This window comes from Salipaludibacillus neizhouensis, from assembly GCF_002886185.1.
GTDB lineage: Bacteria > Bacillota > Bacilli > Bacillales > Salisediminibacteriaceae > Salipaludibacillus > Salipaludibacillus neizhouensis.
Window position 1 is genome coordinate 1,810,302 of sequence record NZ_KZ614146.1, and the last position, 57,671, is coordinate 1,867,972.

At 36.9% G+C, this 57,671-nt stretch carries 53 protein-coding genes (2 of these 53 cut by a window edge); 34 read left to right on the plus strand and 19 right to left on the minus strand.

Going from position 1 to position 57,671, the window contains the following annotated elements; all coding sequences use genetic code 11:
• From CEF18_RS08405 to typA, 5 genes are all read right to left on the minus strand, one after another.
• Positions 1–913: the 5' portion of an AbrB family transcriptional regulator gene (locus tag CEF18_RS08405; RefSeq protein ID WP_110936048.1), read on the minus strand. Its footprint begins 146 nt before the window's first position; only the first 913 of its 1,059 coding nucleotides appear in the window; it begins with the start codon at positions 911–913; its stop codon lies beyond the left edge, outside the window.
• 287 nt (positions 914–1,200) lie between these two features.
• The gene (locus CEF18_RS08410; protein ID WP_110936049.1) at positions 1,201–1,587 is read right to left on the minus strand and encodes an ectoine synthase; all 387 of its coding nucleotides are present in this window, start codon (positions 1,585–1,587) and stop codon (positions 1,201–1,203) included.
• Between the two features lie 42 nt (positions 1,588–1,629).
• Positions 1,630–2,925: a diaminobutyrate--2-oxoglutarate transaminase gene (ectB, locus tag CEF18_RS08415; protein ID WP_110936050.1), complete on the minus strand. Its 1,296-nt coding sequence runs from the start codon at positions 2,923–2,925 to the stop codon at positions 1,630–1,632.
• Positions 2,926–2,977: 52 nt separating this feature from the next.
• Positions 2,978–3,487: a diaminobutyrate acetyltransferase gene (ectA, locus tag CEF18_RS08420; RefSeq protein ID WP_110936051.1), complete on the minus strand. Its 510-nt coding sequence runs from the start codon at positions 3,485–3,487 to the stop codon at positions 2,978–2,980.
• A gap of 326 nt (positions 3,488–3,813) precedes the next feature.
• Positions 3,814–5,655, minus strand: a complete 1,842-nt coding sequence (typA, locus tag CEF18_RS08425; protein ID WP_110936052.1) for a translational GTPase TypA — start codon at positions 5,653–5,655, stop codon at positions 3,814–3,816.
• A 192-nt stretch (positions 5,656–5,847) separates the two neighbouring features.
• On the opposite strand from typA, the gene CEF18_RS08430 reads away from it, so the two are divergent.
• The gene (locus CEF18_RS08430; RefSeq protein ID WP_110936053.1) at positions 5,848–6,492 is read left to right on the plus strand and encodes a hypothetical protein; all 645 of its coding nucleotides are present in this window, start codon (positions 5,848–5,850) and stop codon (positions 6,490–6,492) included.
• 108 nt (positions 6,493–6,600) lie between these two features.
• Here the strand turns inward: CEF18_RS08430 and proB are convergent, their stop codons facing one another.
• Positions 6,601–7,692, minus strand: a complete 1,092-nt coding sequence (gene proB, locus CEF18_RS08435; protein ID WP_110936054.1) for a glutamate 5-kinase — start codon at positions 7,690–7,692, stop codon at positions 6,601–6,603.
• A gap of 524 nt (positions 7,693–8,216) precedes the next feature.
• Between proB and CEF18_RS08440 the strand changes: the two genes are divergently transcribed.
• Positions 8,217–9,284: a serine hydrolase domain-containing protein gene (locus CEF18_RS08440; RefSeq protein ID WP_110936055.1), complete on the plus strand. Its 1,068-nt coding sequence runs from the start codon at positions 8,217–8,219 to the stop codon at positions 9,282–9,284.
• 160 nt (positions 9,285–9,444) lie between these two features.
• On the opposite strand, the gene CEF18_RS08445 is transcribed toward CEF18_RS08440, so the two are convergent.
• Positions 9,445–10,518 carry an acyltransferase family protein gene (locus CEF18_RS08445; RefSeq protein ID WP_190238683.1) on the minus strand — a complete coding sequence of 358 codons (1,074 nt, stop codon included), beginning with the start codon at positions 10,516–10,518 and terminating at the stop codon, positions 9,445–9,447.
• Between the two features lie 188 nt (positions 10,519–10,706).
• On the opposite strand from CEF18_RS08445, the gene CEF18_RS08450 reads away from it, so the two are divergent.
• From CEF18_RS08450 to CEF18_RS08465, 4 genes are all read left to right on the plus strand, one after another.
• Positions 10,707–11,651 carry a DMT family transporter gene (locus CEF18_RS08450; RefSeq protein WP_223292271.1) on the plus strand — a complete coding sequence of 315 codons (945 nt, stop codon included), beginning with the start codon at positions 10,707–10,709 and terminating at the stop codon, positions 11,649–11,651.
• 206 nt (positions 11,652–11,857) lie between these two features.
• Positions 11,858–13,129 carry an ammonium transporter gene (locus CEF18_RS08455; RefSeq protein WP_110936057.1) on the plus strand — a complete coding sequence of 424 codons (1,272 nt, stop codon included), beginning with the start codon at positions 11,858–11,860 and terminating at the stop codon, positions 13,127–13,129.
• A 2-nt stretch (positions 13,130–13,131) separates the two neighbouring features.
• Positions 13,132–14,133, plus strand: a complete 1,002-nt coding sequence (locus CEF18_RS08460; protein WP_223292272.1) for a DUF294 nucleotidyltransferase-like domain-containing protein — start codon at positions 13,132–13,134, stop codon at positions 14,131–14,133.
• Positions 14,130–14,840 (plus strand): exonuclease domain-containing protein, encoded by a 711-nt coding sequence (locus CEF18_RS08465; RefSeq protein ID WP_110936058.1) that lies wholly within the window; start codon positions 14,130–14,132, stop codon positions 14,838–14,840. Before CEF18_RS08460 ends, CEF18_RS08465 begins: the two co-directional genes overlap by 4 nt.
• A 137-nt stretch (positions 14,841–14,977) precedes the next feature.
• On the opposite strand, the gene CEF18_RS08470 is transcribed toward CEF18_RS08465, so the two are convergent.
• Positions 14,978–15,634, minus strand: a complete 657-nt coding sequence (locus CEF18_RS08470; RefSeq protein WP_110936059.1) for an MtnX-like HAD-IB family phosphatase — start codon at positions 15,632–15,634, stop codon at positions 14,978–14,980.
• 220 nt (positions 15,635–15,854) lie between these two features.
• Between CEF18_RS08470 and ilvA the strand changes: the two genes are divergently transcribed.
• The 3 genes from ilvA to CEF18_RS08485 all read left to right on the plus strand — a co-directional run bounded on the left by ilvA (position 15,855) and on the right by CEF18_RS08485 (position 20,693).
• Positions 15,855–17,117, plus strand: a complete 1,263-nt coding sequence (ilvA, locus tag CEF18_RS08475; protein WP_110936060.1) for a threonine ammonia-lyase IlvA — start codon at positions 15,855–15,857, stop codon at positions 17,115–17,117.
• Positions 17,118–17,389: 272 nt separating this feature from the next.
• Positions 17,390–18,268: a CvfB family protein gene (locus CEF18_RS08480; protein WP_110936061.1), complete on the plus strand. Its 879-nt coding sequence runs from the start codon at positions 17,390–17,392 to the stop codon at positions 18,266–18,268.
• A gap of 214 nt (positions 18,269–18,482) precedes the next feature.
• Positions 18,483–20,693: a type IA DNA topoisomerase gene (locus CEF18_RS08485; protein ID WP_110936062.1), complete on the plus strand. Its 2,211-nt coding sequence runs from the start codon at positions 18,483–18,485 to the stop codon at positions 20,691–20,693.
• Here CEF18_RS08485 and CEF18_RS08490 read toward each other — a convergent pair.
• Entirely contained in the window at positions 20,683–21,795 is a 1,113-nt protein-coding gene (locus CEF18_RS08490) for a metallophosphoesterase (protein WP_110936063.1), read from the minus strand. The two genes, CEF18_RS08485 and CEF18_RS08490, sit on opposite strands and share 11 nt — an antisense overlap.
• A 242-nt stretch (positions 21,796–22,037) precedes the next feature.
• Here CEF18_RS08490 and CEF18_RS08495 point away from each other — a divergent pair, with 242 nt between their 5' ends.
• Complete coding sequence (locus CEF18_RS08495) at positions 22,038–22,373, plus strand: retropepsin-like aspartic protease (RefSeq protein ID WP_110936064.1); 336 nt, start codon at positions 22,038–22,040, stop codon at positions 22,371–22,373.
• A 282-nt stretch (positions 22,374–22,655) separates the two neighbouring features.
• Complete coding sequence (locus CEF18_RS08500) at positions 22,656–22,847, plus strand: KOW motif domain-containing protein (protein WP_110936065.1); 192 nt, start codon at positions 22,656–22,658, stop codon at positions 22,845–22,847.
• Positions 22,848–22,951: 104 nt separating this feature from the next.
• On the opposite strand, the gene CEF18_RS08505 is transcribed toward CEF18_RS08500, so the two are convergent.
• Positions 22,952–24,319: a hypothetical protein gene (locus CEF18_RS08505; protein WP_110936066.1), complete on the minus strand. Its 1,368-nt coding sequence runs from the start codon at positions 24,317–24,319 to the stop codon at positions 22,952–22,954.
• Positions 24,320–24,460: 141 nt separating this feature from the next.
• Here CEF18_RS08505 and CEF18_RS08510 point away from each other — a divergent pair, with 141 nt between their 5' ends.
• From CEF18_RS08510 to fabF, 4 genes are all read left to right on the plus strand, one after another.
• Complete coding sequence (locus tag CEF18_RS08510) at positions 24,461–25,300, plus strand: SDR family oxidoreductase (RefSeq protein ID WP_110936067.1); 840 nt, start codon at positions 24,461–24,463, stop codon at positions 25,298–25,300.
• 112 nt (positions 25,301–25,412) lie between these two features.
• A complete protein-coding gene (locus tag CEF18_RS08515) occupies positions 25,413–26,786 on the plus strand; it encodes a hypothetical protein (RefSeq protein ID WP_110936068.1) in 1,374 nt (457 codons plus the stop codon).
• 182 nt (positions 26,787–26,968) lie between these two features.
• Positions 26,969–27,904, plus strand: a complete 936-nt coding sequence (locus tag CEF18_RS08520) for an alpha/beta hydrolase (RefSeq protein ID WP_110936069.1) — start codon at positions 26,969–26,971, stop codon at positions 27,902–27,904.
• Positions 27,905–28,068: 164 nt separating this feature from the next.
• The gene (gene fabF / locus CEF18_RS08525; RefSeq protein WP_110936070.1) at positions 28,069–29,310 is read left to right on the plus strand and encodes a beta-ketoacyl-ACP synthase II; all 1,242 of its coding nucleotides are present in this window, start codon (positions 28,069–28,071) and stop codon (positions 29,308–29,310) included.
• A gap of 174 nt (positions 29,311–29,484) precedes the next feature.
• On the opposite strand, the gene CEF18_RS08530 is transcribed toward fabF, so the two are convergent.
• Complete coding sequence (locus CEF18_RS08530; protein WP_110936071.1) at positions 29,485–30,507, minus strand: LLM class flavin-dependent oxidoreductase; 1,023 nt, start codon at positions 30,505–30,507, stop codon at positions 29,485–29,487.
• A 278-nt stretch (positions 30,508–30,785) separates the two neighbouring features.
• Between CEF18_RS08530 and CEF18_RS08535 the strand changes: the two genes are divergently transcribed.
• The 14 genes from CEF18_RS08535 to CEF18_RS08600 all read left to right on the plus strand — a co-directional run bounded on the left by CEF18_RS08535 (position 30,786) and on the right by CEF18_RS08600 (position 50,787).
• The gene (locus CEF18_RS08535; protein WP_110936072.1) at positions 30,786–31,376 is read left to right on the plus strand and encodes a molybdopterin-dependent oxidoreductase; all 591 of its coding nucleotides are present in this window, start codon (positions 30,786–30,788) and stop codon (positions 31,374–31,376) included.
• A 93-nt stretch (positions 31,377–31,469) separates the two neighbouring features.
• Positions 31,470–35,066, plus strand: coding sequence for a dynamin family protein (locus CEF18_RS08540; RefSeq protein ID WP_110936073.1), 3,597 nt, complete (start codon positions 31,470–31,472; stop codon positions 35,064–35,066).
• A 30-nt stretch (positions 35,067–35,096) separates the two neighbouring features.
• A complete protein-coding gene (locus tag CEF18_RS25860; RefSeq protein ID WP_183040928.1) occupies positions 35,097–35,249 on the plus strand; it encodes a hypothetical protein in 153 nt (50 codons plus the stop codon).
• A 117-nt stretch (positions 35,250–35,366) separates the two neighbouring features.
• Entirely contained in the window at positions 35,367–36,065 is a 699-nt protein-coding gene (locus tag CEF18_RS08545; protein ID WP_110936074.1) for a class I SAM-dependent methyltransferase, read from the plus strand.
• Between the two features lie 181 nt (positions 36,066–36,246).
• Complete coding sequence (locus CEF18_RS08550; protein WP_110936075.1) at positions 36,247–37,245, plus strand: hypothetical protein; 999 nt, start codon at positions 36,247–36,249, stop codon at positions 37,243–37,245.
• Between the two features lie 410 nt (positions 37,246–37,655).
• Complete coding sequence (locus tag CEF18_RS08560) at positions 37,656–38,375, plus strand: SatD family protein (RefSeq protein ID WP_110936077.1); 720 nt, start codon at positions 37,656–37,658, stop codon at positions 38,373–38,375.
• Complete coding sequence (locus CEF18_RS08565) at positions 38,368–39,357, plus strand: DUF3307 domain-containing protein (protein ID WP_110936078.1); 990 nt, start codon at positions 38,368–38,370, stop codon at positions 39,355–39,357. Before CEF18_RS08560 ends, CEF18_RS08565 begins: the two co-directional genes overlap by 8 nt.
• A gap of 295 nt (positions 39,358–39,652) precedes the next feature.
• Positions 39,653–40,498 carry an ABC transporter ATP-binding protein gene (locus CEF18_RS08570; protein ID WP_110936079.1) on the plus strand — a complete coding sequence of 282 codons (846 nt, stop codon included), beginning with the start codon at positions 39,653–39,655 and terminating at the stop codon, positions 40,496–40,498.
• Complete coding sequence (locus tag CEF18_RS08575) at positions 40,431–41,192, plus strand: ABC transporter permease (RefSeq protein ID WP_110936080.1); 762 nt, start codon at positions 40,431–40,433, stop codon at positions 41,190–41,192. The genes CEF18_RS08570 and CEF18_RS08575 overlap by 68 nt, the downstream gene beginning before the upstream one ends.
• 22 nt (positions 41,193–41,214) lie before the next feature.
• Positions 41,215–42,243: an aliphatic sulfonate ABC transporter substrate-binding protein gene (locus CEF18_RS08580; protein WP_110937633.1), complete on the plus strand. Its 1,029-nt coding sequence runs from the start codon at positions 41,215–41,217 to the stop codon at positions 42,241–42,243.
• 362 nt (positions 42,244–42,605) lie between these two features.
• Entirely contained in the window at positions 42,606–43,562 is a 957-nt protein-coding gene (locus CEF18_RS08585; protein WP_110936081.1) for a ribose-phosphate diphosphokinase, read from the plus strand.
• Positions 43,563–43,841: 279 nt separating this feature from the next.
• Positions 43,842–48,431 carry a glutamate synthase large subunit gene (gene gltB / locus CEF18_RS08590; RefSeq protein ID WP_110936082.1) on the plus strand — a complete coding sequence of 1,530 codons (4,590 nt, stop codon included), beginning with the start codon at positions 43,842–43,844 and terminating at the stop codon, positions 48,429–48,431.
• 20 nt (positions 48,432–48,451) lie between these two features.
• Positions 48,452–49,939, plus strand: a complete 1,488-nt coding sequence (locus CEF18_RS08595; protein ID WP_110936083.1) for a glutamate synthase subunit beta — start codon at positions 48,452–48,454, stop codon at positions 49,937–49,939.
• 101 nt (positions 49,940–50,040) lie between these two features.
• The gene (locus CEF18_RS08600) at positions 50,041–50,787 is read left to right on the plus strand and encodes a Cof-type HAD-IIB family hydrolase (protein ID WP_110936084.1); all 747 of its coding nucleotides are present in this window, start codon (positions 50,041–50,043) and stop codon (positions 50,785–50,787) included.
• A gap of 152 nt (positions 50,788–50,939) precedes the next feature.
• On the opposite strand, the gene CEF18_RS08605 is transcribed toward CEF18_RS08600, so the two are convergent.
• Positions 50,940–51,623 carry a M50 family metallopeptidase gene (locus CEF18_RS08605; RefSeq protein WP_183040927.1) on the minus strand — a complete coding sequence of 228 codons (684 nt, stop codon included), beginning with the start codon at positions 51,621–51,623 and terminating at the stop codon, positions 50,940–50,942.
• 185 nt (positions 51,624–51,808) lie between these two features.
• Between CEF18_RS08605 and CEF18_RS08610 the strand changes: the two genes are divergently transcribed.
• Complete coding sequence (locus tag CEF18_RS08610; protein ID WP_110936086.1) at positions 51,809–52,261, plus strand: cupredoxin domain-containing protein; 453 nt, start codon at positions 51,809–51,811, stop codon at positions 52,259–52,261.
• A gap of 56 nt (positions 52,262–52,317) precedes the next feature.
• Here CEF18_RS08610 and CEF18_RS08615 read toward each other — a convergent pair whose 3' ends face one another.
• Positions 52,318–52,551, minus strand: a complete 234-nt coding sequence (locus CEF18_RS08615) for a group-specific protein (protein WP_110936087.1) — start codon at positions 52,549–52,551, stop codon at positions 52,318–52,320.
• Between the two features lie 133 nt (positions 52,552–52,684).
• Here CEF18_RS08615 and CEF18_RS08620 point away from each other — a divergent pair, with 133 nt between their 5' ends.
• From CEF18_RS08620 to CEF18_RS08635, 4 genes are all read left to right on the plus strand, one after another.
• Entirely contained in the window at positions 52,685–53,020 is a 336-nt protein-coding gene (locus tag CEF18_RS08620; RefSeq protein WP_110936088.1) for a hypothetical protein, read from the plus strand.
• A gap of 25 nt (positions 53,021–53,045) precedes the next feature.
• On the plus strand, positions 53,046–53,444 hold the full coding sequence (locus CEF18_RS08625; protein WP_183040926.1) for a DUF2203 domain-containing protein: 399 nt from the start codon (positions 53,046–53,048) through the stop codon (positions 53,442–53,444).
• A gap of 48 nt (positions 53,445–53,492) precedes the next feature.
• On the plus strand, positions 53,493–54,497 hold the full coding sequence (locus CEF18_RS08630) for an LLM class flavin-dependent oxidoreductase (protein ID WP_110936090.1): 1,005 nt from the start codon (positions 53,493–53,495) through the stop codon (positions 54,495–54,497).
• Between the two features lie 91 nt (positions 54,498–54,588).
• Positions 54,589–55,083: an MgtC/SapB family protein gene (locus CEF18_RS08635; RefSeq protein WP_183040925.1), complete on the plus strand. Its 495-nt coding sequence runs from the start codon at positions 54,589–54,591 to the stop codon at positions 55,081–55,083.
• 51 nt (positions 55,084–55,134) lie between these two features.
• Here CEF18_RS08635 and CEF18_RS08640 read toward each other — a convergent pair whose 3' ends face one another.
• The 6 genes from CEF18_RS08640 to gerPC all read right to left on the minus strand — a co-directional run.
• Entirely contained in the window at positions 55,135–55,326 is a 192-nt protein-coding gene (locus tag CEF18_RS08640; protein ID WP_110936091.1) for a hypothetical protein, read from the minus strand.
• Positions 55,327–55,429: 103 nt separating this feature from the next.
• Positions 55,430–55,948 carry a phosphatase PAP2 family protein gene (locus CEF18_RS08645; RefSeq protein ID WP_110936092.1) on the minus strand — a complete coding sequence of 173 codons (519 nt, stop codon included), beginning with the start codon at positions 55,946–55,948 and terminating at the stop codon, positions 55,430–55,432.
• 251 nt (positions 55,949–56,199) lie between these two features.
• Complete coding sequence (locus tag CEF18_RS08650) at positions 56,200–56,631, minus strand: Hsp20/alpha crystallin family protein (RefSeq protein ID WP_183040924.1); 432 nt, start codon at positions 56,629–56,631, stop codon at positions 56,200–56,202.
• 30 nt (positions 56,632–56,661) lie between these two features.
• Positions 56,662–57,075: a spore germination protein GerPE gene (locus CEF18_RS08655; protein WP_110936094.1), complete on the minus strand. Its 414-nt coding sequence runs from the start codon at positions 57,073–57,075 to the stop codon at positions 56,662–56,664.
• A 13-nt stretch (positions 57,076–57,088) separates the two neighbouring features.
• The gene (locus CEF18_RS08660; RefSeq protein ID WP_110936095.1) at positions 57,089–57,265 is read right to left on the minus strand and encodes a spore gernimation protein GerPD; all 177 of its coding nucleotides are present in this window, start codon (positions 57,263–57,265) and stop codon (positions 57,089–57,091) included.
• A 2-nt stretch (positions 57,266–57,267) separates the two neighbouring features.
• Positions 57,268–57,671, minus strand: partial view of a spore germination protein GerPC gene (gene gerPC / locus CEF18_RS08665; protein WP_110936096.1) — the 3' portion only. The gene runs 214 nt beyond the window's last position; only the last 404 of its 618 coding nucleotides appear in the window; the start codon falls outside the window, past its right edge — the gene reads right to left on this strand; the stop codon is at positions 57,268–57,270.

Below are 57,671 nucleotides of genomic sequence, written 5' to 3' on the forward strand. Positions count from 1 at the left end.
CAACTAGACCGCCTGGTGCCATACTCAGCATTGCAGTGGGTAAATCCATTGAAGTAATAAAAGCTAGTACAAAACCTAGACCAAGACCAATTAAAATTAACCAAACTGCTAATCCAGCAAATACAAACCCGTATTTTCCAGCAGCTCTCAAGTCGTTTAATGAAATATTCTTACCTAGTCCAATTCCTACACTGAGCTGCGCTGCGAGAAAGAGCCAGGCAGGCACTTGCGGGATTTCAAGTGGACTTATATTCAATAAACCTGTAGTTACAAGGGGAACGATCATGACGCCAGCAGGAATAAATTCCTTAAATCGAAAACCCAGGAGTACCGGTAATAACAATAGCAACGCAGTCCAGGAAAGAAAGGGTGTACTGGCTTGCTCTGATATTGCTACTGAGGTATTAGGTTCACCTGAAAAAGCATAAATAATTATAAAAGGAACCGTAAAGAGTACTACTAACAACCGTACGGTTTGAAATATCATCACAAATGAGGTCTTTGCATGAAGTGATTCACTTGCAATAACCATCTCCGTTAACCCACCTGGTATGGATCCGAAGACACTCGTTACTTGATCCACATTGATAAACTTTGAGATAAAAGAACTATTGATGATACTAATCAATATCATTAGGCTAGTTAATAATACATACGGCAGAAAATATGGACCTATAAGCAACATGGATTCAATCGAAAAATAAAGACCGAAAGTAATTCCTAATGTAATTAATCCTATGTTTTTATAGTGCGCCGGCCAGATCATTTTTCGACTTGTAGTGCTTTGCCAAACCATAACAGCTGTTAAAGGGCCTAACATCCAAGGAAGAGGTAGGCTTATTAAAAAAAAGATTAACCCGCCGATACAACCTACTAAAAGTGTTTCTAAAAATGATTTTAAATCTTTTTCCATGTGTTCCAACTCCAATATAATCCTTATGTACATTATAACATTTTTAGATATTATATTTTAAAAATTCTAAGAGTGGGGAGGAGGTGGAAGAAAATCAAGTAACGTCTTTTGTTAATTACATCGTTAACTTCCGCTACCATCAGTTATCATAAATAAAGGATGGGCTTCCCTTGATGCGCAGGATGTTAAGAGAGCTGTCAACTTATAGAATCTTATCTCTTAAATAGAAAAAAAGGATGACAATTAAGTCATCCTTTTTCTGAATGTTGTCTCGCAACACTTTTTGATTAATCTTCGACGATTTCGTACGCGCCTTCTTCATTATGAGTTTCTTTGCCAGTAATAGGTGGATTAAATACACAAACCATTCTCATATCGGTGTTCGCACGAAGCATATGCTCATCATTTTTGTCGAGAGCGTAAATACTATTTGTAGTAATAGGGTGAATTTTGTTATCCGACAATGTTTCAACTTCTCCGTCACCTTCGATACAATAAACTGCTTCCAGGTGGTTTTGATACCAAATGTGAGTTTCTGTACCTGCTTTAATTAGTGTATCGTGCACAGAATACCCCATGTTATCTTTTTTAAGAAGTAGTCTTCGACTCGTCCAGTTTTCACCTTTTACCTCTTGATCAGTTCCAATGATATCTTCTAATTTTACTACTTTCATGAATGACAGCCTCCTCAGTTGTAATGAATAAAATTTGTTAGTTTAGTTTGATACTGTTTCTTTTGTTGGAAACATTTCTTGCACAGTTGCTTTAATACTATCTTCAATTACCTTAAATCCTTGTTCCAATCCTTGCTCATCTATGTTAATAGGGGGGAACAGCTTAAATACTTCATCATGTCCGCCAGCAGTTTCCATAATAAGTGCGCGTTTGAAAGCATTTTTCGCAACTTTATCACTGAAACCATCCACATCAGAAGAAATACCTTGCATGAAACCACGGCCTTTTAAATGACCTTTCATTTCAGGATACTTCTCAATCATATTTTCTAAGAATTTTGTGATTGTAACTGATTTATCTTGCACACTTTTTTCAAATGCTGGATCTTCCCAATAGGTAAGAGCCTCTGTCGCAGTAATGAATGCATGGTTATTCCCACGGAACGTTCCATTATGCTCACCAGGCTTCCATTGGTCTAAATCAGGACGGATTAAAGTCAACGCTAGTGGAAGACCATAACCTCCAATTGATTTTGATAAACATACGATGTCCGGCTTAATTCCAGCAGGTTCAAACGAGAAGAATGTACCCGTACGTCCAACTCCTGCTTGAACATCGTCTATAATAAGAAGTATTCCCCAACGTTTGCAAATTTCATCAACTTTTTTGATCCATTCGAAACGAGCAGCATTAATACCGCCTTCACCTTGGACTGTCTCGAGAATAATTGCAGCCGGAATAGAAACACCACTACCATTATCTTCTAAAAATCTCTCGAGATACTCCAGAGTGTCGAGATCCTCACTAACAAAATTGTCATAAGGCATAGTCACAGTATGGCTTAAAGGAATTCCAGCACCTTTACGCTTCATAGAATTACCCGTAACGGATAAAGCTCCGATTGTCATACCATGGAATCCATTCGTAAAGCTGATGATATCCGTTCTTCCAGTTACTTTTCTGGCTAGTTTTAAAGCACTTTCTACAGTATTCGTTCCTGTTGGTCCTGGGAACATAATACGATACTCTAGATCACGCGGCTTTAAAATAACATTATTAAATTTATTTAGAAAATCTATTTTAGCTGTTGTAGCTTTATCAAGAGAGTGGGTGATCCCATCATCAAGAATATATTCTACAAGCTTTTTCTTCATATTTGGTTCATTGTGTCCGTAATTCAGTGAACCCGCTCCAGCGAAGAAATCAAGATATTCTTTCCCATTTTCGTCCCACATTTTATATCCTCTTGCTTTTGTGAAAACTGCTGGAAAACTTCTTACATAACTTCTTACACAAGATTCAAGTTCATTAATAGTACTAAGATCGTTAGCTGTCATAGGTTTAAAACCCCTCCGTATTTTTAATTATCTTTTTCAAATAAATATCGTTTTACTTGGAAAAAGGTCCAATTCGATACGTATATTCAGCTTTTTGTCCTTCTTCTGGAAAGACATCCTCAGGAAAACATTCACGTACTTCAAATGACGTATCATGTTCCTTAGCCATTCTCTTAAACAATGACTGAGAAGCCTTATTGTCATTCGTAATTGTTGCTTCCACGTAACGAACGTCCTTACAAGCATCTCTTGCAATGAGTTCGTTTAACATCTTGGAAGCTACCCCTTTACCACGTTGGGACGAATCCACGCCAACTTGCCACACAAATACAACTTCAGGATGGCTGGGTTGAACAAATCCTGTGATAAAACCAACTACTTTGTCTTCTTCGCGAGCAACAACACATGTTTCTGAGAAATACTCGGCAAACATAATGTACTTATATGCTGAGTTTAAATCAAGAGAAGTTTTCTTTGCTAATGCCCACATGTCTTGACCAACATCTTTCGTGGGTTCTTCTAGTGTAAGTGTTTCTAGAACTGCAGTCGCATTTTTACTCATTTCTGAATCCCACCTTTGTTAAGTATTTTCATAAAAGAAAGCATTTGTTCCTTTTATTAATCTCACGAATTTATTCAATCAACATTACTAATACTAGGAACTTTTCTCCAATTAATCAAATAGCTTTAAACAGCATGAGACCTTAAATATATGGACCTGTATACCTTAGTGCCGCTTAGACCGTTCTTCTTATTTATTTCTTCCATATCGTATCGATAGCACCAGTTTTGAAAAATAATCTTCCATAAACCTTGGCATAGTGGGGGAAAAGAAAAGGATCTCAACTATAGTAGTTGAGATCCTTGTTGCACCGGTGTTTTTGACCATTAATTAGTCTTAACAGTTAGTTTCTTACGTTTTTCATCTCGCTCACGACTACTTTTATCTAATACTTTTTTACGTAATCGGATCGATTCAGGAGTAACTTCACAATATTCATCGTCATTTAAGAACTCTAATGCTTCTTCAAGTGATAGTATTTTCGGCTTCTTCATTGTAACTGTAAAGTCTTTGTTCGCAGATCGAACATTCGTTTGTTGCTTCATTTTTGTAATATTAACAGTAAGATCGCTGTCACGATTGTGTTCTCCAACAATCATACCTTCATATATTTCTACACCAGGCTCTAAGAATAGCATCCCACGATCTTCCACACCCATCATTCCGTATGGAGTTGTTTTACCGTTTTCCATCGAAACTAGCGCGCCTTGACGACGTCCACCAACATAGCCTGTCGCAACAGGTTGGTAGCTGTCAAATGTATGATTTATGATACCATACCCTTTTGTTTGTGCCATGAATTCTGTAGTGTAACCAATTAGTCCTCGGGAAGGGATGAGAAAATCGAGTCGTACTTGGCCTTCACCTTTGTTTACCATATTTAGCATTTCACCTTTACGAGCACCTAATGATTCCATAACAGCACCAGTATATTCTTCTGGTACGTCGATTTGTGTGGCCTCATAAGGTTCACACGCCTTACCATCAACTTCGCGTATAATTACTTCCGGCTTGGATACTTGTAGTTCAAACCCTTCACGACGAAGGTTTTCAATTAAAATAGACAAATGTAATTCACCTCGTCCGGAAACTGTCCAAACATCAGGTGAACTAGTATTTTCTACTCGCAGACTAACATCACTTTCGACTTGTGTCATTAAGCGAGCTTCAATTTTACGACTTGTAACATATTGACCTTCACGACCTGCAAAGGGACTGTTGTTTACTAGGAAAGTCATTTGTAGTGTAGGTTCATCAATACGAACCAATTCCATCGGGTCTATGTTGTCGACCGGACAGATTGTTTCTCCAACGTTGATATCTTCAATCCCGGCAATGGCAATGAGATCCCCAGCTTTTGCTTCTTCAATCTCCAAGCGCTTAAGACCTAAATAACCAAATAGTTTAGATACACGGAATTTTTTCACAGAACCATCTCTATGGATAACTGCAGCCTGATCGCCTTTACGGATCGTTCCTCTAAACACACGTCCAATACCAATACGACCTAAATAGTCGTTATAATCCAACATGGTTACTTGAAACTGGAAAGGCTCCTCAGAATTGTCAATTGGAGCAGGAACAGACTCAATAATAGTGTCAAAAATTACTTTCATAGTACCATCAGTCTGATCTGGAGTTTCACTGGCAGTACCATTAATAGCTGATGCATAAACAACAGGGAAGTCCAGTTGCTGTTCATCTGCACCTAATTCAATAAATAGATCTAGTACCTCATCAACTACCTCTTCAGGACGAGCTGCAGGGCGGTCAATTTTATTTACAACAACTACCGGCGTTAATTTTTGCTCTAACGCCTTCTTTAATACAAATCGTGTTTGAGGCATACAACCTTCATATGCATCTACTACAAGTAGGACACCATCGACCATTTTAAGGATACGCTCTACTTCGCCTCCGAAGTCAGCATGACCTGGTGTGTCCATGATGTTAATTCTTTTATCTTCATAATTTACTGCTGTGTTCTTAGCGAGGATCGTAATACCGCGCTCTTTCTCAATGTCATTATTGTCCATCGCACGTTCATTTACCTGTTCATTTTCTCGAAATGTACCTGACTGCTTCAACAATTCATCTACCAACGTTGTCTTTCCGTGGTCAACGTGGGCGATAATTGCAATATTTCTTATGTCTAATCGTTTCTTCATAACTTAAAACGCTCCTGTCTTTTAATAAAAGTACTTCAACTATATAATCATAGCACAAATACTTCAATAAATCATTATTTTCTTTGAAATCCAAAATTGCCCACTACATATTAACTCATATCTATAGTTTCACTTAATCATATAGGGGTATTCTAAATAATATAATAATGCTAAAGAGGGGGGGAGTTTAAAATGAATAAATCATTAATATCTGTCCATGATTTGTCAATTGGGATGAAAACAGAACATGATATTAAAGATAACCTTTATCAACCCCTTTTAATAAAAGGAACCATCCTGAATCTACAAGATATAATCACGCTAACGAACTTGAAACAAACATACTTTATCTATGAAGATCAACTTCGGGAAACACCTAAAGAAATTAAAGATCTGATCAGCCAGATTAATGTTTTTTTAAGGACCAATACGAATATGGAACATTGGGGTGTTAACCTAGACACTGAATTAGACTGTTATACTCCTAGACAAAAGCAAATCAATAATCCTAATTGGGAACAAGTAATTAGTTATGATTATTTTAAACATCTTTTTTTTAAAACATACCAGAGAATTGTTCGATCAAATGGAAATAATGAACAATCCGTATCACTGACTCTTCTAAACAGGGCCTGTGAGTATGTCGTTTTCGAAATGAATAAGTCTTATTGGCAAGGTTCCTTCGATCGCTTATTTTATCATAAAACGTGTCAATCTTGGCTTAAAGTTCATACTAACGCGTTAACGGGTATTTTTGATAAAATGATGCTCCCAAAATCCGGTGCTTCCATTATTAACATCCATTCAAAAAGAGTAAAGGAGAGGAGATATCTATAACTAAAATACTAGCAATAAAGCAATCAAAAAATTTAACCGGGATTAAATGGACTTAATTAATCCATTGTAATTACCTTATTCAAGCTTAAGCTTAACCCTTTTACCAACCTATACTATTATCCATTGATCGCGGTGAATCGCTTCCTTTTTCCCATTTATAGACTGCTTATTTCCTATTGAAATAATTGACCGAAGTTGATCGGAGGAGTAAGTCACTTTCCCTTTACCTAACAATACCCCTGAAGACGCACAAACCTGGACCACATCACCTATATTAAATTCTCCTTGAATACTTGTAATTCCAACAGGTAATAAACTTTTACCTTCTTTTAAAATAGCCTGTGCTGCACCTTCATCAATGATGAGTTTCCCATTTGTTGAAGAGTGATAGGCAATCCACTGTTTTTTCGTCTTCATTATTTTTTTTGCAGTGGGGGTGAGATAGGTTCCATTTCCGTTTCCCGCGAGAATTTCTTCGATCGAATCAGTGGATGATCTTGTCCCTATAAATACATTTACTCCCATTGATAGAGCTGTACGCGCCGCTTGAAGTTTGGATTTCATTCCACCAGTTCCCACTTTAGAAGAAGTATCCTCCGCTTGAGCTAGAAGCTCTTCACTCACACCATTTAAATGATTGTACTTCATTGCACTAGGGTTCTTCAAAGGATTTTCCTGGTATATCCCGTCTATATCAGTAAGAATAATGAGTTGATCAGCATGTAGAAAACCACTTACCAAAGCTGACAGCATGTCATTATCACCAAACGTCAATTCCTCGATCGCAGTAGAATCATTTTCATTAATAATTGGTAAAACTCTTCGCTTCAATAGTTCATCCAGCGTGTTATAAGCATTTTGATATTGTTCCTCTTTGTAAAAATCATTTCTAGTCAGAAGAAGCTGAGCAGTATTGATTTGGTGTTTTTTAAATGACTCCCCGTATTTTTGCATTAATAAATGCTGCCCAACAGCGGCGGCTGCTTGTTTACCTGACGTAGTGACGGGGCGAGTAGAAAGCCCTAATTGTTTTACGCCTGTTGCTACTGCACCGGAAGATATCAATACTACTTCAAAACCTGCCAACATAATACTGGCGATAGCGTCTGCATGGTCGGACACTTTATCATTTGCTAACTGCCCGTCCTTTTCAGTAAGGGAGCTACTTCCAATTTTAATTACGATCCTTTTTATTGCCATTGAAAATAATCCACCTTCTCTTTAATATAGTGTACATTGAAATATTCTCACTAAAAAAACACCCCCGTCCTTAAACAAGGACGAAAGCATTCTGATTCCGCGGTACCACCTTTATTGACACTAATGTGTCCACTTGGATTACTCTTAACGAGAGTAAAACGTAGTTCGCTGAATATGAGCAGCTTCAATGTTAATTGCTAAAGGAATTTTTCAGCCAAAGAATTCCTATCTCTGCTAGTTTAAATTACAAAATAAAGTTTTTATAATTATCTGATAACCTATATAAGAAGTCAAGTCTTTCATTTTTATGTCACCGTGTGAAACGAACTCTCCAGAATTGGCTCAAGTAATTGTTTTGTCCATAACCATCATTGCTTATATATTTTTGAATAACGTGATATTATCATTTTAGAAAAACTGATCAACGATATCGATAAGGCTTAATTTTCATCAAAGTTAGCAACATGGAAGACAGGGGTATAAAATGATATATTAATGCTATTGATGTTTAAAGGATGATCTGTGTGTTTAATAAAATCATTGCAATATTAATTATAATAATCATCATACTGGTGGGATTATTCATGTATATCTATTATTCGATGGAATCGGCTCAAGAAACTACCTGGGAGAGTCACGACAGTGTCGATGAAGCTGGATTTAACCCAGATGCTCTTAACGAGGCAAGAAAGTACTATGAGTCTATTAATTCAACCGCTGCCATGGTGATATACAAAGGTAAAATATTGTTTTCGTGGGGGGATGTTGCTAAAAGTACAAATGCCCATTCTATTAGAAAAGGATTTCTTAGTGCTTTAATTGGCATAGAAGAAAATAAAGGAACTCTTATCTTAAATAACACTTTAGAGGATTATCAAATCGATGATAAACCACCATTGAGTTTTTTGGAGAAACAAGCAATGCTATCACACTTATTGACGTCTACTTCCGGGATTTATTTACCTGCAGGGGAAGAGTCTTGGGGCATGCGAATCGCCAGACCAAGCAGAGGAAGTCATTTGCCCGGCGATTTCTATTACTATAATAACTGGGATTTCAATGCTCTAGGCACCATATATAATGACCAAACGGGAAGAGATTTATTCGAAGATTTTGCTGAAAAGCTAGCCAAACCACTAGAAATGGAAGATTTTGAATTAAGTCATACAAATTATAAATATGAGAACACAAGATCACAACACCCATCCTATTTATTCCGTATGTCAGCTCGTGATATGGCCCGGTTTGGTCAGCTATATTTACAAGAAGGGGAATGGAACGGAGAACAAATTGTTCCGAAAGAATGGATAAAGAAAAGCACTACCGCACAGACAGATGTACCATCAAACACAATTTTTGATTACGGTTATTTATGGTGGGTAGCAACAGAAGCCCCCTTTAGTGATTTAAAGATGTATTCCGCTGTCGGTAGATATGGACAATCTATTGATATAATCCCTGAGCTAGATCTTGTTTTTGTCAATCGAGTTGATTCCAACCGAGTTTCATTTAAATTAACCAGAAGCAGTGTGAATGATCTTCAGAGACTTCAATTACTGCAGCTGATTTTAGATGCAAAAAGAGCTGAATAAGAGCGTGCCTATTAGGAAAACAGTTCTCCTGTTAGGCCAAAAAACTGTGGAAGTTTCGCTTATTGCATCAAAAGGTACTGAAAAAGTTATTAAAACACCAACCTTTTAGAAAGGTTGGTGTTTCTTTTTTGAACAATCATTTAAGTAACAAGGGAAAAAGTTATTTTGGCGGCACATAGCCAACTCCAATTTTCCCAATCACTAAATGTCCGTATTTCCATTTATTTAAGAAGTATATACTTGCGATTGAACACCCTATGCTGAATACAAATAGTACGAGTATATAACTAAATCCTATATCAATAGGGTACAATCGGAAAATAGCGTCTCCAAGAAATATAAAAAAATAATGCAATAAATATATACCAAAAGAATATTGACTTATAAAAACCAGAAATGGAGATGGTCTGGTGAATCTAGTTGTAATATAAAATAAGAACATACTTAACATTGTGGTATGAATTAGGATGTCAGTCCGTTTAGAGCTGTGAACGGACAGAAATCCAGAGTGATAAAAATAAAGTAACATAATACTGGAAAGAACGGGACCAATGATGATAATATAGCGCCACTTTTTTAGAGCTTCGATAAATAATTCATAATAAAGTCCTGCATAAAAACCTAACGCAAAATAAAATATCCAGCCGAATAAAGGAATCCAATAAAATCTTTCCCAAACGTAAGTCGAAAACGGAAGACTCTCTGGGGGAAGAGTGAAATTAAATATCATCAAATAAGTTGCATTGATAATAAGTGCAATTGGAAGTACTATTTTTGGAGACCACGCCTTTAAGTACCGGTAAAAATACAAGTGGAATAAGTAAAATTGAAAGATAATCAAAATAAAGTAACCGTGGTAATCTCCAATAAAAATGTTCCTTACTAATTTTAAACTCCAGGACTCCCAACCTTGCATAATAAACGGAAGGGAGTAAAAAACTGCCATAACAAAATATGGGATTAAAATAAAGCGCAATCTTTTTTTGAGAAAACCTGGAGGAACGTCTCTATTTCGATAAGAGTAGGAAATCAAAAATTCAGAAATGAATATAAACATCGGTGTACCATAATATAGAAGCATTTGAATGGAATCAAAAGTGATCGCCTCAAGTTCACCCATTTCTCTTATCGGAACAGTCATTAAAGCAGCATGTACACTATGAAGAAACACAATACTTAAACAACCAATACTTCTTAACACGAAAATCTCCTTAATCATCCCTTGACTTTTCATTTGATTCCCCACCAATACAGTCATATCATATTTACGAACATTACTTTTTTCCCTTTTGTTAACTTTTCAAACCAAGGCTAGATTCTACCATGATTGTCTCATATATTCGAGAGTTACTGAGAAACATATTCCCGTTATATTATATATGTTATGATTTTTTCATCATTCTAATGAGATAGGGTTAAAAATTGAAGCAAACGGGTACATATGGACTTTTAATTTTTGTAATGATGATTTGGGGACTAAATGTCGTCGCTGTAAAATACTTAGTTGAACACTTTCCACCTGTGATGATGCAATCACTTCGAATAGGGATTGCCGGGTTATGCGCGATCAGTATCCTATATTTTTTAAAAGATTTAAGAAAGCTTACAAAAAGAGAATGGGGACTTACCGCTTTAGCCGCTTTTTTTGGTCAAATTGGCCACCATTCCATGTTAGCCATTGGGTTAGTAGAAACTACTGCTTCAAAAGCGTCATTAATTTTAGGACTGATCCCTTTAACAACAGCTATTTTTGCTATGATTTTTCTCGGCGATCGACTTACAAAATTACGTTTTACCGGTATCTTATCAGGTTTTACAGGGGTAACCTTCGTCGTCTTAAATCCGGCAGAAGGAGTTGCTGGAATTTCTCAAGGTGACATGTATATATTTATTGCCATGGTTTCCCAAGTAATATCTTTTATCATTATTAAAGTGGCAACTAAAACGCTATCCTCCCGGCAATTGACTGGCATCATGCTTTTAATCGGGTCAGCGGGGTTATTTCTGCTTAGTTTCTTTTTTGAACCTGGAAGCCTTGGAAAGATGTCTAATACTAATCAAACCGTTTGGATTGTTTTTTTCTCATCTGCAGTTATTGCAACGGGACTTGGTCACATTATGTACAATGCCGCGATTCAAAAAATAGGAGCAGGTCAAACAGCTGTCTTTAATAACTTTATTCCTCTGTTTGCATTAATAGGTTCATTTTTTCTATTAGGAGAACCGATCTATTTATCTCAATTGATTGGATTCCTGTTTATTGTTTGTGGAGTTCTGTTAGGTACAGGTTATATTGAACAGATCTGGATTGACAGAAAGAGAAAAAAAACCCGAGCTAATCCGGTTGAAAATACCTATTATGACTAAGCATAGTCTTTGCTTAGTTTGTTTTTTTAGTTCTTTACTCACACTAAAACAATGAAAACGCTTCCTGTAATTATCGCGTTAGATAATCTAACATTTTTGTTGTTTGTAAATTTTCTGACGAATATACTGATAATTAACACCAGTTGGAACATTTGCTAACACATACTTTCAACTGAGATAAAATTATTCGAGGAGCGTGACGTAAGATGGACGAGATTTCTTTAATGAATAACGTATGGGTAATGCTTGGCTTTATTTTAGTTTTATTAATGCAAGGTGGTTTCATTCTCCTTGAAGCAGGTTCAACGAGAATGAAAAACGCAGGTCATATTGCCGGGAAAACAATATTCACTGTTGGTATTGCTTCCATCGTCTTTTGGGCTGTTGGGTACGGATTCATATATGGAGAAGGAAATGCATTTATCGGCTTATCTAACTTCTTTTTCGGAGATTACAGTGAAAGTGAAGGTCTTGTAGGATCTGTTGATTTCATTTTCCAACTTGCTTTCGCAGCAATCGCATTGACGATTGCATTTGGTGGATTTGCTGAAAGAGCAAAACTATCTGCTTACATTATTTTCGCAATTCTGTTTTCAGCATTTATTTATCCCGTTGTAGCACACTGGATTTGGGGTGGCGGTTGGTTATCCGAGCTAGGAAAACAAGATTTTGCCGGTTCAACGGTAGTTCACTTAACTGGTGCTGCAGCTGCACTTGCTGCCACAATTGTATTGGGACCTCGTATCGGTAAATTTAACAAAGACGGCACTTCTAATGATTTAGCAGGGCATAACCAAGTTTTTACTGCATTAGGTGTTTTACTTCTTTGGGTAGGTTGGTTTGGATTTAATGGTGGTAGTACATTTGGTGTTGAGGGTGCATTCTTCGGTTATGTATCATTAACTACACAACTTGCCGCTGCTGCCGGTGCTATATCTGCAATGTTTATTGTGACAGCGATGACTGGAAAAGCAGATGTACCTACTATGCTTAACGGTGCTTTAGCCGGACTTGTTGCAATCACAGCTTCAACAGCATTTGTATCTACTTGGGCTGCGGTTGTAATTGGTATTATCGCTGGTTTGATCGTTCACTTTAGTATGGTATTTTTCGATCGAGCGAAAATTGATGATCCAATCTTCGCATTATCTGTTCACGGTATTGCCGGTATTTGGGGCACGCTGTCCACAGGGTTCTTTGCAACTCCAGGACTAGCAGAGATGAACGGTGGACTTCCTGGATTATTCTACGGCGGTGGTCTTACTCAGTTAGGTGTTCAGTTAACTGGTGTCGTATCTTCAGGACTCTATGCTTTTGTGGTAGCTTTTGTTATCTTGAAAGTAATGGATAAAGTTATACCGGGTGGAATTCGAGTTACTGAAGAGGAAGAAATTATTGGTTTAGATATGAGTGAACACGGTAGTTACGGTTACCCGGAAAATATTACTCCAACTAATAGTAAAAAGACAGGTGCTTAATTGTGATAAATAAAAATCATCTTCCAACGGCTACTTATGAGGATTTAAGAGCTTGGAGAAATGAAATGATCCAGGAAAAAAAGTCTGATCACGCAAACTTGAATCAATTTCATGATGAACTTATGAAAGAAATTATTTCATTATCACAAAATATCGTAGAAAGTGAGTGGGGGAGTCCTCCCGCTCCTTTTACGTTTATTCTAATGGGAAGTGGCGGTAGGCAAGAACAAGCAATTTGGAGTGACCAGGATCATGGGATTATCTTTGATGGTAATAAAGAGCATGCCGACTACTTTTTAAAATTAGGCGAAGAGATTGTAAAAGGTATGGAAATTTGCGGTTACGAGCTATGTGAAGGTAAAGTGATGGCTAATAATCCGAGATGGTGCAAGTCTAGCGATGTTTGGGAGAGCCAACTACTTGGTTGGCTGGAAGACAGAGGCTGGGAATCATTACGAAATGTATCCATCTTTTATGATTCAAGAGCATTGGTTGGAGAAAGGTCTCTTTTAACAAAGACCAAGAATAAAGGCTTCGAAAAAATGAAGGAGAATCCGGATATATTAAGCAGACTAGCTGACAATGTTCAATATATAAAAAAAGGAATTGGCTTATTCGGCCAACTTTTACCGGAAACAAAAGGAGAAAACAAAGGAAAACTTGATGTAAAGGAAGTAGTTTTATTTCCATATATTAATGCGATTCGGTTATTATCTTTTCTAGAAAAGATCCAAGAGGCACCTACATTAGAGAGATTTGACCACCTTTCTGACAATTACACAGCAATTAAAACTTATAAAAGACCTTTTTCTGATGCCCTAGATTTAAGATTAAAGGTGAATCAGGATGTGAAAAATTACGAGAGTGTTCATTTCATTCCGTTGAATTCCTTATCAAAAAAAGAATATGAGGCTTTAAAATCATGGATAAAGGATGGATCTTCTTTGATGAGAGAAGCGACAAACATCATTAAGAGAAACAGCAAAGAGAGTGAAAAATCATGAATCCAATGTTGCAGTGGGTCCGTCAATTGTCAGGCAAGGGATCACCTTCTCACGAACGCGATCCAGCAAAAATTGCCTATATGAGAAGGTTACAAAAAGATTTAAAACAAAATGATTATTTGCGAACTCCTTTTGAAGATCTAACGATGGTTGTTTTTGATATTGAAACGACAGGTTTTAGTCCTAAAAAAGGGGATCGTATCTTGTCAATAGGTGCAATTAAGATCAAAGGCAGCACTGTTCTAGAAGAGGAAACCTTTTACTCTTTTATTAAACATGATCAAGCTCCTTCTGACACAATAACAGAACTGACTGGGATTACATTAGAAGACTTAATTGACGCACCTTCCCAAGAGAATGTGCTACATGATTTTTTAAAATACATCGGCAATGCACCACTTGTTGCCCATCACGCGAAACATGAAATTGATTTTATGCAAGATCTAGCCTGGCAGCTATATAAGACAAGTTTTGACCACAGAATATTGGATACATCATTTTTAACAGCATTGATCCCGGAACTTCGTCATATTAATGTATTAGAAGAATGCTGTTCATTTTTTGACATTGACACATCCAACAGACATCATGCATTACAAGATGCAAAAATGACTGCTGAACTTTGGTCCAACTGCATTCAAATAGTTAAAGAGCAGGGTTATACATGTTTACGCGACGTATACGCTTATATTGCCAGAACTAGATAGGATATAAGGGGAAGAAGTCCGCAAAGTGCTTATTAACAATAAGCACCCCGATTAAATTAATATTAAAAGAGGGATCAGCAGAATCTAATTAAATTCTGCTGATCCCTCTTACTTTACTATATTTAAATTTGATATACCTATCCTTTCATGATCCATCCTTCTTCTGTGAGGAACGTCTGTACGTCTTTGAAATCCCGAACAGGAATAAAAGGTTGTTTGTTGTCTATTAACGCATTAATTAATAAATTTTTCGCAAACGTTTGATCCGCATATTTGGCAGGTAGCGCATCGAGTTCGCTATCACCATAATAAAATACGTAATCATAAGGTTCTTTAAGTTTTTTAAATGTCACTTCCATATCAACACCGCAATGTTCCGAGTAGTTCCATGCGTTACGATCTATTTCTAAATGAATATTTTTATCTTTAAAAAATCCTTTGTTAGAAAAAACATCAATGTTAGAAAGGTTGTTCTTAGCTAGGATTTGTTGAATATAATAGTCTGTACCTGGACTAAGAATGTAAAAATCTCCGTCATTTTCTAATACTTTGTGAATAAAAGGAATAGCATGTTCATCTAGAGGCATCTCTTGAATTTGCTTCTTAATAATGTCTTCAGACTGATTAATAGAACCAAATACCTTTTTTATAAATTCGATATCTGTTAATTCACCGTTTTTCCAACGGTGATACAATTGTTTCCCTTCTGGAAAATATGTATCTATCAGTATCCAGTAGAATTCTTTTTTAGAAATTGTTCCGTCAAAATCCGAAATAAACGCCCATTTCACCATTCATACATACCTCCAATGATACAATGTATCTTCTTTTCCCTTATCATATCATTATCAAACTAATCTATATACCCTCAATTAAATAGTAAAAACCTTCAATAAAAAGGTTTTGTATAAATAATCTGATAATATTAATAATTATAAGTAGTTCAATGTTTTCACAAACTCAAGATTGTGTTAAGATAAGTCTTAATATTCTGTAGGAAGAAGGGTTCTGGTGATGGTAAAGACAATGACTAACTCCGTTCAAGTAAAAGACATCTTGATCGCGCACCAAATGTTAAAAGATATTGTGGTTAAAACACCACTACAGCTGGATCCTATTCTTTCTGAGCGATATCAAGCGAATGTATATTTAAAACGAGAAGACCTTCAAGTAGTCAGATCATTTAAACTTCGTGGCGCTTATAACTTGATGCAAAGTTTAAAAAAAGAAGAACTGGAAAATGGGGTAGTTTGCGCCAGTGCTGGTAATCATGCTCAAGGCGTAGCTTACTCTTGCAAAGCCCTTGGTGTGAAAGGGAAAATCTTTATGCCAAGTACAACTCCGCGACAAAAAGTTTCACGAGTAGAATTTTTCGGCGAACCTTTTGTTGATGTTGTTTTAACTGGTGACACATTTGATGATTCCTTCCTTGAAGCCAAGAAGTTTGGCGAGGATCATAAGATGACATTTATTCATCCATTTGATGACTACCGTACAATTGCTGGCCAGGGAACAGTCGGTATGGAAATACTGGAAGACCTTGAAGTTCCAGTTTCTCATGTTTTCATGAGTATTGGAGGTGGGGGACTCATATCTGGCGTTGGTTCTTATTTCAAGAACATCAGTCCATCAACACACGTTATTGGCGTGGAACCTGCGGGGGCTCCCGGCATGGAAGCTTCTCTTCAAAAAGGAGAAGTCGTTACGTTGGATAAGATCGATAAGTTTGTAGATGGAGCTGCCGTTAAAAAAGTCGGAAATCTTACTTTTGAAATTGCAAAGGAAGTCGTCGATAACGTTGTAGTTGTTCCAGAGGGGAAAGTTTGTTCTACCATGCTTGATTTGTATAATGAAAATGCTATTGTTGCCGAACCGGCAGGTGCATTATCTATTGCAGCATTAGATCAATATAAAGATGAAATCAAAGGAAAAAACATCGTTTGTATTGTAAGTGGCGGAAATAATGATATTGACCGCATGCAAGAAGTAAAAGAGCGTTCACTAATTTATAATGGAATAAAACATTATTTTATCGTGAATTTCCCTCAAAGAGCTGGAGCATTGCGAGAATTCTTAACCGAGGTACTAGGTGAAACAGATGATATCACTCGTTTCGAATATACAAAGAAAAATAATAGAGACAAAGGACCTGTCCTGGTTGGTATTGAATTGAAAGTAAAAGAAGATTATCATCCACTCATTGACCGCATGGATAAAAAAGGGTTCTCCTACGTTGAAATTAATAAGGATCAAGATTTATTTAATCTGCTCATTTAAAATCAATACTGGTGAAAGCTCAGCTTTTGCCAGTTTTTTTATACGAGATAAGAGAATTTATAAGCTAACAGCTATCTTTACGCCACACGCATCTAGGGCACCCCACCCATGATGCTTAAATGATGGTGGCGAAAGCTAACGCCGTATTTAATAAAATACGCTTTGCGTTTTTTTTATGTTCTAATTGAGATAATATGACTGAATATTTTCATCTCAAGCTTTAATTAGTTATAATAGAAATCAAAGTAATGAAATATGAAAGAGGCGTTTAAATGGATAAGTTAAAACCAGGTCTTATAGAGACCACGATAGTAGCACGGAAAATTGAAACTGGTTATGTCTTAAAATTAAATAATCAGGAAATTTTATTACATACTAACGAGACAAAAGAAGAATTATCGCAAGGCCAAGAAGTGGAAGTATTTCTCTATGAAGATAAAAAGGGTCAACTAGTGGCTTCTACGAACATTCCCGAGGTTTCATTGTACACGTATGATTGGGCAAAAGTAGTCGATGTCGTAGAAGAACTTGGTGTCTTTGTTCATATTGGTCTCCCAAAGGATGTCTTGGTTTCTAAAGATGACCTTCCTTTATTACGCGAGGTCTGGCCAAAAAGAGGCGATAACTTGTTTGTTCGTTTGGATCATGACCGGAGAGAAAAGTTAGTCGCAAAACCTGTGACAGAAGATATTATTGATCAGGAAAGAGATCAAGCACCTAAGGATTTATTAAACCATACAACGAGCGGTCATATTTATCGTGCCTCTAAAATCGGTTCCTTTCTCATTACAGAAGAAGGTTTCCGAGGATTTATTCATCAAGATGAAAGAAAGCAGGAGCCAAGGTTAGGGGAGTGGGTCAAGGGTAGAATTATTGCTGTAAAAGAAGATGGTACCCTTAATATTTCACTGCGTCCTCTTATTCTGGAAAGCCGCGATAAAGATGCTGAACAAATAGTAGAATATTTAAAAGCTAATGGTGGCGAAATGCCATTTACAGATCGGGCTAAACCGGACGACATTCGGGAAACATTCCAAATGAGTAAGGCAGGTTTCAAACGTGCAATGGGTAAATTGCTAAAAGAAAATTTAGTTCAGCAAAAAGAAGGTTCAACATTTCTTATCGAGAATGAAGAGACCGAAGAGTCTTAATTTCTCTTTTGGTTCCGTGGTGGTGGGCATTGCTTATCACCTTTTGTCTGTTCTTTTTTATTCAACACTAAAAAGTCCAGATTGGTCTAAATTTTATCCATAGATAAATTCTTATAGGCATTTAAATGAGGATATGATAAAATGAAACGCACGTTCCCCTTAAATAACCACTCTCTTTATTACTCCCTGAATACATAGAAAATGGTGATCCTTTATGAAATTAATCGTCGCTGAAAAACCAGATCAAGGTGCTAAACTTGCTGCGCCTTTTCCATTTGCAAAACAAAAAAATCATATCACCATTCGGCCTTGTGAAACGTTTCCGCAGGGGGCAGTTGTCACTTGGGCAGTAGGCCATCTATGCGAACTATTGTCCCCGGATGAATATGATGCTTCATGGAAAAAATGGCAGTTGGATATCTTACCAATGATCCCATCAGAATTTCAATACAAAGTTACGAAAACAAAGTGGAAGGCTTTTAAAGTAATCAAAGATTTTGTGCATGATCCTAAAATTAATGAAATCATCATAGCAGGTGATGCGGAACGAGAAGGGGAAGCAATCGTAAGACTTGTTTTACAACAAAGCAAGAATACCAAACCAATGAAAAGGTTATGGATTTCTTCCCTAACACCAAACGCCGTAATAACCGGTTTTCAAAATCTGAAAGATGAAATACATACAAGAGATTTATTCCATGAAGCCATAAGCAGGGCCTATGCAGATTGGCTAGTAGGTATGAATGCATCACGGGCATTTACACTATTGTTACAACACCAAGGAGCAGAGGATGTTTTTTCTACTGGACGGGTTCAAACCCCAACCCTCGCTCTTATCGTGAAGCGTGAAACTGAAATAGAAGCTTTTAGATCGGAAAACTTCTGGGAGGTCAAGGCTAACTTTCAAATAAATAATCATATGTATGAAGGCACCTGGCATAAAGACGGGGATACGAGACTTAAAGAGGAACAGATGGCTAAAAAAATTGCTCAATTTTCCGCCGGGAAACCAGCAAAAGTAACGAATATAGATAAAAACACAAAAAATATTCCACCGCCATATTTATTTAACCTTTCCGGATTGCAATCATTGGCCAACAAGCGCTTTAAGTATGCACCGAAGCAAACATTGGATATTGCACAAAAGCTCTATGTGAAGGGAATTATATCCTATCCTAGAACGGACTCTGCTTTTATAACGAAAGAAGAAGCGTCAACTCTACCGGATGTATTGGCGAAATTAAGGGAGTACAGTACGTTTAATGCTTATTTCCCCTTGCCTAATCCGTCAATACTTGTATCCAAACGCTACGTAAACCCTAGTAAAGTAAAGGATCACTATGCCATTATTCCAACAGATCAAACCATAGACCCTGCAAAATTATCACGAGAAGAACAAGTAATCTATGAAATGATCGTTGAACGTGTCATTGCCGCACATTATGATGATTGTAAAATGAGTTATTCGACCATTGATACGTTAGTTGACGAGAGAGCCACCTTTCGTTCGAAAGGAAAACAACTTCTAAATGAAGGTTGGCGAAAAGTTATCCCCTTCTCTCAAGATTCTCAAAAATCAGCAAAAGATAATGATACATCCTTACCTCCTGTCCAAAACGGAGATGAAGGGATTGTCTCGAAGGTAACCACTAAAAAAGGAGAAACAAAACCGCCAAAACGTTATACAGAAGGTGATTTAATTCTTGTCATGAAAACAGCCGGCAAACATATTGATGACGATAATCTTGTAAAAGTCATGCAGGATACGGAAGGACTTGGTACGGAAGCAACCCGGGCAGGAATTATTGGGATTTTAAAAGATCGCTCGTACATTACAGTCACAAAAAATCAGGTTTTCCCTACAGACAAGGGGCGAATCCTTATTCAAGCTGTTGGAGATTCCATTTTAGCTTCACCAGAAATGACCGCAAAGTGGGAACAAAGGCTAGCAGAAATTGGAGATGGCAAAACTCCCATGGAGCCATTCATTGAACAGGCTAAAAAACTTTCGGCATCAATTATTCAAGATGCACGAATGAACGCTAAATCTTGGCAATTGGACAAAGAAAAACTAGCTAACATACAATCTACGAGAAAAGGTTGGAAACAAAAAAAAGGGACTGGAAACTACCCGGCTAAAACTCTAGTTGGAGGTTGTCTAAAGTGTGATGGAAAGGTTATAGACAAAGGGAATTTTTATGGTTGTACCAACTATAATCAATCAAAATGTACGTTTACTATATCCAAACGCACGTTAGGAAAAGAAATAAGTATTACCCATGTAAAAGAACTGCTGTCAGGCGGTACGACGTCGATTGTCCAAGGTTTCGAACGAAATAATAACGTTTTCGACGCCGCATTGAAATGGGATAATAACAAGAAAAAAATAATCTTCATATACGATCAACAACCAATTAATCGGTAAAGGTAATGTCCAATTGTATAATTTCTGAACGACTGCCTATTCTGATTGGAGGACCCCAAAATCCAAATCCAGACGAAACGATAACATTCAGTTGCTCTTTCTTTTTAAAGCCCCAGTCTACTTCAAATATTTTTCGAGTAATGAGGTGATTAGGGGCTATTTGTCCCCGGTGAGTATGTCCTGATAGAACAATATCACTGCCGCTGTCCATGATTTCTTGGAGTTCAGATGGTTGGTGATCAAGAACCAATTTAGGCAACAAGCTATCCGCACCAATCAACAATTCCTCCATTGTTTTCCTATGCTTATCGGTTTTATCTTTTCTGCCGATAATTTGGATGGAACGATCTATTGTCACAATTTCATCTTGCAGAATATGTACATTGACTTTTTTCATTATTTTAGTCAACTCTTTTATTTTCCCCCCGTAATATTCATGATTTCCCAAAACTGCATAAACGCCTAACGGGGCTTGCAGATTCCGCAATATTTTATCCATTTTTTCTTTTTGAAAAATACCCGGGTCATCATCCACTAAATCTCCTGGAAATACAATTAGATCAGGATCTAACTTATTTATCATTGTAACTAACCGCTTAGCATGACTCTTCCCTGAGAGTCCCCCAAAGTGCATATCAGAAGCCATGGCAACCCTTAAAGTTTTCTTTTTAGCCTGTTTTCTCGGTACTTCAATGTGATACTTTCTTATGACTGGTTGATAAGCATTAAACAAGCCAAATAACATATACACTATAAATAGAATCAGCACTAGAAAACCGGCAGTTGTAATACTTGTATTTATAGAGATTGTTGTCAGGGAAATTAGCCAAACAAATAAATTTACAACAGGTAAAACGATAAGTGCAAATTGAAAAACTGCCAACCAAAAGGAACCGAGCATTTTAAGCCACATTAGTGATTTTACCATTTGTCCAATGATGTAGGAGTAAGCGAAAAACATCAGGAATACGGAAATTCCCCAACGAGCATCTACTTGGAAGGCAGTAAGTAACCAGACATGAATATTCCAGCCAATATAAAAGGAAAGCAGACTGTATATTAATAAAAATGTGCTCAAACTCAACAAAAACTTAACATTCATAAATTACCTCCTTATAAAGATATATCATGAGCATAACCTTGACTGATTAGTAAGTCTATTTTCTGAAATATCCTTGTATTTCCAGTTTTAATCATTCTGAGCTTGTAGATTATCCTATTTTTTATTATGATTTAAAACGTCTTCATTTACAAAAATTAAGGGGCAATAAATGAGAGAATTTTTCATTTCTTTATTTACTACATGGTACAATGAATACAAACAAGTAAAAAGGGTGAGAAAACTTGAAGAGCATTGAATTTCATGATGGAAAATTATACACGGAAGTACGTTTAAAAGTAAAAGGGAAGGCAGACGTCACTCATTCCATGGTTATTGATACAACATCACCACATACGATTATTTCAGAACGTCTGCAAAAAGAATTAAATTTAGATGTTTCCAAATCCGGTCAAGAAATCACATTAAGCTCCTTTAGTATCGGTCCTTTAAAAGTGAGCGATTTCAGTGTATTCAAAGAAGACATTGAAGTAGATGGAATTATCGGCTTAGATTTCCTAAAGTCAGTTGGCGCTAAAATAAATCTTGATTCGATGACAATTTCCAGCTCACGGACGTAAAACTATTTGCTTGACCGCCCTATGGGAAAAGGGTATCATCATATGCGATTAATCATCTTTATTTCATGAGGCTGTGTATAAGAATATTGTTGAATTTATAACCTGTTAAATATTTCTTGACTCTAAACAGAGTAATTCGTCATTGTAAGCGGAACGATACAATGGGCAGAGATAAATTAAGGCTGGCTTAGCAATTTTTTATCGTATTTCGTATGCAACATAATTCTTAACAACGCTTTTAAATATTGCATGATAAAATAGATTTACTTAGGAGGTATATTTATGCCAGAGGAAGAAGAAGTTCCGGTAATAAATCCAGGAGATCTAGTCAATGTGACCTCGGGTGACTACAAAGGAAAGAGCGGAAAAGTAATTGCTGCTTATAATAATTCTATTGCAGTGGAAGTCGAAACCACTCTCGAAGATGGCACAAAACCTAGAACTGTTTTAAAACATAGTGAGTATGAACTTTAGAAAAAGAAAATAAATACAAAAAAGCTCATCTTAGCATTTTGCGAGAATGAGCTTTTTTGTATGGAGATTTTGACAATTGATTATAGAAAGTTTAGTTAACATTTCTACACCCATCCGAAGGCATGAAAACTGTATAACAAACATGATAACACAACAAAAATAATGAGCACAAAAGGGGCATTAGCTTTGGCAATCTTTGGAGTAGACGTGTTCATCAACTTAGAAGCCATTAATACTTGCCCCGAGAAAGGAGAAAGCTGCGTTGCAGTCGTCCATGCTAATAACAACGTTAAAGCAAGGTATTCTGACGTAATACCAAATGTTTCAGGAGACAGAGAACCACCAATACCAATGACGATGATGATTGGATGAATGCCTATCTGAGCTAATAATACCGCTATCATGATAATAAATATTGTAAATAAATACACAAACCCAAATGAAATATTTAAGAGAAAAGTGGAGATAATTTCACCCATATTTGTATATGATACAGCCACTCCAAAATAACCGGCACTTATAAAAATCGCTATTTCATTTTTCAACTTAAAAAACGAAGCTTGAACCTGAACAGACACATCATTAAGATACGTCCGCAAAACCTTTGATCCAATAGCCCAAATTACCGGTAAAATCAGAGCTAAAATTGATACCACTGTGAGCATATTTATTTCTACAAAGTATTCCAATAAAAACAATAAAGCTAACAATACACCTGAAAATGATAAAACAGGCAGTAGGGAAGGGTTGTTATCAGAATCTGGTGATCTCTTGTTCTCATCTTCTACTAAAATAGGATCGTCAGCAAACTTAATAGCAGGAAGCATGATTATGCTGATTACCGTATAAACTATCGCTAAAACGAAGCCATACCCGCCAATACTAAACCACGACACATCAAAAAGTACAAGGACAAGCCCAACGTTCACAAAATAAGGCGACCACAACATACAAAAAGCGAACCCTCTCATAATATGTAAGGTTAATTTTTTTTCTTGGAATGAAGAAAAGCTTTCGTCTGCAATTTTTTTTACGATAGCCATTGCGCCAAAGTTTAATAAAGTGCCCGTTGAAGTCACAAGAAGGTAACTTAATCTGTAAGGATGTTTTCCACCTTGTTTTTCTTTTAATTGAACTTTTTCTTTTAAAGCAGATAAGTAACCTACCGTTGACATAAATGTTCCAATAAGTGGGATAAGTATAAATAAAGAAAGTAGATTAATATTTTCACCAAATCCATGCAGCACTGTGATAAAATGAACGTTTTCAAGATAAAAAATAATCGAACCAACTATGATTAAGATCGAGACTACGAAACGGTTTATTGGCGATATAAGAAAGATCGCATTCGCTAATAAGACAGCACCTAGTAAACTAAATAGATTTTCTATCCAAAGTGCATGAAAAAAGTGATTCGTTAAATATAAAATAGCAGTTACATAACAAATAACTCCTAGTATGCGTATATTCATGTTATATTGCGATGTTGACACCACCTTTTTCTAACTATTGCTTAACATTAGTATGGATGAATAGGGAGAATATTACGGTCACACCAAGTGGTATTTCAATAAAACATTTCTAGTATAACAGATCTCAATCGGAGGAGAACCATGAAAGAATCAATCGTATTAGTTACTGGAGCAAATAGTGGATTTGGAATGGGCATAACGTTAGAACTTGCAAATAAAGGATACAAAGTAATTGCAACAATGAGAAGTACTGAAAAGCAAGAACAGCTAAGAATTGAGGCCAATGATCGACTTATTCCAAAGGGAAGAATAGATGTCCAACGGTTAGATGTAACAAACCAAGATGAGATTGATACTATTTACAATTATATACTAAACACTTATGGAACACTTGATATCTTAATTAATAATGCAGGTTATACCCAAGGCGGAGTCATCGAAGAAATTGATGGACTGCAGTGGGAAGAACAATTTAAAACGAATGTATTTGGAGTCGTTTCTCTAACTAAGTCATTTATTCCAGTAATGAGAAAAAACCGCTCCGGGAAAATTATTAATTTAGGAAGTATCAGTGGTCGAATAGGTCTGCCTGGTTTGGGACCATATGCAGCGTCTAAGTTTGCATTAGAAGGGTTTAGCGAATCGTTGCGATTAGAATTGCAACCTTTCAATGTGTATACATCACTCATAGAAGCAGGCTCTTTTAAAACAGGTATTTGGAAAAAAGGATTAGAAAAAGCACCATTATCAAGGGTACCAGATTATAAAGACCTCATGAATTCCTTAAATAATCATGTGAAGAAAATGGATAAACAAGCACAAAATCCTCAAATCGTCATGGATACCGTTATCAAAATATGCGAAACCTCTAGACCTCATCTTCGTTACCCTGTTGGAAAGGGAGTCAAAGCAATTACTTTCTTGAAATCTTTTCTTCCTTGGGCTATTGTTGAACGTATCGTTCTTCGCATGATGAAATAGAAAAACGGCATAGCCGTCTTTTGTTAAATACAGAGGAAACTGTCAACTCCTACTGTCTGAATCTTTTAAGAAAATCCTAAACTAAACTCCTAAACGAAAGAAGAATGTTACAATGAAAACTTTAAAAGGTGTTCCGCAACGTCTTTATCTTATATACTCCCTACTTATACTGATTTACATGATAAATGTTTTCATAGATTCACCTGTCATTACATACATTGCCGGTGCTATCACAATACCAATCCTCATCATTTCCTTTTTTGGAGCATCTAAACTCTTTAGAATTCTTGGCTCTATATTTTTGGCAGTAGGATCCTACCTTTTTGTAGAGTCAAATCTCTCTCTTTTACATGCCTTAACATTTTTCACGACAAACTTAGGCTTAATTGGTTTATTAACTGTTTTACCTTGGATGAATATCGTGGTTCGAGCTGGCAGATTCGACCGAAGAATTAACGAATTAATGAAATCGAACGTGTCAAATATGGGTAGTCTATATGTTCGAAGTACTCTAACCACTTATACACTCTTATCATTTATTAACCTTTCTGCACTTACACTCACTCAAAGTGTACTTAAAGAAAACCTGCAAAAGGTTTCGAAGAAGTTTCGAGATGGTTTTATAAGTCAATCGACATTACGGGCCTTCTCAATGGCACTCGTTTGGAGCCCGATGGAAATTCTTGTTGCAATAAGTGTGGATGCCACAGGCGTGAGCTATTTAACGATGCTTCCTTGGCTCGTTTTATTTTCTGTAATCATGATGACAATGGAATCCGTTCGAGGTAAACGTGCATACGCAACAATGAAGTATGAGGCCCCCTACCAACTTACTAGATCGTTTTCTATGAAAGAAATTGTTCTGAATATTTTACAATTATTATTTGCTTTAACCGTATTTCTTACACTGATTGTAGGAATAGGTAATCTACTAGATTTGAGTTTCATATATGCCGTCACATTAGTCATCTTTCCGTTTGCGTGTGCTTGGGCCTTTTTAATGAAACGGTGGAGAAGTTTTTTAGCAATCGGGGTTAAAACGTGGAAAGACAGAACGAATAACATGCAGAACTTTTTCGTGTTATTTGTTACTCTTGCGTTTTTCTCTAATAGTTTGAATGAGACTCCTATTTTACAAGTAATCCAGCAACCGTTTATGGCAGTCTCAGAGTATCCTTTATTAATTCTCATTTTTATGCAGCTTACGTACCTTGTTATGAGTATGTTTGGTATACATCCCATCGCAACTATAGGTGTCTTAATAGAAGTAGTCGCACCACTTTATAGCGTGATGAATCCCTTAAGTATCGGAATTGTTTTCATCACAGGAGCATTAGCCACTGCGAGTGTCGCAACTTATGGGGTAACTGTAACTATAACTTCCATGAATACACAGCAAAATCCATACCGAATCACGTTGACAAACATGCCATTCGCTTTACTCTATGGTACTGTAGGGACTTTGTTAGCCTACTTTTTGCTTTAAATTCTTCGTTATCCGGTAACACCTGCATCTAACCCAGCTGGTGTTACTCTTTTATTACTTTCCTTTATTATTTCTAGTTTCTAAACTTTCTCACCAGGTTCAATTTTTTCTCGTAGTATAATAAAAACACAAATATTTTTTAATCCAATAGCGTTTTATCTTTTATCAGAAAGGGGAAACTCATGAAAAAAACAACTTTTACGTATTCATCTTTGGATGGGACAAAGATCTTTGCTAGAAAATGGTCCCCCGAAAAGCCGGTTAAACCAAAAGCAGTCATCCAGATTGCTCATGGTATGGCTGAACATTCCGAAAGATACACGGATTTTGCAGCTTTTCTAGTAGATTCTGATTATGTTGTATATGCAAATGATCACCGTGGTCACGGATACACGATGGCCTCTATGAAAGAATACGGATATTTTGCTGATGAGAATGGTTTCGACACTGCAACAGATGATCTACTCATATTAACGGAACGAATCGAACAGGAATACAACGGTGTTCCCATTTTTCTATTAGGTCATAGCATGGGTTCATTTTTAGCAAGAAGATATATTCAATTAGCTGGGGTCAAGATTAATGGTGTGATCATATCCGGGACTGGCAGCGATCCGGGTTTTCAAGGAAAACTAGGCATAGCCTTAGCAATCGTTGAAAAAAAACTGAAAGGGAACTCTACTCCTAGTCCATTGTTGAATTACCTTACGTTCAGAAGTCATAATCGCTTATTTGAACCTTCGCGTACGATTTATGACTGGCTAAGCTCCGATGAGAAAACCGTTGATCTTTATGTGGATGACCCACTATGCGGCGGGACATGTTCGACCAGTTTCTTCCATGATTTATTTACTGGCTTAGCATCTATTCATAACTTGGAACTTAATCAACTTATTTCTAAAGAGTTGCCTGTATTCATTTTCTCCGGGGACAAAGACCCTGTTGGTAACAATGGCGTAGGGGTAAAAGCCATTTTTGACATGTATCAAAAAATAGGGATACAGGATATAAGCTATAAACTCTATAAAAATGGCAGGCATGAAATGCTCCATGAAGTTAATAAAACCGAAGTTTATTTGGATGTTAAGAATTGGATAGAAGCACGTCTTAAATACTAATTCAACTGAATAATTCATCTATTCAAGATTTCCCGAGCAACTAATTTAAAAAGATATCTTCATTTCAAGGCTAGGTTAGGATAGAATAATAGGTAGCAGTTATTATGACCAAGTAATAAGTCAAGATATAGTTCTACAAACCCCATTCATAAGGAGAAGATTAGATGCAGAAACGAGTTGTCGTGACAGGTATAGGGGCAGTATCCCCTTTAGGAAATAACGCTATTACTTCATGGACCAATGCCATAAATGGTGTCTCAGGTATCGCCCCGATGACAAGAGTTGACCCGGATAAATTCCAAGTCAAAGTTTCTGGTGAAGTACGGAACTTCGATGTGAACGACTTCATGGATTTCAAGGAAGCTAGACGTATGGCCAGATTTACTCACCTAGCAATTGCGGCAAGTAAAATGGCGATCAAAGATGCCGGAATAGAAATTGGTAAGGAAATTGAAGCGGAGCGAATTGGGGTTTGGATAGGCTCTGGGATTGGTGGATTGGATGAGTTTGAATCTCAACACAAGAAGTACTTAGAAAAAGGACCTAGAAAAGTCAGCCCTTTTATTATTCCTATGTTTATACCCGACATGGCGTCTGGAAGAGTATCGATTGAATTAGGAGCAAAAGGGATAAATAATTGCTCTGTCACTGCCTGTGCATCAGGAGCGAATTCCATCGGGGATGCCTTTCGTGTGATTCAACATGGACATGCAGAAATGATGGTAGCTGGTGGGGCGGAATCAGCGATTACTGAAATGACAATTGCAGGATTTACGAACATGACGGCATTGTCCAGAAACCCGGATCCGGTAACTGCAAGCCGGCCTTTTGATAAAAATAGAGACGGGTTTGTGATTGCAGAGGGAGCTGCTACGTTGATATTAGAAGAACTCTCCCATGCAAAAGCTCGCGGAGCATCTATTTATGGAGAATTAGTTGGGTATGGCGCTACAGGGGATGCGTATCACATAACTACGCCTGCTCCAAAAGGAGAAGGCGCCCAACGAGCAATGAAGTTAGCGATGGCCGACGGAAACGTTACACCTGAGCAAGTTGATTATATTAATGCCCACGGTACCTCTACCCGATATAATGATTTATATGAAACCATTGCTATTAAAGAGGTCTTCGGTAAACATGCGTATGACGTAGCAATAAGTTCTACTAAATCGATGACAGGGCATTTATTAGGAGCGGCTGGTGCTCTTGAAGCTATTTTTTCACTTATGGCATTAAAGGAGAATATTATTCCTCCTACAATAAATTTTCAGACTCCTGACGAAGAGTTGGATTTAAATTACGTTCCTAATCATGCTCTAGAAAAAAATGTAGATACGGTTCTTTCCAACTCTTTAGGTTTTGGAGGCCATAATGCAACGCTTGTCTTCAGAAAAATAAAAGAATAACCACTTGAAATTTTAGATCATTTTTCTTTAGGAGTCTCGCGGATTCGAGCCTCTCTGTTCGATGAAAACAAAAATCTCTAGAAAACCGATAATTTTATAAATCATCTTGTAAAAAAGGGACTGAAAAAGTAAATGTTTACTTTTTCAGTCCCTTTCTATAATTAATTGTTTTCGCTACTTTTTAATACTAACGTCCGATACAATTTCAAATGATCGAAGGCGGGCTTCATGATCGAAAATTTGTGAATTAATCATTATTTCACTTGCTCCGGTTTTGTTTTGAAAATCTTGCAGTTTTTCTTGGATCATAGCAGGAGTACCAACCATTGCGGAACCAAATTGCTTTTCCAGTACCGATTTTTCATAGTCACTCCATATCTCATCCATGTCATCTACAGGAGCTTGTAAAAGATTAGGCGTATTCCGGATAATATTTAAAAACTGTATTTGCATAGAAGTCGCAAGTCGTTGCGCTTCCTTTTCTGTATCAGCAGCAATGACATTGGCAACTACCATGGAGTATGGTTCAGCTAGTACATCAGATGGCTGGAAGTTATTATAATAAAGTTCGAGTGCTGGTATCGTGTTTTCCGGAGAGAAGTGACTCGCAAATGCAAAGGGTAACCCTTTCTCCGCGGCAAGTCGAGCACTAAACCCGCTGGAACCCAATAACCAAATCGGAATAGACAACCCTTCACCTGGAATCGCTCTTACTTTAGGATCAGACTCTTCAGGACTAAAATAGTTTGTCAGTTCCTCTAGTTGTTCTGGAAAATCCTGTCCATCACTTCCTTGTCCCTTTCGTAAAGCAAATGCTGTTCGTTGATCTGTTCCCGGTGCACGTCCCAGCCCTAAATCGATGCGATTAGGGTATAATGATTCTAATGTTCCAAATTGTTCAGCAATCACTAGCGGGGCATGATTAGGTAACATGATCCCACCTGAACCAACGCGCATACTCTCAGTTACTTGCGCTACATGTCCAATTAAAACAGACGTAGCTGAACTACCTATTCCCGGCATATTATGATGCTCAGCAAGCCAGTATCTATTAAATCCTAACTTTTCAGCGTGTATGGCCAAATTTGCTGTGTTCTTAAACGAATCGTGAGCTGTACCGCCTTCAACGATAGATGCTAAATCAAGGACAGATAATGGTATTTCTTCTAGTAGTTTGCTACGATTAGCTATAGACATTATTTCAACTTCTTTCTTGTTAAATATTTATTGTGAAAGGAAGCTAGGAATAACTTCTCAGTAATACATATGTTTAGTCTATCAATAGCTATCTTACAATCAAAATATATTGCTTATAAAAATTGTTTTCCCGGCGAGGGTGAAGTCTTTCTCAAAGAAAGCGTCCGCCTGGAGCGAACTCAGAGGCAAACATTTCCTTTTAAATTCAGCAATTATTTAGGAAACAACCTATAACATTCATTAATAACAAAGACACAATCTTAAAAAGGATGAACTACATGACAAACAAACTTCCACCAGGACAATTCGAAACACAAAAATGGCCTATTTTACATCAAGGAGATGTTTATCCATTCAATGAATCTACATGGAAATTCAAATTATTTGGTGAAGTAAAGAAAGAACTGGAATTATCTTATCAAGAGGTGATGGAACTTCCCAAAACCATATCGTCTATAGACATGCATTGCGTCACAACTTGGTCGAAATTCGGAAATTCTTTTGAAGGAATTGCTTTTCGAGAATTCTTAAATCTCATCCATATAAATGATGGAGTGAAATACGTTAAAATTTACGGCTACTACAACGGGGATCCCTTTGGATATTCCGCTAACCTTCCATTGAATGCATTATTAGGGGACGATTCTTTATTTGTCTATAAGTGGAAAGACGAGCAAAGAAACTGGCAGGAAATCACTCCTAAGCACGGTTATCCATTAAGGTTTATTCCACCGGCCGCTTTTTATCTTTGGAAAGGATCTAAATGGGTATCTGGTATAAGGTTTATGAAAGAAGATGAAGAAGGGTTCTGGGAGGAGCTTGGATATTCTATGACCGCAAACCCTTTTAAAGAAGAACGATACAGGTAGTTTATACTTTGTCTTGAAATGCATTCATGAGAAGGTTGACTGTATCTTCTCATGTTCCAAAATATTTAAGTTAGTAGTGAGGATGGGGAAAGAGTGAAAAACTTAAAGAATGAAACGTTGTCTTTTAGCGAGGTCGAGTTTACGACCGCAGAAACATATCGATATCAGAGATTAGCAGATAAAAAACAAAGTACGATGTTTGAAGTTGCCTTTTGTGGACACTTTTCAGCTGGGAAATCAACGCTGTTAAATAAAATGCTTCAAGCAGATATCCTGCCGACAAGTCCTATACCTACGAGTGCAAATATCGTTCGAATCCAAAAAGGAGATCTCGCTTTAAAAGTACATTCTCAAGATTCAGATGACGACCATGTGTTTGAAGGGGAAATTCCATGGGACAAAGTTAGACAATGGGGAATGGATGGAAAATCGTTATCAGGGATGACAATTACTGCCCCTTTACCTTTTTTAGGAGATCATGGGTGTATTGTAGATACCCCGGGTGTAGATTCTACCGATGATTCCCATGAAGCCGTGACTGTCGAGCAGCTTTATTCAACAGATGCAATTGTGTATGTCATGGATTACAATCATGTCCAATCAGAGACAAATCTTTCGTTTTTACGGCAATTATCCTTGGAGAAGAAGCCAATTTACCTTGTCGTTAATCAAATTGACAAACATGATGAACGTGAAATAAGTTTAGATGCCTTCAGAACATCGGTTACCAAAGTTCTGAAGGAGTGGGATATCACATTCATCGAGCTCTTTTTTACATCCATGAAGAAAATGGATCATCCAGCGAATCAATTCACAGAACTTGAAAAAAAATTGAAAGGACTCTTGTTTAACAGCGAACGATTATTAGACGATTCTTTTAAACAATTGAACCATGGATTTTACCAGGCGATCGAATCACGATTACTCGTGGAGAAACAAGAATCGCTAAACGAAGTTTATGAGAAAGTAGAGGAAGACGGTTTTGACTCAAAGGATTTAGACAGACAAGAAGAATTAGCTCAAGAGCTTGTAAAGCTTCGTGATTATGATCAGGTCATGAGAGAATCCTATCAAAAGGACATGAGCAGTCTCTTTAAAAATGTTACTCTTTTTCCTTATACTACGACGGAGTTAACAAAGCACTGGTTAGGGGCAATGGAACCTGGTTTTAAGATGGGCTTTTTATTCTCAAAAAAGAAAACAGAAGAAGAGCAAGACAGCAGGTTAATGAAACTCATTGACGAACTAGAGGACAAAGTAAAATCCCAGCTTTTATTTCATGTTCAAGCATACTTTCAAAAGGTAAACCATGAGGAACTTCTAAACAAACAAGCTTTTGAAAAGGCTTATGAAGATCTTTCCATTGTTTTAGAGATGGATTGGTTTAAAAATCAGATAAATCGAGGCCATAAAAGCAGTGATTATGTTTATACATTTACGAAAGTCATCACGACTAAAATTGTCAAACACATTCAATCACAATCTGCTGCTTTACTGGAAGTTTGGATCAAAGAAAGAAAAGCATATGTAACGAAGCAAAAGGAGCAGTTAGTCGGAAAACTTCTCTCCCTCGAAAACTTAGACGACTACAAAAAAGAGCTGAACCTTAATAAAACATTGTATGATAATCAATTGAAAGGCATTCAGATACTTAAACCGGAGAAACAAACGTCTCGAGACTTCGAGAAAAAACTTATCGATGTTAGCTTTTTGACCTATCCTAGTGAATCTGTGCAGCAATTTAAAGGAATTGCTCTCCCAACTGACTCTATTATTAATGAGGAGGAAGAGGAGGTTTTAGAAACTCATGAGAACAGCTTTTCTGAAAAGGAAGCGGCTGTATGGTTGGACAAACTTCATGAAGGATTATTGGCATCACAGGATTCTAAAATTCTTACTTCAGAGCGTAACCAATTACTAGAACGTATTAAGCGTTATAAAGATCAAACATTTATTATTTCATTGTTTGGTGCATTTAGTGCAGGAAAATCCAGTTTTGCGAATGCCCTACTCGGAGAAAGAGTGATGCCAGTTTCGCCTAACCCTACAACAGCAACCGTTACTACTGTTCTCGCTCCAACAAACGATAACTCACATGGAACGGCTGTCATAGCGTTGAAATCCAAGCGCGCGTTATCGGACGAAATAAACTCTGTGAGTAGTACACTAGATCTTTCGTTAACAGTAGATTCAATCAAGACATGGAAGCCTGATAAAAAATCTTTTGTAACTAGCTGGCAAAAAACAAATGCTGATTATCTAAGCACTATCCAAACCAGCTTACTGGAAAAAAAGTTACCTCTAGGAGAGACGCTCACCGTATCAAACGACGAATTAGCTTCTTATGTTGCTGATGAGCAATACGCCTGTTTAATTGAACAAGTCCATATTTACTATGATTGTAACTTAACAAGACAAGGAATTGTCCTGGTAGACACGCCCGGCGTTAATTCAATACATGCGAGACATACTAACGTTGCATTCAAACAGCTACGTCAGTCGGATGCGATTTTCTATTTAACTTATTACAATCATGCATTTTCTAAAGCCGACCATTATTTTTTACAGCAGATGGGGAAAGTTAATAAAAGCTTTGGCCAAGACAAGTTATATTTTGTGATTAATGCCTCAGATCTTGCTGAAAGCATTGGTGAATTAAATGGTGTTAAACGCCATGTCCAAGATCAACTTAAAAATAATGGGATAGAACAACCAAGGGTTTATCATTTATCCAGTAAGGAAGGTATGGCGCAAAAAGAAAAGAAAACAATCGAGGAAACTAGCTTTTCCCGATTTGAAGAAGCCTTCTATCAACAAACGATTCTTGAACTTAAAACTCTTGCTATTAAAATGATTGAACATCAAGCCGAACAATTCAGTGAAAAATTAAAAGACAGTATTTCCTTTATGACATCAGATAGAGATGTCCAAATTCAAAAACAAACCGAATTAAAAGCAATCGCAGCAGAAGAAATAGAAAGAGTCCAGGAACAAAGGTTTACTGTACCAACTAGGGATGTTCTTCATGAGTTAGATCAGTTTACACTATATTTGCGACAAAGAATCACTTATGTATTAAATGATTATTATCCTATGACGATTAATGTCTCTGTGCTTACTGGTACATCTAAAAAACAACTTCACCAGCAGTTAATAGGAGCGATTCAAGAATGGCGCGGTCATGGTGAACAATTTATGAAACAAGAAATTGAAGCTATTTCAATAAGGTTAGAAAATGTCATCAAACGTTTTGTGGAAGCGTGGTTAATGGAACAGAAAAACAATGTTTCGAAGCGGCTTCCGTATTTTACGATGGATGGTGAACTAAAAAGTGTAGAATTAAAGGATAATGACCAAGACATCAGTTTTACATTTGATCCACTGCCTTACTTAACTTATTTGAAATCTAAAAAAGATTTTTTTGAAAATGGGAAAGCTAAGGATTTAAAGGAAGCACTAGTGAATGATGGGACAGAAAGAGCAAAAGAGCAAATTTCGAAAGCTGCCGAAAAGTTTCAGGAGTCCGTTAATCAGTCCATGGAATCATTAGAAAAACAGATGCAATCACGACTCACAGAAACCATACAAGAGGAAAGTCAACGCTTAGATGCCCTCTTAGATCGTCAAGAAAAGCAAAGTTTAGAACAAGAGCTCACGATGATAGATACACTCATAAAATCCTCCTCATAAGTAAACATTATGGGAGTGGAGGTGATGAAGGTGGGCAAACAACGAGGTCATCGGAACAAACAAAGTGGCGATGCACGGACATTAAGCGTAAATCCATTAGGAAGGCCACCTGATGAGAATAGTGCTGCAGGAGAAGTAGTAAGCAGAGGCCAAGAACTCGCGAAGAAGAAAAATACGAGATAATTTTATCCTGAAGCCGTGTTAGGGAGTTTCCCCCTTTCACGGTTTTTTTATTGTACAGAAGTTTATATCGGAACAGTGACGCTGTCCTTTGAATAACGTATCACTGAGGTGGAGCGGATGAAAAAGAATTCCTACATGAATATGCTGGCAGAATTAAACGTTTTAAGTGCACATCCTGGAGGAAAACTGCTAACAAAACAAATGATTAATGAGTTGGGGATCACTCCTGACATGACTATTTTAGATGCTGGCTGCGGACTGGGAGAAACAGCTCGTTTTATATCCGAGATGTATGGTTGCAAAGTAAACGCAATTGACAGTCATCCGGTCATGGTAAGCAAAGCAAGGAAAAATCTTGAAAATAATAAAAATGTTGTTGTTCAATTCACAACAGTACTCGATTTGCCGTTCGCGGAAAACTCCTTTCACCACGTTATATGTGAATCTGTCCTTAGTTTTACGCATGCGCCAAAAGCTTTAAAGGAGATTCAACGTGTTTTAAAAGATGATGGTCAAGTCCTTATTAATGAAATGTGCCTCCGTCAACCCTTTTCTTCCATTGATGAAAAGAAGGTGAAGAACTTTTATGAGGTAGAAACATTGTATACTAAAAATGATTGGCTAAATCTTCTTAAGAATTCAGGCTTCTCAAAAGTCACAGAAATGCCATTTAAGCCCTCAGAGGAACCCGCTACTGAAATTCTTCTACCTGACAATATCACTAGGGAACAGTTGGATATTTTAGATGAACACGCGGAGATGTTGAGTATGATGAGTGGACATGTGGAGCCAATACTTCTAAGTTGTGAAAAATAATGTTGAAATTTGCTTTCTGTCATCGTTTAAACTTAATAGGGGAGGGAATATAAATGATACGTAATCTAAAACTTAATAAAAGAACTTCGTTCGACTTTATGCTCAGTCGAACTTTCTTTTATATAGGAATCAGATTACCTCAAGAGTGTTTCTAAAAAAAGAATAGAAAAAGGTGAATACAATGCCATTCGCTCGACTCCTGATGACAGGTATAGCAAAAATTCTTAGTAAAGTATTTAGTATGGCTACTCTCACTTTTTTTGGCAGGCTTCCAACGCAAGACAGCTCAAAAATGAGCTTCATGGGGCTTGTATCGTTGTACTGGATTTACATTATTATTTCTGTTTTTTACCCCACCTTAGCAGAAATGTTAATTCCCTTTCTACCTGATGATGACACGATTATTAGAAACACTTCTATCGCTCTTGTACTTATTCTTCCTTTAACTGTTGGATATACATCATTAAAATTAGAGAACCGCGACTCAGAATGCTCTGTCGTTAAACAATTACTAATGGGATATATCTACTCATTTGTTCTAGGTCTTTTATCGATGGTTTTAGTGATAGTGATCCCAGTGATTAAATTACCTAGTATTTTGAAAATGCATACTCAGCAACAATTCGCTGTCATGATTCGTAAAGGTAAATATGACGATGTATTGGATGACATTAAAGATATCTTTGAAAAATATGAAATGAAAATTAAAATCCATGATCCCAAAAAACCAATTTGGCTCTGTTACATGTCGCTAACCTATGTATTGGAGCATATTTTCAATAGAGAGATTGCCAAAGAGATGAAATACTTGGTCGTGGATGTACAAGGAAAAAACGTAGAAGTAACTGTTCACGCCACGGATATATCGATACTGGGTCCTAAAAACGAAACGTTACAGGTAAATCATATATTAGCGGAAGAAATGGAGCCTGAACATTTATACTTTTCCTGGGATGATTCTGTTCAAAAAATTGAGGATAATCTTCGGAAGTTAAAAAACCAACAGCAGGAAGGTAAAGAGATAGACTTAAAAGAATTGCAAGACGCAACCTTAAATCTTCGAAAAGCTTCACTTGAAATTCAAGATTGGAATGCGATTCGCAGACAAATCTATAAAATCGAACGAGATCATTATTTATTAAAAGTAAAGGACTCAGAGACTACCGTATATGAAGCTTAATTATTTTATAGACAAATAGATACTGAGATATACAGTAACTTTAAAATATCACCTGGAAACCAAGTAAGTTTCATAGATTACTTGATTTTCAGGTAACTTTTTCGTCTATATGATATAATGAAATAAATCACCTTATTTTAATTCAGTAAGAAAAACGCGTAGTGTCTTATTTTAAAGCAAAAGAACTGCTTTCTTAACCATAAATTTAACAAGCTCGAAGTAGCAAAGGTGGCGACTCCTGCGGGAAAAGCAATAGCTAAAGACCCCACAGGGACGAACTTTCCCGAGGAGGCTGAAGCATTGCCCGCGGAAAGCGTCCGCCTTAAGCGGATTTCGAGCACTTCTGTTCAAAGTAAAACAACAATATCCCTAAAACTAATAATTTATAAACTCTTCATAAAGGAGAAACAATGACTAAAAAACTAAAACAAGTAACCTGTATAACTGTAGACGTGGTAAATTCGCGCAAACACCGAAAACGAGAAGAGCTGGAAAAAATTATTACAGCAATCAATCAAAAACATCAAGATTCTCTTCTAGTACCTTTTGTGATACGGTCCGGAGATGAACTCTTTGGAATTAGTAAAAATATCGGAAACGGGTATGACGTCTATAAAAGCTTATATGCCTTGACTAAAAAGCACAATACACCTGTCTATATCGGTGTTGGGGTAGGTGATCTTTTTGAAGAGAATCATACGAATTCAGATCTTGTCCAAGGTGATGCTATTTGGCATGCAGCAGATGCTTTGAAATCGCTGAAAGAAAAGAATAAACTGATGAAGACAATTCATCAGCATACGAATAAAAGCTTCCAATATGAATTTAAAGTAAGTAAAGACATGAATATAAACACTGCAATTAACTATTTCGTATTTTTCATCATGGAAAAAATTAGTAAAAGAACAGAGAAACAACATTATATTATTGACCTCATTGAAAATAACCCGTCAAAGAAATACAAAGAGTTTGCAGAAGAATTAAACTACGACGATAAGCATGTCGTATCTAATGTAAGTAAGTTGCTTAGAAGAGCGGAGTACGATGTTGTAAAAGAGGCGGAAACTTCTTTTATTCACCTTTTACAGTCTTTAACATTACCTAGTGAATCGGGGGATTTAGATGGATAACACCATTCTTATTTTCATGTTAGCCCATCTTATATGCGACTTCATTACACAAACGGATGCAATTATTAAAAAGAAAAATAATTATGACACCAGTTTTTTAAGCAATATGGGATTGATAGAACATGTGATTCACCACGTTGTAGTAACAGTTGTTTTATTGACGGTATTTAATGAACTAACTTGGATCACGTTGTTATGCTTGCTTATTATAGCAATTTTACATTATGTTATTGATCATTTTAAATCTAGCTATTCAGAAGTAATTATAGGGAAATCCATACATAAGCATGAATTTATTGACAAACTATTAGGAAAAAGATCGATACATTTTTTAACGGATCAGTTCATGCATATTGCTATCATTTACGTTGTTTTATTCGTGTTTAACAAGGTTGCCGCCTTGCCCGTGATAATTACCAAAACGTTTGAAGTAATTATGGAAGATATCCCATTGTCCCTTACGACAAGTATATTGTTGATAAGTATTTTAGTCGTATTATTAACCTTTACATCAAGTGTGTTGATTGCTGAACTTTTGCAAGACTTGAAACAACAAAAGAATACTGCAAAGGATGAAATAGCTTCCACTCTTGTTAAAAGTGATGATGATTTGTTTTTTCAAAACCACTATGCCCAACTTGAAAAGCTGAATAAAAATGTTTCCATTGAAAGAACCTGGGAAAAGAAAGACAGCAGTAATGGGAAAGAATCGATGACCATGGAATTCCAGCAATTTAATGAGATGGATGATAATTCAGCGGGGAAATATATTGGAATTTTAGAAAGATTGTTAATTGGTTTATTTATTGCTACTGGGGCCTATCAAGGATTAATTGTTATTGCCGCCTTAAAAACATTGACCAGATTTAAGCAATTCGAAGATAAAAACTTTGCAGAATACTATTTAATTGGTACGTTCCTAAGTATTCTTTGTGCGCTAGTCATAGGTTTATTAATAAGATCAATTTGGTTCACTGTATAAAACCTTTGCCTGAAGAGAAGTTTCTCTTCAGGTTTTTCCTCGAGTTTTTTATGAATTTATCATATTGACAACATTGTGAATCTCGACATATACTTATAAAAGTGAATTCCGAGTAAAGTCATAGGATAAGGGGATTTCAATGAATTATCTATATTAACAATTAAAAGAAGTCTCTCTTAAATCTGATTGTTGTAATTGGAACTGGATGAAACTCGAATCCTCCAGATGGATTCAAGCCTTCTTTAAAAAAACACTCAATAATAACTAACTTTTTTAAAAAGTAAGGAGGGGAATAATGGAATCTGTAACAATAAAGAATGTTGAAAAGACATTTCCTAACCGAGACAACAAAACATTTTTTACTGTATTTAAGGATATTTCTTTAGATATAAAGGAAGGGGAATTTGTTTCATTATTGGGTCCTTCAGGATGTGGTAAGTCAACACTACTGAACATTGTCGCTGGGTTGGATAAACCTACTAGTGGTGCAGCCTATGTTGGGGAAACAAAGATTTCAGGTCCTGGTTCTGATCGAGGTGTCGTTTTTCAAGAAGCTGCGCTCATGCCATGGTTGAATGTTATTGAGAATGTCATGTTTGCACTCAAAAAAACGATGGATAAAGCTACGGCAAAAAAGCACGCCGAGAAATATTTAAAGCTTGTTCACCTTAGTAAATTTCTCCATTCCTATCCTCATGAATTATCAGGAGGAATGAAACAGCGAGTAGCTATTGCAAGAGCGTTATCAATGGATCCGAAAGTACTCTTAATGGATGAACCATTCGGAGCACTCGATGAACAAACTAGAATGATGCTTCATAAAGAAGTGCAATTTATCTGGGAACAAACTAAAAAAACAATTCTGTTCGTGACACATAACATCAGGGAGTCAATCTTATTATCAGATAGAATCGTTCTAATGGGCACGCGGCCAGGCGGGATCATTAAAATTTTCCCTGTAGACTTACCACGACCGAGAATTCCTTCCTCACCGGAATTTATCCAATTAGAAGAAGATATTATGTCCATTCTCGGTGGAGAAATCGAAAAAGTGATGAGGGAGGAAATGGGAGATGACTTTAATTCTAAGAAGGCTAGCCTTCTTTATGGTACTGATAGCAATATGGGAAATCATATATAGAATCTATTCTAAGGATACAACACTTTTCCCATCTCCTTTAGGATCTGTGCAGCAATTATATATAGGCTTATTTGATACAGGTATTTTAGCTACTGCTTTAGGCGAAAGCATGCAACGAATTATTATCGGGTTTTCTATGGCCGTCATCATTGGTGGAATACTAGGTGTTTTACTTGGAGTATCTAAGTTAGCAGATGAAACATTAGGATCTTTAGTGATTGCACTTCAATCTGTTCCGAGCATCGTTTGGTTACCAATTGCACTTGTAGTATTCCAAGGTGGACCAGGCGCTATTTATTTCGTCGTCATCTTAGGTGGTACTTGGGCAATGACTTTAAATATTCGGATGGGTATTAAAAACGTGTCTCCCATTCTAATTCGCGCTGCAAAAACGATGGGATATAAAAATACAGAGTTAGTATGGAGAGTAATGCTTCCAGCCTCCATTCCATCTGCTTTAACAGGAGCAAGACTGGCATGGGCATTTGGATGGAGAGCATTAATGGCTGCGGAATTAATTGGCCGTGGTGGTCTTGGTAGAACACTGATGGACGCTCGCGATTTTTTCAACATGGATCTCGTCGTCGCTATCATGATTATTATTTCTGTTATTGGATTAATCGTAGAATATTTAATATTTAGTAAAATTGAAAAGAAAGTGCTTTCCCGATGGGGACTAGCTAAAAATGCATAAAATTAGAGGGGGAAATATTATTATGAAGAAATGGAATGGTGGATTATTTATAACAGTCGCAATGGTGTTGTCTGCATGTGGCACTGGCGAAGAGGAAAAGAGCTCCGGCGCAGATTCAACCGAGGTTTCAGCAGAAGAAGTAAACATTGGTTACTTCCCGAACCTTGATCATGCTGCCGCTATTGTTGGCAAAGAAAAAGGTTATTTCGAAGATGAAATGGAGAATCAGGATCTGGAATTTATAAATTTCCCAAATGGAAATGATTTTGTTGAAGCACTAGATACAGGGGTCATCGATTTAGGTTATGTCGGTCCAGGTCCTGCAATTAATTACTACCTAACTGGTGGTGATATTGTTGTAATAGGAGCAGCTGCAAATGGGGCAACTTTAATTGTTTCCCGGGAAGATTCAGGGATTCATAGCTTAGAAGATTTTGAAGGCAGTTCTTTTTGTACTCCAGGTAATGGTTGTACTCATAACGTTCAATTAGAAATTATGCTTCAAGAGATTGGTTTGAAATCAAACAGACGCGGCGGAGAAGTGGAACACCAATCCCGTGTTAATCCAGCTAGTATGGTAGCCATGTTTGAACAAGGTCAAATTGACGCTGCTGCAGCACCTGAACCATGGGGAACACTGTTAGTAGAAGAACATAATGCTAACGTAGTAACGGAATGGAACGAAGTATTTTTGGGTGAGGAGCTTGCAAGTGTTGTTATGGTGACATCAACGGAGTTCTTAGAAGAAAACCCGGAAGTAGTAGAACAAGCTTTGCAAGCTCATAAAAAATCAGTCGAATTTGCCCAAAATAATGAAGCAGAAACGTTAGAAACTATAAATAACCTTATTTATGACTTAACACAAACAAAGCTTCCAGAAGAGGTTTTAGAAAAAGCGTGGCAGCGAATGGAGGTTACTACAGAAACTCATGCTGAAGCGTTGCAAGCATGGGCTGATGCATCTTACGAGTTAGAATTCATGGATGAAGACCCAAATCTGGATGGATTTGTAGATACTTCTATGCTAGATAAAATATTAGAAGAAGAATAACACAAGCGTTTATCTAGGAAAAGAGTAAAAGGTCTGTTTGGAGTGTTCATTCCAAACAGACCTTTTTATTTAGGTATCATTTGAAAATTGAAGAAGGATGTTTTCTAGAAATTTTTTCTTTAAAGAGATATGATATTCCCCAAATACTCTAGGAAGACTTTCTGTGAGCCAGGCTTTTCTTCCGGCGAATCTCAGAGAAGTCAATCGAATAAAACCGTTAACCAAGGAAAAGTGAACAACTATCTTATTTTTCTATCGGTATCAAAATCATTTTGGTTGGCGATTCTAGCTTTGATATTAATTTAGTCGACAAATGTGGTATGATTATTTCAAATAACCAAATAATTCTTGGAGGAATTTTCATGACCACTAATAGAGAAGTATCAAAAATGAAAATCTTCACCCTAAATTCAAATGCCGATTTGGCACATGAAATCACTGATAAAATTGGAGTGAAAATGGGCAAAAGTATCATTAAAAGGTTCAGCGACGGAGAAGTCCAAATGAATATAGAGGAGACCATCCGTGGCTGCGATACATACCTCGTTCAATCCACATCCGAGCCCGGGAATGAATATCTAATGGAACTTCTCATTATGATTGACGCCTTGAAACGAGCATCAGCTAAAACAATTAATATAGTTATGCCTTATTACGGATATGCTCGTCAGGATCGAAAGGCACGATCAAGAGAACCAATTACAGCAAAACTAATTGCAAATTTATTAGAGGCAGCTGGTGCGTCCAGAGTTATCTCGGTTGATCTTCATGCTCCACAAGTACAAGGGTTTTTCAATATTCCAGTAGACCAGTTAAATGCTAACGCTATAATGTCCAACTATTTTCTTGAAAAGAAATTAGAGGATGTTGTAATCGTTGCTCCAGAAAATGCTGGTTCACTTAGAGCAAGACGGCTCGCAAACAAGTTAGATGCACCTATAGCATTTATAGATAAACAAAGAGGTGTCGATGATCCGTCTGTCCAAGGTTTAAATATTATTGGAGAAATTGAGGGGAAAACGGCAATAATTATTGACGATATTATTGATACAGCCAGAACTATCACTGCCGGAGCTTCAGCATTAATGCAGTTCGGCGCAAAAGAAGTTTATGCATGTTCTACTCATGGAGTTTTATCTGAACCAGCGGTTGATCGAATTCAAGCATCTCCTTTAAAAGAAGTTGTCATTACTAATTCGATATACCAGAGTGAAGAAAAACGTACTAATAAAATAACAACCTTATCTATAGGCTCATTGCTAGCTGAGGGCATCATGAGGGTTCATCATGATGAATCTGTCAGTACCTTATTTGACTAAAACATGAACAATTTACATGTTATAGATCTAATTTTAAGAAGGTTGTTTCGTCATAAAAACTGACGAATCGACCTTTTCTTTTTGCTTGAAAATCCGCTTGTACTAACTGGTGGAAAAGTATAAATAATCAGAATACATCAACTGAATTGTGTTTTTATTCAGTTTTCATTAGCTCTAATTTAAGTTTTTATGTTATAATTACAGAAATGTCGCAAAAATAGCTTGTTATATATTCTGTCGACATCAAATTTGATCACCATTAAGAGGAGGGACGTTATCATGGCTCGAGACAATTATCCTGTTGCACAGGGTTTATATGATCCATCCCAAGAACATGAGGCTTGTGGAATTGGAATAATCGCCAATATTGACGGTAGAAAATCTCATGATATCGTTCAAAACGCAATTACAATACTTTGTAATTTAGAGCACCGAGGTGGCCAGTCAGCAGACACAAGTACTGGTGATGGTGCTGGAATCTTGACTCAAATCCCGCATAGATTCTTTGTGAAGCAATGTGACAAAGAAGACTTTGATCTCCCGCAAGAAGGCGAGTATGGGATAGGAATGATTTTTCTTCCTTATGACTATGATGCACGTAAAAAAGCAAAACAACTTTTCGAAAAAATTATTATTGAAGAAGGACAAAAGGTTTTAGGCTGGCGTACAGTTCCTGTAAATGATGCATTCGTTGGTCATGTTGCTAAAAAATCAAAACCTTTCATTCGCCAAGTATTTATTGCTCCTTCCGAGGACATGAAAGATCAACTTGCTTTTGAAAGAAAATTGTATGTCATTCGCAAACGTACGAAAACAGAAATCTCAAAATTTGAAGAATTTGATGACTTTTACATTAGCAGTTTGTCTACAAGAACAATCACGTACAAAGGTATGTTAATACCTGAACAATTGGATTCTTTTTACATTGACTTAAACCATCCTGATTTTAAATCAGCATTGGCGTTCGTTCACTCTAGATTCAGTACAAATACATTTCCTAGTTGGAAAAGGTCACATCCAAACAGATATTCCATCCATAATGGGGAATTTAATACCCTTCGAGGAAACGTTAACTGGATGAGGGCGAGAGAACAACTTTGCAGTTCAGAGTATTTTAGTGGGGAAGACCTTCAAAAAATATTACCTGTTATTGATACTAACGGCAGTGATTCTTCCATGTTTGATAATGCATTTGAGTTTCTCCATCTGTCTGGACGTTCATTGGCCCACACCGCTATGATGATGGTCCCTGAGCCTTGGTCAAATGATAAAAACATTCACCAAGAGAAAAAAGACTTCTATGAGTATCACAGTACACTTATGGAACCTTGGGATGGACCAGCTGCATTAGCTTTTACAGATGGGAAGCAAATTGCCGCTTGTCTAGACCGCAATGGACTTCGACCTGCAAGATATTATGTTACTAAAAGTGGTCAAATCGTTTTAGGTTCTGAGGTTGGAGCTCTAGATATTTTCGCCGATGACATTGTTTATAAAGAACGACTTCATCCGGGCAAAATGCTGCTTGTTGATTTAGAAAAAGGGAAAATTATCCCTGATGAGGAAATCAAATTACAAATAGCCAGAGAAGAGCCGTATGGCGAATGGTTGAAGGATAACTTAAAAGATCTTGAAGATTTACCACAGCCTTCTTTGAAGGAAAGACCAGTAGTCGAGAACTTAGTTAATCAACAGTTAGCCTTTGGTTATACAACGGAAGAACTTAATAAAATTATTAAACCGCTGGTAACCGATGGAAAAGATCCTGTTGGTTCAATGGGATATGATTCACCAATAGCTGTTTTATCTAAAAAACCACAACTTTTATATAATTACTTTAAACAACTATTTGCACAAGTAACGAATCCGCCTATTGATGCAATTCGTGAAAAAATTGTAACTAGTATCGGAACAACAATTGGTGCTGAAGCAAATCTTGTTAAGCCTACTGCTGAGAGCTGTAAGCATATTAGATTAAACTCACCTGTTTTGTCAAATAAGCAATTGGAAACATTAAGACAGCAAAATCTTGATGGTTTCAAAACTTCCACATTATCCATTCTATTTAATGCTAAAAAGGATTCCTCTGAAATGGAAAAAGCCTTAGAGGAGTTATTTATCCAAGCTGATACAGTAATAGAAAACGGAAGTACATTATTGATTTTATCAGATAGAGGTGTAGATGCTGAGAATGCAGCAATCCCGGCTTTATTAGCAGTGTCCGGATTACATCATCATCTCATTAGACAAGGATCCAGAACTCGTGTCAGTATTCTATTAGAATCTGCTGAGCCTAGAGAAGTTCATCATTTTGCAAGTCTTCTTGGTTATGGTGCTGAAGGAATTAATCCGTATCTAACCTATGAAACTATCCATGATTTAATACTTAAAGATGACCTAAAGGTAGATACGTTGGAAGAAGCTGTCGATCAATATATTAAATCCGTTACAGACGGCATTGTTAAGATACTTTCAAAAATGGGTATTTCCACCATCCAAAGTTATCGTGGTGCTCAAATTTTTGAAGCAATTGGTATTCATAATGATGTTATTGACAGGTACTTTACTCGAACTTCTTCAAGACTTGGAGGAATCGGTTTAGAGACGATTGAAGAGGAAGTATTACTTCGCCATCACATCGCTTTCGGGGATCACCGTGGAAATAATAAATCTTTGGATGCCGGAGACGAGTTTCAATACCGAGGAAAAGGTGAGGATCATCAGTATAATCCAAAAACCATTCACCTCCTGCAACATGCTTGTCGCTCAAACAGTTATGACGCATTCAAACAATATACTAAATTATTAACGGACGAAAAGAGCAACTTACAGTCAATTCGGGGATTATTAGCTTTTAAGAAAACATCATCGATTCCAATTGATGAAGTAGAGTCCATTGAAGAAATCTGTAAGAGATTCAAGACTGGTGCAATGTCTTACGGTTCTATTAGTAAAGAGGCTCATGAAGCACTTGCGATTGCAATGAATCGTATCGGCGGAAAAAGTAATACAGGAGAAGGTGGCGAAGATATTGATCGCTTTACTCCTGATGAAAATGGCGATTCCAGAAGAAGCTCTATTAAACAAGTGGCATCTGGTAGATTTGGAGTAGACAGTCATTATTTAGTGAATGCCGATGAGATCCAAATTAAAATTGCCCAGGGTGCAAAACCTGGAGAAGGCGGTCATTTGCCTGGTAAAAAAGTTTATCCATGGATTGCCGACGTGCGTGGATCTACTCCTGGAGTAGAATTAATTTCACCACCACCTCACCATGATATATATTCTATTGAGGATTTAGCTGAACTGATCCACAATCTAAAAAATGCTAATCCTAGAGCAAGAATAAGTGTTAAGTTAGTTTCTGCCGTAGGCGTCGGAACAATTGCTGCAGGGGTTGCGAAAGGAAGAGCTGATCATGTCCTTATTAGTGGATACGATGGCGGTACTGGTGCAGCACCTCGCACAAGTTTGAAGCATACTGGAATGCCTTGGGAAATCGGTTTGGCCGAAACACACCAGACATTGCTATTAAATAGATTAAGAGATCGTATTACTGTTGAAGCTGATGGGAAAATGATGACAGGAAGAGATGTCGTCATAGCAACACTATTAGGAGCTGAGGAATATGGTTTCTCAACTGCACCATTAGTAGTCTTAGGCTGTGTCATGATGCGCGTTTGTCATTTAGATACATGTCCTGTTGGAATAGCAACTCAGAATCCAGAGTTACGCGCTAAATTCACTGGTGATGCAGATGCGGTTGCTAATTTCATGCTATTTATCGCTCAAGAAGTTAGGGAATTAATGGCTGAGCTCGGTTTTAGGACGATCAATGAAATGGTCGGTAGAACGGATGTTTTAGAGACGAATCAAGCAGTTGACCATTGGAAGTCTAAAGGCATTGATTTGTCATCTCTTTTATACCAGCCGGATGTACCTGCTTCTGTTAGTAGATATGCAACTATCAAACAAGACCATGGTTTAGAAAGATCACTTGATATGTTGGAATTAATACCTCTTTGTAAAGAGGCCATTGAAACAGGAGAACCAATTAAAGCTACTGCTTCTATTCGAAATATAAACCGTGTTACCGGAACTATTCTAGGTAGTGAGGTTACTAGAAGACATGGTAAAGATGGTTTACCCGAAGATACGATTCGACTAACATTTAAAGGATCTGCCGGACAAAGTTTTGGCGCATTTATTCCAAAAGGAATGACGTTAAAATTAGTTGGAGATGCAAACGACTATGTAGGTAAAGGCTTATCTGGCGGTAAAATATACGCTAGACCATCTCGAAAAACGACATTTGTTGCCTCTGAAAATATCATAATTGGAAATGTTGCATTTTATGGTGCATCAGCAGGAGAAGCATATATAAACGGAATCGCCGGAGAACGTTTCTGTGTTAGAAACAGTGGAGCAGAAGTTGTCGTTGAAGGTGTTGGAGATCACGGCTGTGAATATATGACTGGCGGTAAAGTTGTTATCCTAGGATCAACAGGTAGAAACTTTGCAGCTGGTATGTCAGGCGGAGTAGCTTATGTATTGAATGATAGTCCTGAACCATTTGAAACAAAATGTAATGCAGAACTCGTTCATTTACAATCCTTAACAGATCCTGATGAAATTGTTGAATTACGTGTGATGATGGAAAAACATGTTGAACACACGTTAAGTTTAAAAGGAACAAAATTACTGGAAGACTGGGACAATACTGTGAAAAAGTTCGTTCGAGTGGTACCTAAACAATATTTAGAAATCCAAACGAAAATTGCACAGTATAAAAAAGATGGATTGAGTCAATTCGATGCAGAAATGAAAGCATTTGAAGATAGTAAGATAAAAGTTGAAGCACTAAAATAAAAAAGAATGGAGGGGATACGATGGGAAAGATAACCGGGTTTATGGAATATGACCGTCAAGCACAACGAGAGCGTGACCCTTCCAAAAGAACGAAGGATTGGTTTGACTATACAATTCCACTGACTGTAGAAGAAGTACAACAACAGGGAGCTCGCTGCATGGATTGCGGCGTGCCAACCTGTCACACTGGCATGGAAATTGACGGAGTAACTACGGGTTGTCCTGTGTATCACCTTATTCCTGAGTGGAATGATCTTGTATACAAAGGGCAGTGGAAAGAAGCATTAAATAAAGAGCATGAAATGAATAACTTCCCTGAATTTACTGGTTTTGCATGTCCTGCACCTTGTGAGGGAGCATGTGTTCTAGGAATTAATGAGCCACCAGTGGCGATCCGAACAGTGGAAAGATCCATCATTGAAAAGGGATTTGATGAAGGTTGGGTAGTACCCGAACCTCCTGAGTCAAGAACCGGTAAAAAGGTTGCTGTTATAGGATCAGGTCCTGCCGGTTTAGCTGCTGCAGCGCAGCTAAATAAAGCAGGACATACTGTAACTGTTTTTGAGCGTAGCGACCGAATCGGTGGTTTACTAACTTATGGTATTCCTGAAATGAAACTGCCGTATGATGTCGTTCAACGACGAGTGAATATCCTTGAACAAGAAGGAATCACGTTTGTTACAAATACAGAAGTAGGGAAAGATTATACCGTTGAAGAGCTTGAAACTAATTTCGATAGCAGTATTCTTTGTGGTGGAGCAACAATTCACCGCGATGTAGAAGTAGAAGGCAGAGAATTGAAAGGTGTTCATTATGCAATGGATTTCCTTCATGCCAATACTAAAAGTCTTTTAGATTCAGAATTGGAAGACGGAAACTTTATTACTGCTAAAGATAAAAATGTTATTGTGATTGGAGGAGGGGACACAGGAACTGACTGTATTTCCACTTCTGTAAGACACGATTGCAAAAGCTTAACTCAATTTGATATTTATGATAAAAAAGTATCTGAACGTAATATGGATGTTAATCCATGGCCACAGTGGCCAGTCATTCACCGAATTGAATATGGTCAAAAAGAAGCTGCAGCTGTGTTTGGTGATGATCCAAGAGCTTATGCAGTTCAGACTACTAAATTCGTTGGTGATGAGAATGGACATGTTAAAGAAGTCCACACCATTAACGTAGAGCTAACTTTTGATGAAAAAGGTGCCCGCTTGCGTAAACCGATTCCAGGAACGGAAAAAGTTTGGCCAGCAGATTTAGTATTGCTTGCAATTGGTTTTAAGGGTCCTGAACAAGGCCTTCTATCTAAATTAGGTATTAAAACAAAAGCAAATTCTACTGTAGATGCTGAGTATGGAAAATATACGACTAATAAAGAAGGTATTTTCGCAGCCGGAGACATGCGTCGCGGTCAGAGTTTAATTGTATGGGCAATTAATGAAGGAAGAGAAGTTGCCAGGGAATGTGATCGATTCTTGATGGGAACAACGACTTTGCCTTAACCTTAAAAAATAGTAATGTAAGAAGACCACTGTCTATGTTTAACAGTGGTCTTCTTGTTATATAGGCTATAAAACTAGTAAAAAAGAAAGTAGTGTTAAATTTGAGTGTATTAAATAAGAATGTGAAACTTATTGCTTTAGATATGGACGGAACAGTGTTAAATAATGACCTTGAAATCTCAATAAAGAATCAACAAGTTATCGCCGAAGTATTAAATAGAGGAATTCCAGTTGTTTTAAGTACTGGCCGAACAATCATGACTTGCCGTCCGTTTTCAGATTTATTAAACCTGACCTCTTATTTAATTACCGTGAATGGCAGTGAAATCTGGCATACATCAGGAGATCTGATAGAACGTACGACTTTTACGTTAGAGCAAATAGAGATGTTAACATCTCTTAGAAATAAATATAGAACAAAATATTGGTCAACAAGTATTAATCATATATATCGGAATGAAATACCCGAGGAGCTTGCTTTACATGATTGGTTGAAATTTGGGTTTGATGTGGACGACGATCAAATAAGAGAAAAAATAATGACGATTTTAACACAAAACCAAACTTTTGAAATAACAAATTCAAGTTTAACGAATATCGAAGTGAATCCAGCTGGAGTAAACAAAGCAAATGCTTTGAAGAAAATATGTAAAGAGTTAGGTATTCAAATGGATAATGTTATGGCTATGGGAGATAGTCTTAATGACTTAGCCATGATAAAAGAGGCTGGAATTGGAATTGCGATGGGGAACGCTCAAGAGGCTGTAAAGAATGTAGCTGACTGGACAACGGTTAATAATACAGATGATGGCGTTGCAGTTGCTATCACTAAATTCGTCCTTCAATAAGTTTGGTTTTTGCTCTGAAAGAACAAGGTAATTCAAATTCTTTGCAGGCTTTCGATCCAGGCAAGCCGCCAGAGCTTTAGTTCCGCTCCAGGAGACCGTGGATCGTTCACGGAAAGCGAGTAGTCACGGATAACTTAAAATATATTTGCTGTTCAAAAGACAATTTCTATTATTCGTTTGACTGGATCGAAGCCAAACCAAATTAAACTGCCCATGATAAAAAAGACTGTGCCTTGAGCTAGAAAAGTAAACCCCCAAAAGCTGGCTGGTAAAAACGTTGATTTTGCTAACATTGTCGTATCTCCTGCTTGATCGCGTTGTTTCACACTTAAGACGAAAATGATCCAGCATGTAATAAAAGCTTGGACTAAAAGAGATAAACCAATAATATTTAGCACGATCTCATACCAATACATATATTCATTATAATAAAGAAAAGATAATCCAAGTATCACAGTTAATACCCATATCCAGCCAACTAGGTTTCTGACCCAAAATAACAAATTGTATGCTAGCAATAAAAAAATAGCCATCCCCACATAGAGGAAGAGATCCATCGATAAGGCATATAAATAGGCCACACTAAATACAGAGGCTAACGGGTATCCAGCTGCATAAGTAAGAACACGGCCAAACCAACTTCTATGACGGAATTCAGCAAGACCAGAAGTATTCCTGAAAATAGATATTGCGACAACTTGTCCACCAGTTAACGTAGCTACAAGTGCGTGTGCACTCTCATGAACCATCGTATTGAACATCGAAATATAAGGACCAATAATCGGCACAAATGAAATCGTTGCTATAACAGAAAAAAATAAAATATACTCCAACATTAAACATAACTCCACTCTTGTAAGCATTTCCTTGTTATTATAACAGAGAAAACAATCTATACCCTTAAAAATAATCGTCATAGTTTCCTATAGCATATTTCTTTAGATAAGATTCAGGCTTGTCACAATAATGTAGACAAGTTTTCTTCTCCTATGAATAGGCTCTTATAAAGGGAGGCTATGAAATGAAAATATTTGTCACTAAAAAAATCTATGTTATTTCTGGACTAATCTGTTTGGCCATTTTGTTAGGAGGTTATTTAACTTTCATGAACGCCCAGGGAAGAGCAGACAACGAGGGTGTACCTCACACAAATGAAAAAATGCAGATAAATCTTGTTACTGGTGAATTCAAATCTGAGACAGAAGATGGCGAAGAAATTGAAACGTATCGATGGGATCCTGGACACATTCATTTGCCGAAGGGGGAGCCCATAACGTTAAGCATTTATGGAGTCAATGGAATGGAACACCCTTTTATCATTGAAGGTACAGATATCAAGGGCACAGTCAAAAAGGGCGAAGAAACTTTATTGAATCTTCAATTTAACGAGGAGGGAACTTACCGGTTAGTTTGCACCTCTCATTCTTCGATTGAAAATAATGGACCTATGGTTGCTTACCTTGAAGTGAAATAAGAGCATTGAAGGTGTCTGGTAAGGTATTTTTACCTTTCCAGACACCTTCTTTAAACTTAGTCAGCGCCAAACAAGTGTTCCATTTGTTGTTCACGCTCTTTTTTTTCCAGATCTGTCGCCAAGTCATATTTTTTTAATAGGTGGAATGAAACATTTAATGTTTCTTGCGTCAAATTTTTCTCAAGAAATGTATGCCATTCTTGAACCACTTCATTTGGTAAAAAACTACTCTGATCTTTTAGTTTCTGCGTGACATCTTCCAAAGAATGGTCTAATTTACATTCACCCATTCATCATCACCTCCGATTTAGTTATTATGAATAGTATGGAGGAAAGATGTTGAAAAAGGAAGAGTTTCGGGTATAGTAATAGAAAGATCTTTTTAATTTTATTTTCCTTAAAATCAAGGGGGGTGTTGTAATAGTGAATAGTCAAGCTAGATTAGATGCTTTTCTAGTTGCTTTTAATGATAAAGAGGATTATGTCCAAGGACACAATATCGGACGTGATATGTTGTTAAATGGTGAGAACAGAAAACTAGCAAAGTTATTTGCTAGCTTATCAGGATTAGCCGAACAATTCTCAAAAGGTAAAAAGCAAGGCTTCCTAAAATTTAAAAAAATGGCCTTAAAACAGTTAGAGGAAATGCCCGAGCATCCCTTCGATGAGAAAGATTTACTTAGACAGATTCATGATCTTAACAATCTTTGTGTAAGTTCAAAGAACCAAACCGTACCACTCAAATTAAGAGTAAAATAATACTATGGAGAAGAAAGGAGAAACCATGATTACACGATATTTTACAATAAAAGAAGCGAATGAACTTTTACCTACTATCATAAAAGAAATTAACGAACTTAAAATGCTGCAACAAGATTTTGAATCAAAATTAAAAAAACTGGAAAGAGTCAAACATTCTATGCAGCTTGAGGTACGAAATGATACTGACAGTCTTTTTAAAATGGAAAGTGAAATAGAATTTATTGAGATGCAAGTACAATTACATGTCAATAATGTCCAGTTAACCGGAGCACAACTAAAAGGAATAGAAACTGCCCTAGTGGATTTCCCGGCAATTCATAACGATGAAGAGATTCTCCTATGTTGGAAGGAAGGTGAGTCGCATATTGCGTATTATCACAGTTTACAGGATGGATACTCGGGTAGAAAACCATTAGAATAACAAAAATAATTTCGATTATCTAAACGTATATGTAAAAGGGAGAAAATTATGAATTTAAGTATATTAGATCAATCGCCAGTTTCATCAGGTGCTACCGCTTCAGATGCTCTCCAAGCATCGATGCTACTTGCTCAGGAAGGAGAAAAGCTTGGTTATAAACGGTACTGGATCGCCGAGCATCACAATTATCCTGCCCTTGCAACCTCTTCTCCTGAGGTGATGTTAGGTTACATTGGTGCTAATACGTCATCCATTAGAATTGGAGCAGGAGCGATTTTACTTCCACATTACAAGCCCTATAAAGTTGCTGAAACTTTCCATTTACTAGCTACACTATTTCCGGGAAGAGTGGATTTAGGAATTGGTAGGTCACCTGGTGGATCAGCAGAAGCAATGATCGCACTATCAGGCAACTTTCTAGAAAATGTCCGAAAAACCCCCCAACTAGTGGAAGAGCTTCTATACTTCATAAATCGGAGTTTTCCTAATGATCATCAGTTTGCCCAATTAAATGCTCTACCAATACCTGATGTCAATCCGGAAACTTGGCTTCTTGGTACAAGTGGAAAGAGTGCTAATCTAGCTGCTGAGAAAGGTCTTTCCTATGCATTTGGGCATTTTATGACCGAAAAAGATGGCCCAAGTATTGTCCAACAGTATCGACAGCATTTTAGAGTAAATAGTTCCGGGCAACCATCACAAGTAATTGTTGCTGTTTCGGTTATATGTGCAGAAACGGAAGAAGAAGCTTATCGTATAGCATTGAGTTGCTTACTTTGGAGTATTCAAGCAAGTAGAGGGGTTACCAGTGGTATCCCATCAGTAGAAGAGGCAAGAGCTTATTCGTTTAATAAGGACGAGAAAAAGATACTCGAAAACCTTCGTTCAAGAATGGTTATCGGAAATGTGAGGAATGTTATAGAGCAACTGCGGAATTTACAATCAACTTACAAGGCTGATGAAATCATGATTGTAACGATTACACATAGTTATAAGGATAGACTTAAATCCTATGAACTTATAGCAGAAGAACTTGCTCTTTACATAAAGTAATCTCTCCGTTCTAATTTATACGTAAATTCTCTTCATCATATTTTTTAAATAAACAATGTGTTTAATAAAAGGGAAGGAGAGTTCGTAATATATGTTCAATGAAATCTTTAGCAATATTATTGAGAGTTTTTCCAATTATAGTTCTATGTATTTAAGAATATTAATCAGTGGAATTATTGGTTTTTTAATTGGATTGGACAGATCTTCCAAACAAAAACCTGCCGGGGTAAAAACATATATGTATGTAAGCATAGCTTGCACTCTCATTACTCTAGTTTCAATATATAGTGTAGATAAGTTCAGTCAGCCTGACATGGGAACAATGATGGACCCAATGCGTCTAGCGGCTCAAATTGTTACTGGTTTAGGCTTCCTTGGTGCCGGTGTTATTCTCAAGACAGGTTTACATGTCAAAGGTTTAACTTCGGCAGCTATGATTCTCTTTGCCGGAGGTGTAGGGATAGGGATTGGTGCTGGATTTTATGAAATCGTGTTTTTTGCTGTATTCGTAAGTTTTATTCTAGCCCGATTCGGAAATTGGCTTGAAAAATCAAAATGGCTAAGTGAAAAGGATGTGGAAGATTAAATAAGAAATAGGAGCCGAAAGAAGTTAGACTTCATTTCGGCTCCAAATAGCCTAGCAGTTATCTTGGTTGTTATTAGCTGCTTGGTTGCTCTTGTTGTTTTGATTTAAGAGTTCCTCACTAAATTCTACGTTTGCATTGTCTACGTTTAATTCGTTGTTGCGATTGTTTTTAGCATTTGCTGCGTTTTTAGCATTATTGTTGGCGTTATTAGCATTGTTGTTGTTTGCATTGTTGTTTGACATCTTATATCACCTCCCGAGAATTATTTTCTCCCCCAAATAGTTTTTAATACAAAAAATTAAATAAAAGAAATAATCATTTCTGGAAAATGAACGATTCAATGAATTACATAATGATTTGAACTAATAGGGCAGTAAGAAACCCTAAGGCTGCCCCAACTATAATATCAGAAGGGTAATGAAGTCCTAAGGCTACTCTAGAAACACCTACAAGTAAACCAATTATAAGAAGAAATGGTATAAAAACGGGAGCATAAATCATGATAGGGGTAGTAAAAGAAAAAATCGCAGTCGTGTGACCGGACGGAAAAGACGAGTCTTTTAGAGGATTTGCAGCAACAATAGAACACTTGTTAGTAAGGTAAGGTCTTTGTCGTGAGAATTGTTTTTTTATCAGATACACCGTTGTGTGACTAACGAGTAACGCCACAGCAGACTGAAAAGCAATAATTTGCCATGCTTCTTGTGCAAATAGTAGAAACAGGCATGCTAATGATACTGTGCAAATGCCCCCTCCTAAATGGGTAACCAATGTCATTCCTTTATGGTACATTGAATGAGATTGATTCATCATCCGAAACAGAGCAAGATCTGTGTGAATAATCCACTCCCTTGATCTTATCACGTGTCAAACCTCCTTTTAATTTAACCAGCATTATGTTCATCTTAAGCATATAGAAATTAGTTTAAGATAATATAATTTTCATATGAAGGTTTTACAAAGATTGTATAAACGACAGAAAAAAATGTCTATGCGTTATGAGTTCTCAAGAAAATAGAAGGATGGGTTTTCTTAGACACGCTTGGCGTAAAGATAGCTCTCCACCATAAATTATCCATAAATAAAAGCTCATTTCTATAAAATGAGCCAAATGTTTAGTCTTCATCTCGAATGGAAACCCCGTGATTAGACTTATTGTTTTCGATTAAGCGATACAAATGAACCGTTAAAAGCCCACGCTGGTAAAAAGCATCCATTTTATCTCGTCTAACAGAAAAAGGAAGCTCTACAATTCGTTTAAAAGGACCTTCATAAAGTTCTTTTTGAATTAAGTGAAAACCGTTATTTTCGAGACTAGAAGTACCACTGACTTCCAGTGTTTTTTCATTGATATTCAACCGAATATCATCTAGTTTTTTTATTCCTGGCAAGAAAATGAGACAAATTAATTCATTTCCAGATTCATATACGTTTGCTTTTGGTTGATGATGATCATTACCATCAAAAATGCCATTAAAACTACTCCAAAAATCATCTTCGAAAAATTTCTTAAAAGGTTTATTCCAATTTTGCGAATAATCTTCCAAAAATCTCACCTCTTTACAGGTTAATTTATTTCAGGCTTTCGCATTCACATTATTGCTCGGCCCTATATCCGAATTTGGATCTCCTTGTAACTGTCTAATATGTTTCACTCTTGATTCTGCGTCAATTACTTTAGTGGACCCGATGAGTAAAACTCCAGAGGCTGAAACACTCGTAATATCAATTTTGTTCACATAAATCGAAGAGGAATCATTAACTCTAGTAAAATTAATATGCTCGTTAATAAGCGCTTTCGGTAAAGGCATTGTAAAAATAGGATAAGCATCAAAGTCACCTTCGTCCCCGTAAAACCGTTCAAATTCTCGTTGTACAGCCAAGGCATTTGCACGAGGTTTGATACTCCATGAGTCACCAATTTCAAAAACAGAGTTCAAGGAAACATCTGTAACATGTATCTTATTAACAATCGATGTTCTTTTAAACAATTTATATAACTCCTTACGACCGGGAAAGTGGAACAAACGGTCCAATAATTAACGATTCTGGTGGTGTATCAAAAACAGAAGATAATGATATAGAATCAGTATCTCCAACAAGAAAAACCGATGAACTAGTTACACCAATAATTCGAACATTGTCTACACATACTTGTTTGTTTACGACGGTAAAATTCATGCCTATTCATTCTCCTTTCTTGGTAAATGCCTGACAAATTCTACACATGTATTATGAATGTCTTCTTTTACTTTACTTATTGTCATGTTTTTGAGTCTTTCACTTTCTTCTTGAGTTAAATTATTCAGGTCGGTTTTGCTTAAGTAATGCTCTATTCGACTATCTATTTGTTTTCTGATGTCTTCAACAATGTATTCGCGATAATCATTATTTAATGGCTTGTTATATTGATTTTCAATTGATTCAATATCCCGAAATGATTCCTCGTTAAGGTACTCATGCACTTGTTCTTGAATAGTTCTGAAAAACTCTGAATTCTGTTGCTTAACAGGAGGTACATTTAAATCTTGTTGGTTAACTGAAAAATCGTCAATAGTCCCTTGACCGTGATTTGGACTGAGACCGA

What these genes read in the sequence shown, in the direction of transcription:
- CEF18_RS08615 (WP_110936087.1), bottom strand. Translation starts at nt 52,551, where the DNA reads ATGGGTGAATGTAAATTAGACCATTCTTTGGAAGATGTCACGCAGAAA.
- CEF18_RS08550 (WP_110936075.1), top strand. Translation starts at nt 36,247, where the DNA reads ATGCCATTCGCTCGACTCCTGATGACAGGTATAGCAAAAATTCTTAGT.
- CEF18_RS08610 (WP_110936086.1), top strand. Translation starts at nt 51,809, where the DNA reads ATGAAAATATTTGTCACTAAAAAAATCTATGTTATTTCTGGACTAATC.
- proB (WP_110936054.1), bottom strand. Translation starts at nt 7,692, where the DNA reads ATGGCAATAAAAAGGATCGTAATTAAAATTGGAAGTAGCTCCCTTACT.
- CEF18_RS08625 (WP_183040926.1), top strand. Translation starts at nt 53,046, where the DNA reads ATGATTACACGATATTTTACAATAAAAGAAGCGAATGAACTTTTACCT.
- CEF18_RS08660 (WP_110936095.1), bottom strand. Translation starts at nt 57,265, where the DNA reads ATGAATTTTACCGTCGTAAACAAACAAGTATGTGTAGACAATGTTCGA.
- CEF18_RS08455 (WP_110936057.1), top strand. Translation starts at nt 11,858, where the DNA reads ATGGACGAGATTTCTTTAATGAATAACGTATGGGTAATGCTTGGCTTT.
- ectA (WP_110936051.1), bottom strand. Translation starts at nt 3,487, where the DNA reads ATGAGTAAAAATGCGACTGCAGTTCTAGAAACACTTACACTAGAAGAA.
- CEF18_RS08585 (WP_110936081.1), top strand. Translation starts at nt 42,606, where the DNA reads ATGACCACTAATAGAGAAGTATCAAAAATGAAAATCTTCACCCTAAAT.
- CEF18_RS08505 (WP_110936066.1), bottom strand. Translation starts at nt 24,319, where the DNA reads ATGAATATACGCATACTAGGAGTTATTTGTTATGTAACTGCTATTTTA.
- CEF18_RS08470 (WP_110936059.1), bottom strand. Translation starts at nt 15,634, where the DNA reads ATGGTGAAATGGGCGTTTATTTCGGATTTTGACGGAACAATTTCTAAA.
- CEF18_RS08490 (WP_110936063.1), bottom strand. Translation starts at nt 21,795, where the DNA reads ATGAATGTTAAGTTTTTGTTGAGTTTGAGCACATTTTTATTAATATAC.
- CEF18_RS08630 (WP_110936090.1), top strand. Translation starts at nt 53,493, where the DNA reads ATGAATTTAAGTATATTAGATCAATCGCCAGTTTCATCAGGTGCTACC.
- CEF18_RS08570 (WP_110936079.1), top strand. Translation starts at nt 39,653, where the DNA reads ATGGAATCTGTAACAATAAAGAATGTTGAAAAGACATTTCCTAACCGA.
- CEF18_RS08575 (WP_110936080.1), top strand. Translation starts at nt 40,431, where the DNA reads ATGACTTTAATTCTAAGAAGGCTAGCCTTCTTTATGGTACTGATAGCA.
- ilvA (WP_110936060.1), top strand. Translation starts at nt 15,855, where the DNA reads ATGGTAAAGACAATGACTAACTCCGTTCAAGTAAAAGACATCTTGATC.
- CEF18_RS08560 (WP_110936077.1), top strand. Translation starts at nt 37,656, where the DNA reads ATGACTAAAAAACTAAAACAAGTAACCTGTATAACTGTAGACGTGGTA.
- CEF18_RS08635 (WP_183040925.1), top strand. Translation starts at nt 54,589, where the DNA reads ATGTTCAATGAAATCTTTAGCAATATTATTGAGAGTTTTTCCAATTAT.
- CEF18_RS08485 (WP_110936062.1), top strand. Translation starts at nt 18,483, where the DNA reads ATGAAATTAATCGTCGCTGAAAAACCAGATCAAGGTGCTAAACTTGCT.
- CEF18_RS08480 (WP_110936061.1), top strand. Translation starts at nt 17,390, where the DNA reads ATGGATAAGTTAAAACCAGGTCTTATAGAGACCACGATAGTAGCACGG.
- CEF18_RS08445 (WP_190238683.1), bottom strand. Translation starts at nt 10,518, where the DNA reads ATGAAAAGTCAAGGGATGATTAAGGAGATTTTCGTGTTAAGAAGTATT.
- CEF18_RS08640 (WP_110936091.1), bottom strand. Translation starts at nt 55,326, where the DNA reads ATGTCAAACAACAATGCAAACAACAACAATGCTAATAACGCCAACAAT.
- CEF18_RS08465 (WP_110936058.1), top strand. Translation starts at nt 14,130, where the DNA reads ATGAATCCAATGTTGCAGTGGGTCCGTCAATTGTCAGGCAAGGGATCA.
- CEF18_RS08595 (WP_110936083.1), top strand. Translation starts at nt 48,452, where the DNA reads ATGGGAAAGATAACCGGGTTTATGGAATATGACCGTCAAGCACAACGA.
- CEF18_RS08510 (WP_110936067.1), top strand. Translation starts at nt 24,461, where the DNA reads ATGAAAGAATCAATCGTATTAGTTACTGGAGCAAATAGTGGATTTGGA.
- CEF18_RS08545 (WP_110936074.1), top strand. Translation starts at nt 35,367, where the DNA reads ATGAAAAAGAATTCCTACATGAATATGCTGGCAGAATTAAACGTTTTA.
- CEF18_RS08580 (WP_110937633.1), top strand. Translation starts at nt 41,215, where the DNA reads ATGAAGAAATGGAATGGTGGATTATTTATAACAGTCGCAATGGTGTTG.
- CEF18_RS08605 (WP_183040927.1), bottom strand. Translation starts at nt 51,623, where the DNA reads ATGTTGGAGTATATTTTATTTTTTTCTGTTATAGCAACGATTTCATTT.
- CEF18_RS08565 (WP_110936078.1), top strand. Translation starts at nt 38,368, where the DNA reads ATGGATAACACCATTCTTATTTTCATGTTAGCCCATCTTATATGCGAC.
- CEF18_RS08520 (WP_110936069.1), top strand. Translation starts at nt 26,969, where the DNA reads ATGAAAAAAACAACTTTTACGTATTCATCTTTGGATGGGACAAAGATC.
- gltB (WP_110936082.1), top strand. Translation starts at nt 43,842, where the DNA reads ATGGCTCGAGACAATTATCCTGTTGCACAGGGTTTATATGATCCATCC.
- CEF18_RS08410 (WP_110936049.1), bottom strand. Translation starts at nt 1,587, where the DNA reads ATGAAAGTAGTAAAATTAGAAGATATCATTGGAACTGATCAAGAGGTA.
- CEF18_RS08430 (WP_110936053.1), top strand. Translation starts at nt 5,848, where the DNA reads ATGAATAAATCATTAATATCTGTCCATGATTTGTCAATTGGGATGAAA.
- CEF18_RS08535 (WP_110936072.1), top strand. Translation starts at nt 30,786, where the DNA reads ATGACAAACAAACTTCCACCAGGACAATTCGAAACACAAAAATGGCCT.
- CEF18_RS08515 (WP_110936068.1), top strand. Translation starts at nt 25,413, where the DNA reads ATGAAAACTTTAAAAGGTGTTCCGCAACGTCTTTATCTTATATACTCC.
- ectB (WP_110936050.1), bottom strand. Translation starts at nt 2,925, where the DNA reads ATGACAGCTAACGATCTTAGTACTATTAATGAACTTGAATCTTGTGTA.
- CEF18_RS08530 (WP_110936071.1), bottom strand. Translation starts at nt 30,507, where the DNA reads ATGTCTATAGCTAATCGTAGCAAACTACTAGAAGAAATACCATTATCT.
- fabF (WP_110936070.1), top strand. Translation starts at nt 28,069, where the DNA reads ATGCAGAAACGAGTTGTCGTGACAGGTATAGGGGCAGTATCCCCTTTA.
- CEF18_RS08500 (WP_110936065.1), top strand. Translation starts at nt 22,656, where the DNA reads ATGCCAGAGGAAGAAGAAGTTCCGGTAATAAATCCAGGAGATCTAGTC.
- typA (WP_110936052.1), bottom strand. Translation starts at nt 5,655, where the DNA reads ATGAAGAAACGATTAGACATAAGAAATATTGCAATTATCGCCCACGTT.